Source organism: Alcanivorax sp. P2S70 (genome assembly GCF_000475295.1).
GTDB lineage: Bacteria > Pseudomonadota > Gammaproteobacteria > Pseudomonadales > Alcanivoracaceae > Alcanivorax > Alcanivorax profundi.
The window spans coordinates 173,014-225,862 of the sequence record NZ_AXBZ01000007.1 but is presented as its reverse complement, the minus strand read 5'-3'; the positions used below and the strand labels follow the sequence as shown (position 1 = coordinate 225,862).

The following is a 52,849-nucleotide window of genomic DNA, read 5'->3' as shown; positions in this document are numbered from 1 at the left end:
GCAAGGAGTTATTCAGAGGTTCCCTAACTTAAAGTGTTGCCGTGAGACGCCACAAGGGCTGCCCACTGGCCTGGTACTTTTCCTCAAAATCCGTCAGCGGGGATGTCTGCTCAGGCAGCGCCTGCAGTTCGCTGCTGACGCCGGTCATTGCCAGCGCACTACCGACTTCTTCCAGATACACCCGCCAGTTGCTGCGGTATTCGAGCACTCCTCCCATGGCCAGCAGACAGGGCCACACCGGGTGGCCATGCCAACGGCGTTTGAGATGGGCGCTCTTCGGCCAGGGATTGGGGTAGAGAATTTGATGACGCGCCACGGCGATGTCCTGCTCCGCCAGCAACCGCCACAGTCCGGCACAGTCCGCCCGCAATAACAGCAGATTGGCAGGCAGCGGAGAAAACCGCGTCAGCGCCCGGCCAAGCCGTGCCTCCGATTGATCCACACCGACAACCAATGCTTGTGGCTGAGAAAGCGCCAACGCCACAGAGGAACGCCCCGTCCCGCAGCCGGAGTCCAGCATCAGAGGGTGACCAGGCCCATTCTCATCGCGCCAGGTCTGTAGCTGATGGAAGGCCTGCCGGTCATGAGAGCTCACCGGTGCCTGCCACGGGTGATCAAGATGCTTCCTGACCGTGAGGGCGAGATCCTGGTGCTGCCCGGTTTGATTGCTGGTCACGGTACGGCTGTTGGCGAACATGGCGCTCCTGCGGCTGAGATCGCGATAACGGGCAGTGCATTATGCCTGCCACCGAGCCCGCCGATAACCCGAGCGGCCGCAATGGACGTAATCAGGCAGCCCATGTGACAGCCATTTGCCCGACGGGGGCCTAGTCTTTCCCTTTTTCGGCATCTTTCGCCGGCTTCTTCGAGCCCGCTTTTGCCATCAGACGACACGGAATGCGAATGGAATCCCGCCGCCAGTCAAGCCGACACGCTGTCCACAACCGTGGGCTACGCCTGCTGATCTGTGTGCTCATCTGCACGCTTCTGGCAAGCAGCCTGTTGTCGGTGGTGTTGCTGAGTCAGTGGAGCAGTCAGGCCAAAGCAGAACAAACCCACACCTTGCCGCGATGGCCCAACGCTGACAATCCCGCTTACTGGCCTGCCCTGCAGAAGATGATCCAGTACCTGCCAGTAGGAAAACAGGGGGCGCTGCTCTATGACACCCGCACCCTGGTCGCACTGGAACATGCGACCCAGGCCATGCACCGGCCGCTCACCCCGGACGAACAGGCCCGCACCTACGCTATCCTGGTGCGCACTTTCTCCGCTGAGACAGCGACGGCCATCGAGCGCCTGTGGCAGCAGTATCAAAACTATCAGGTCGCCATTGCCCAACAACCCGGAATCGCCCTGCCAGCCCGGCAACAACTGCAAACGGACCATTTCGGGGAGCACGCATCCTCCCTGTTCAGACAACACAACCTGATGCAGGCAGCCCTGCAGCAGGATATGCCCTGATGGCATTGCGACCAGTCAAACCCACCCCCCTTGGCCTGTCACTGCTGGCCGGGGCACTACTGGGCCTCGGTTTCACCTTTGGTTCCCTGTATTTACTGGTCTGGGTGGCTTTTGTACCACTGCTGATGGCACTGCATTCCCCTTCCCCCAGGCCTGTCAGGCAAGCGTGGCGGTGCGGTCTGGTGGCAGGGATCGTCTTTCAGGTGATTGCCGCAAACTGGGTACTGCATTTTATTGAGGCGCTGTGGGATGCCGGGACCGTCATCACCGCTCTGATCGCTGCGCTGTTCTGGGGTTATGGCGCATTGCAGCTGGCGCTGCTGTCTGTGGTGTACCTCGGGTTGCAACAACGCACTGGCTGGCCTTGCCTGCTGATCTTCCCGGTGATCGTTACACTGGCCTTTGCCGGTTTTCCCACCCTCTTCAATGCCCAGTTAGGGGAGACCCAGAGCCGTTTCATCGTCGCCATTCAAGGCGTCAGTCTTACCGGGGTGCATGGCCTGGATGCGATCATCGCACTGGCTAACGCCCTGCTCTATCAGTCCCTGCGTCCCCGCTCGGCGACACCACGGCGCGACAGGATCCACCAGGTGGTGAGCGGCCTGTTGATCGTCCTCTGGCTGGGCTATGGCGCAGTGGTGTTGCTGAGTGCCAGCCCGCCGGGCACCCGCCTCAGGGTTGGGTGGGTGCAGGAAAATGGGCCGGCAGGTGAGACCCGCGCATCGACACCGGGATACACCGATAGCGACCCGCGATCACTGGCCCTGTCCCGGCAACTGGCCGTGGAGGGCGCCGAGGTGATCATCTGGCCGGAGACCGGTTTCAGTGCCTATTTTCAGCAGCCCCGGGTTCGACAGGCCATCCACCGCGCCGCAAAAGCGATGCGCACCCCGCTCTTACTGCAAGGCATTGAGGTAGCGGATGGCAGGCAGCTCAACGCCGTGGCCTGGGTGTCGGCCAGTGGCCTCGAGGCCGGCCGATACCGGAAACAGAAACGGGTTGCCTTTGGTGAATACCTGCCCCTTCTGGAGTACCTGCCTGACAGGTCCCGCTGGGCCAGACAATGGTTAAGCGGATTTTTCAGTGATATTGCCGCTGGCCACCAGCCTGCCGGGTTCCCGATCGCCGGTACCGACACTCAGCTCATACCGCTGATCTGCTACGAGGTCATGTTCCCCTCACTGGTCGCCGATGCCAGCCGGGTGGGAGCCGACCGGCAACTGTTGGTCATCGTGTCGAACAACGCCTGGTTCGGTAACACGGCTCAACCCTGGCAACACTGGCGTGCCACAGCCCTGCGTGCCGTGGAGACCGGCCGCCCCGCTCTGCATGTGATCAACAACGGGCCTTCCGGTGTCTTTCTCGCTGATGGTCGCCCCTGGGTTTATAGCCCCTACGGCACAGAAGCGGCCTACCTCGCCGAGGTCCCCATCCCTTCCCATGGCCCGACCCTGCACAGTCGCTACCCCAACGTCTTTTTAGCGCTCTGTCTCGCGCTTGCTGGTCTGATACTGGTGGTGGCCTTAAGGCGCGAAAAAGTTACTCATCGCTCTCGCGGTCGGCCGGCTCCCCGGTGAGCCATTGCCACTGCTCTGCTTTTTCGGTGTCGTCCAACCGGGTATTCATCTGGGTCCGCATGTTGTGCAAGGTGACGCGAGCCATGCGCTCCTCGTCCGCGAACAAGGCATTGGCCAACGCCTCCCCCAGATAATCGCGCCGCAGACGTGCCAGCTGCTGCTGCCCGCTGGCCAGGGCTTCTACCCCACTGCGTTGCTGGAAACTGCCGGACAGATCCCGGTACATATTGCTGAAGTGAAAGTAACGCTCCATCACGTCAGCAGCCTGACGACCGGCGGTGTCAGGCATGACCGCGATGACCTGCTGTTGCAGCCAGGCAAGCTCAGCCAAGGTGAGTGACGCATCGCCACCAAGGAAAACGGTATCCAGTACAGCACGTAACTCGCGCCCTGGCTGAAGGTTGCCCTGCTCATCCACCGGCAACCCCGCCAGGGTCGCTTCCACCTGTTGCTCGCTCCAACGCCGCTGCGATGGGCTATCCAGCCGCCCGGATGGCTGCTGTGGATGCAAGGCGACGGTCGAACCCGCACGGCGACTGTCGGCAAGTTCAGCGCGGGGTTGAACGACCGGAGCGCCAGGGTCATGGGTCGCCAGCCTGCGGCCATCCCCCTTCCCTTCACTCACCGCGAAGAACAACAACACTGACACCGCTGCCGACAGCGTCACCAGTAGCAGCGCCTGAATAACCCGCCAGGTCATGTCAGGTTGCCCCGACTACCTATCCCCTCCTGATTACGCATCTCACTGACGGTCATTCCCGCCCAGCCTTTAACGGCCCGACGCAGGCTGGAGCCACAGGAAAACCCGGCCAGTGCCGCCACCTCATCCACGTCGAGACTCGAATGACGCAGCTGATGGCTGGCAATTTCCATCCGCACTTCATAGAGAATCTTGCGGAAGGAAGCGGACTCGCAGGCTAGCCGGCGGGTGAGGCTACGGGGCGTCAGCCGCATCTGGCGTGCCACCGCATTCAAATCCAGATCCGGGCGAAAATAGGCCCGCACGTGCCAGAACACCCGCTCGGTAAACGTCACCGCCTCCACCCTGTGGGTCAGCTCCCGTTCGCATTCCCGGATCAGTTTTTCAAAAGCCCGTTTGCGAAACGGACGAAAGCGCTGAAACACATAGTCCATATGCGCAGAAATAGCGTATTCCTGACACCCAAAGGTAAGGCTGTCACAGGGGAGAATTTCATAAGGGCGGCGATCCGCGGGTTCAGGGAAACCAAGACGGACATGCAGAGAAGGATCTGCCACCGACTTGTTGCCACACTGATCCCAGATTCGCAACGTGATGGCGAGGCGCCATTCACGGATAAAGTCACGCATCAACGGGTCATCATCACTGCCCGTCATGTAATCAATGGGTTCGACAATGCGCCCATCCGCGTCCAGATAGGCATTCGGTTGTGCCGCATGTTCGGCGAATAACGGCTGGGCCGTAACCAGATAACGGCGAAACGCCTCGCCGGCGTGTTTCAAACTGGGGCTGCAGTGGACGACATACCCCACCGGCCCCCAGTAACTCCAGTCAAAGTGCATGCCCACCGCGAGTCCAAGACCCGGCCTCTGGCACAGATGAATGCCGTTATACAGAAGTCGCTGGAACTGCCGGTAGCTGATCATCACCTCCTGCATCTCAAACATAGGGGCGGATAAACCGGTCCCTTCCAGGAGACGCTCCAGCGGTGCTCCCAGATGACAGAATGCCTCGATAAAACCCAGAGGATGACGATGAAGGGGAACCAGCCCGCTGTTGGGGTCCAGATCCATCGGAGACTCCCGGAGATTGTTCTTGTTGTGATGCTCATGACTGCCCGGCAGCACACCACAACACGGCGGCCGAGGCCTCCACGAGGCGGCTAAGGGATCAAGGCTAGCACCACAATGCGAACAAATCAGCATGGCAATTCCGGGGGCAGTGTCGTCACAGGCAACCACCAGGATTGCCTGTGACCGTTGGGCTTTACAGCCCCTTGCGTTCTACGTCCCAATCAGAGAGCCCACAGGCAGAGCAAGCGCCAGTGAAAAGGCTGGCCGCGTCACTGTCGCCGCTGAGCTGATACAGCCACCAGGCAGTGGTCATGGCTTTGTAGTCCCCGAAGTCTCCCACCGGCTCAAAGTGACTGGCGCCGTTGAGCGTCGCCCAGAACACGGGCACGTCTACACGGCTGAATACCGGCGCCTGATTCAACGTCGGTCCTGCCAGCGTGTCCAGCGAGCCGGACAACAGCAACATAGGCGCATGTTGCTGATACTGGGATGAAGTCTGGTGGCCAAGACCGAGGATGTACGGTTGCACCGGGGCGGTTGCTGTAATACGCGCATCGCGACCTGCCATGATCGTGCCGCCGCCGCCCTGGGAATGCCCGGACGCACCGATCTTGCTGAAATCAATGTTTCCTGCGTAACTGCTGTTCTGCAGGTAATCAATACAATCGAGCATTTCATCGCCGGAGCCGGCATTGCTGGTGTTGGCCGCCGCCACCACAAAGCCCCATGACGCCCAATGCTCAAGACCAGAACCGTAGGTCGTGGGGGTACCACCGGTGCCGTTGCCCCAGACAATCAATGGGTGGTTGCTACCCAGGTTGCGAGGGCGATAAATGGTACAGCCAAGGCCGCCTGAATGACGGGTCGTGGTATAGGGCCCGTCTTCCTCATACGGGGCCAGGGGGTCACTGCCATTGCCGGCCAATACGGCAGCGCTGAGCAACAGCCCCGCCAGGGCTGAACCCGCGCGAAGCAGAGTGGAGATATTCCTCGTTGTAACGCGATCATGGATTTTCATTATTGGTCCCTTTCGATCGATAAATGTGCGGGGCAGCCCTGCCCGATCGCTCTCCCAAGCCATCAGCCGTTATCTTTACACTGCCAATGCGGGCTCAGGCTGCCCCGACCCGCCCCGGAAAACACACAAGGTTCCCGACAGGCAGCACCGATTCTGTCGCGGCAGCAGATAGGCCGATATAACGGCACCGACGCCATTTGCCGTTCAACAGTGGCTCAGGTTCACCCCGCAGAGGCAGTCCTCATCCCGGCCGTGAATGGCGTCACAGATGGATTTTCACTTTCACAATGCATTGGCGTCCTGCACCCTGATATCAGGCCCCCTTTGGAGCAACGCCATGCCCAATCTGCTGACTATTGCGATCCTGATCATGACGCTAAGCCTGACCGCCACACTGCGGGCCCAGCCCATGGAGATGCATGTCATTTCTCGTCCTGATGCTGCCGCCCTGGTGCCTGTCATTGAGCCGTTACTGCCTGCTGGCGGTTCAGTTCAGGCCTATCGCGGCAAGCTGATCATCCGCACCACAGCGGAAAACCTGCACAGCCTGCAAGGCGTGTTGGGTAATCTGGACGCCGAACCGGCGACCGTTGTTGTCCATCTGCGGCGCAGCGGTTCTTCCACTGGCAATGAGCAGACCCTTGAGGGCACGGTGAGCCGCAATCGTGAGGGAGATCTCGACGCACAGGTACAGATTGGAGCACAGCAGTCCCGACAGCAGCAGCACGATCACTACCAGATACGCACCCTGTCCGGTTATCCCGCACGCATCAGTCGAGGCACATTACTGGCACTGTCGAACGGCGCCTACGGAACCCAGCTGGCCGCTCTTGATCAGGGCATACAAGTCACCCCGCAAAGCCTCCCGGACGGCCAGGTGGTACTCAGTATTCAGCAGCAACACGACACTGTTTCCGGCAACATCACAGCCAATACCCAGCACAGCGCTACCACCCTGCAGGTCACACCAGGCCAATGGCACCCCATGGGGAGCATCCAGATTGATCAATCCCGGCAGCAGCGAGGCATAGGCGGTAGCAGCCACCAGCGGAGTACATTGGTGCTGCCCATTGAGGTGATGGTTCAGATCAGTGAATAGTTAACAGTGAACAGTGAATAGCTGCGCGAGCAGCGCTGGTCAGGCTCTACAACGCAAGAGGCCGCGCCCAATGTCTGGGCGCGGCCTCCAGGCTTTCAAGAACCACGGCGCAGGATCGCGCCGCTGTTAACTGTTAACTGTTCTTGAGTTCACGGCGACGACGGTGCAGAACCGGCTCGGTGTAACCGCTCGGCTGGGAGCAGCCTTCGAATACCAGTTCTACTGCTGCCTGGAAGGCAACGGAGCCGTCGAAGTCCTTGGCCATGGGCGTGTAGAGCGGATCGTTGGCGTTCTGACGATCAACCACTTCAGCCATGCGCTTCAGGGTTTCCATCACCTGGTCTTTGTTGGTGATGCCGTGGTGCAGCCAGTTGGTCACGTGCTGGCTGGAGATACGCAGGGTAGCGCGGTCTTCCATCAGGCCCACATCATTGATGTCCGGCACCTTGGAACAACCGACACCCTGGTCAATCCAGCGTACCATGTAACCGAGGATGCCCTGGGCGTTGTTGTCCAGCTCCTGCTGGATTTCCTCAGCAGACAATTCACGGTCCAGCAGCGGCAGCGTGAGGATGTCGTCCAGGGAGGCACGCTCACGGCTGGCCAGCTTGGCCTGAACCTCGGCCACATTCACTTCATGATAGTGAGTCACGTGCAGGGTGGCCGCCGTCGGGGACGGTACCCAGGCACAGTTTGCGCCCGCGTTGGGGTGACCGGCCTTGTTGGCCATCATCTGTGCCATTTCGTCCGGCATGGCCCACATCCCTTTACCAATCTGGGCGTGACCCGGCAGGCCGCATTCCAGACCGATATCCACGTTCCACGCCTCGTAGGCATTGATCCACGGCATGCCTTTCATGTCGCCCTTGCGAGCAAACGGACCGGCTTCCATGGAGGTGTGCATTTCATCGCCGGTACGGTCGAGGAAACCGGTATTGATGAAGATCACCCGGTCGCTGGCCTGACGGATACACTCTTTCAGGTTCACGGTGGTGCGGCGCTCTTCATCCATGATGCCGATTTTCAGGGTCTTGTCGGCCAGGCCCAGCGCCTTCTCAACACGACCAAACAGCTCAACGGCAAACGCCACTTCTTCCGGGCCGTGCATCTTCGGCTTCACGATGTACACGGAACCGGTACGGCTGTTGCTCAGCTTGTTGATCTTTTTCAGGTCGTGCATGGCAGCCAGAACGGTCACCATGCCGTCCATGATACCTTCCGGGGTTTCCTCACCGTTCATGAGGATGGCCGGGTTGGTCATCAGGTGGCCCACGTTACGCACCAGCAGCAGAGAGCGGCCATGCAGGGTCAGGGTGGAGCCGTCCAGCGCGGTGTACTCACGGTCGCCGTTCATGGAGCGGGTCAGGGTTTTGCCGCCTTTTTCGAAGCTTTCCTGAAGGTCGCCTTTCATCAGGCCGGCCCAGTTACGGTACACCTCGACCTTGTCTTCGGCGTCAACCGCCGCAACCGAGTCTTCGCAGTCCTGAATAGTGGTGATAGCCGATTCCAGCAGCACGTCTTTCATGTTGGCAGCGTCATCTGCGCCAATCGGGTGGCTGGCGTCAAATTGCAGCTCAGCATGCAGGTTGTTGTGCTTGACCAGTACGCCGGTGGGCGCCGCGGCGTCGCCCAGGAAGCCCTTCAGCTGGGATTCGTCTTTCAGGCCGGTCTTTTCGCCGCCAAGGGACACAACCAGCTTGCCATCGACGATCGCGTAGCCAGTGCTGTCCTTGTGGGAACCGTTGGCCAGCGGGAAGTAGTTATCCAGGAAGTCGCGCGCCCAGGCGATCACCTTGGCACCACGCTTCGGGTTGTAGGCACCGCCTTTCTCGGCGCCGCCTTCATCGGAAATCACGTCGGTGCCGTACAGGGCATCGTACAGGCTGCCCCAGCGAGCGTTAGCCGCATTCAGGGCAAAACGGGCGTTCTTCACCGGTACTACAAGCTGCGGGCCAGCAATAGTGGCGATTTCCTCGTCCACGTTCTCGGTGGTCACCTTGAACGCATCGCCTTCCGGCAGGAGGTAGCCGATCTCGGACAGGAACTGCTTGTATTCAGCCATGTTGATGGCCTGGCCCTTGCGCGCCTTGTACCACTCATCCATCTGTGCCTGGATCGCTTCACGCTTTTCCAGCAGCGCCTTGTTCTTCGGCGCCAGGTCTTTGAGGATGGCTTCCAGCTCGCCCCAGAAGTGATCCGGGTCGACGCCGGTACCCGGCGCGATCTCGTTGACTACCAGATCATGGAGTTCAGCAGCGATTTCAAGGCTACCCTTCTGAATACGATCGGTCATGGTGCTCCTACCCTTCTGGTCCAGAGAATCTTCAATAAAACGGCGCTTTCATGGTGCTGACTCAATGTATTGTCAGGCCTGTCCAGTGAGCGGATCAGGCAACCATATCAAGCCCGGGGGGTGCTACTGCGAGAATACAGCCAGACACGGCTGCTCGCGAAAAAATCGGTGGGCATTCTAGCCGAAACGCGGCCACGAATCATGTTTAGTGACATAATTTAGCGTGACTGGCGAGTCTGCGATCAACCGAAAAGGTTGACCACGTCAAGGCGATGTGCCTGCTCGCCACCCCGCTGCTGGCCCTGCTCAAGATGTTCAAAATCAAACAGGCGAGTATCAGCCAGCTGGGACGGGGCAATGTTCTGTACCGCAGCAAAGATATTCTCGATCCGCCCCGGCTGTTCCCGATCCCATTTTTGCAGCATCTCCTTGATCACCTGACGCTGCAGGTTTTCCTGGGAACCACACAGGTTGCAGGGAATGATCGGGAAATCCTTCAGGCCGGAGAATTCCACAATGTCCTTCTCGCGACAGTATGCCAGCGGACGGATAACAATATTGCGGTTGTCATCACTGCGCAGCTTCGGTGGCATGGCCTTCATCTTGCCGCCGTAGAACATATTCAGGAACAGGGTTTCGACGATATCGTCACGGTGATGACCCAGGGCAATCTTGTTGGCGCCAATCTCTTCGGCAAAGCCATACAAGCTGCCGCGACGCAAGCGCGAGCACAGACCGCAGGTGGTCTTGCCCTCCGGCACCTTCTCCTTGACGATGGAATAGGTGTCCTTTTCCAGGATGTGGTACGCCACCCCCTCTTTCTCCAGATACTCTGGCAGGATGTGCTCGGGGAAACCCGGTTGTTTCTGATCCAGGTTCACCGCCACCAGCTCGAAGTTTACCGGCGCGGAATGCTGCAGATTGCGGAGGATTTCCAGCATGGTGTAGGAATCCTTGCCGCCAGACAGGCACACCATCACCTTGTCGCCTTCACTGATCATGTTGAAGTCGGCAATGGCACGGCCCACTTCCCGCCGCAGCTTTTTCTGCAGCTTGTTGAAGCGCGTCTTTTTCTTGGCGTCGAGGCTATCTGACATCAGGTGACCTTCATCTTCCGGATCAGTCGTCGATACAGGGGCGGAGACCAGCGTTTCAGGTACACACCGGCCTTTTCGCGGCCGGCGATGATAACCTGATCACGGCCTTGCTGCACGGCCTTGAGCAACCGTTCAGCGCATTCTTCGGCCGGCATGGCACTCAACTGGGCATCATCCATGCTGCCCTGGGCTGAGCCATCCGCGGTGAGCGCATTGACAGAGACCTGGGTTCGCACGAAACCGGGCATCACCAGGGTGACCCGCAAGCCGTTGTCGTATTCCTCTGCTCGCAGGGATTCAAAGAAACCGTGCAGGGCATGTTTACTGGCACTGTAAGCACTGCGCAGCGGTGTGGGCAACTCGCCGACCAGGGAGGTGATGACCACAAAGCGCCCTTCTCCCTGCTCACGGAACCAGGGCAATACCTCCTTGGTCAGCGCAACCGTGCCAAAGAAGTTCACTTCCATGATGCGACGGTCTACCGCCAGATCGGTGTCTGCCACGCGTGAACGCTGGGAAATGCCGCCATTGTGCACCAGGATATCCAGCCCACCGAAGCGCTCGCGCACGGCCTGCACCGCGGCTGGCATGGCGCCGCTGTCTGCCAGATCCAATGGCAATATCAGATGTTGCTGCGCATTGACCAGGGTTTCACGAACCCGCTCAAGCTCCGCCTCACGACGGGCTGACAACACCAGCCGCGCCCCGCGACGGGCAAAGGACTTGGCCACTGCTTCACCAATGCCCGAAGAGGCACCGGTAATCCAGACAATCTTGCCTGCCAGGCTGTTGGACATACTGCCGTCTCCCAGAATATGAGTACCGCAGAGGGTAATGGGATCGGAGGGAAAACCAAAGGTTCTTCGCGGATTTCAGGGACGCTTATGTGGTTTGCTCTGGTCGGGCGTCAGACGTCGGCAATCTGACGCGCCAACCCGACTCGCAAGGGTACAGCTTCAGGGCCTGCTTGCTCGGGACGACGGGTTGTCTGTCTCTCGCGTCAGACGTCCGACTTCAGACGTCTGACGAACCGGTTTTCTCACCCGGCAAGCGGAGCCCGTTCGAAGCCAGCTATTTCAGCTCCTTGGACGACAACCCCAGAAGATGCCGCGCCACGATAAGTTGCTGGATTTGCTGGGTGCCTTCGAAGATGTCGATGATCTTGGAGTCACGGGCCAGCTTTTCCAGCAGGGTGCGCTCGGAATACCCAAGCTCACCACACAGCGCAACGCATTTGAGTGTCACCTCATTGCCCATGCGCCCCGCCTTGGCCTTGCACATGGAGGCTTCCTTCGAATTGGGCTGACCGTTGTCGGCCATCCAGGCCGCTTTCAGGGTCATCAGTCGTGCCGCCTCAAGATCCGCCTCCAGCCGATACAGTTCCAGTTCACGGGCCGTGGAGTTATAAGGCAGTTTCGAGAAATCAGCGCTAACCTGCTCTTTTTCATAGATTTCACGAGTTATTTCCAGTGCGGCACGGGCAACCCCCAATGCCATGGCGGCCACCTGGGGACGGGTGTTATCGAAGGTCTGCATGACCCCACCAAAGGCTTTTTTGCGCGCCTCTTCGGTGTCGGCGATCTCCGCTGAGCCCAGCACATGGTCCACCGGGATCCGGCAATCGTTGAGCGACAATGCCGCCGTATCCGAGACCCGCAGGCCCATCTTGTCTTCCACCCGCACCAAACTCATGCCCGGGTTATCACGGGGCACAATGAATGACTTGATCGCCGCCTTGCCCAACGCCTTGTCCAGGGTTGCCCATACCACCACGGCATCGCAACGCTGCCCGCCCGTGCAATAGATCTTTTCGCCATTCAGGATCCACTCATCGCCGTCACGCACCGCCGTGGTGCTGATGGCCGCGGAATCGGACCCGGCCCCCGGCTCGGTGATCGCCATGGCACAGTAGAGTTTGCCGTACTGCTGCTTCTGTTCCGGAGTGCCTACCGCCGAGATCGCCGCGTTACCCAGACCACTCCCGGGGATAGACAGCATCAAGCCCACGTCGCCCCAGCACATGGCCTCAACGCCCATGATCCCCATCATGTTGGCCCCGTTTTTAATGCCATCGGAGCCTTTGCCACTGCCTTTTTTGCCGCCGCCACTCATGGCGGCCATCATCTGCGCCACCGGCTTGAGCTCTTCCGGGGTATCGCAATGCTCAATGGCGTCGTACTTGCGGGAGATCGGTCGGAAGACACCACTGGCCAGCTGCTGGGCCATTTGCTGCACCTGGGTCAATTTTTGCGGAAGTTCGAGATTGATCATGTCGGTCTCCTTATACGACGAGGCTGCCGTGCAGCACGGCAATGCTGCGCAGGTTGCGGTACCACATTTCCAGCGGGTAATCACGGACGAAGCCGGCTCCGCCGAACAGCTGAATACCGTTGGTGCCGATCTGCATGGCTTTCTCCATGCATTGCAGATGGGCCAGGTAGGCCTCGCGATAGAACGACAACCCCTGCTCCGCCCGGCTGGCCGCCCGCAACATCAACAAGCGCATGCCTTCCAGTTCGATACCGATGTCCGCCACCATGAACGCCACCGACTGACGCCAGGCGATGGGCTCGCCAAATGCCTTGCGTTCTTTCACATAGGGAATGCTGTAATCCAGCACCGCCTGGCAGCACCCCACCGCCAAGGCACACTGCCCGATCCATGACAACGCCTGCAGGCGCGGCAAATCAAAGCCCGGGAGCCTGTCTGCCTCGCTGACCGCCACATCCTGCAGCTCCAGAGTGGCCAGTGCGGCACTGCGAAGTCCCATGGCCGGCTCGGCCTTGATGCTGACCCCGGGAAGATCACTGGACACCAGAAAACCGGCCGGGCCCGACTCTGTGGCAGCCACAACCACAAACAATCCGCACGCCTCCCCCATGGGGATCAGGCTCTTGGTGCCATTTAGGCGATACTCACTACCTTCACTCACTGCCTGGGTGGCCAACTCCGTAGGCTCGAAGGTTGCCCGGGGCTCGGTCAGTGCAACGGCGGCCTGGCCCGCTTCACCGCTGGCCAGCCCGGGCAACAGGCGCTCCTGCTGTTCCTCGCTACCCCCTTCGACCAGCACATTCACCACCCCCATGGTCTGCAGGGCAGCAAGGGTATGGGACATGTCGCCCTGCCCAAGGTCCTCACACGCCAACGCATTGGAAAGCGGGGAACGCGGCATACCGACCCCGCCCAGCGCTTCGGGAATGGGCATCAACGCCAGACCGAATTCCTGAATGCCTGCCACCAGGGCAGCGTCAGGACTGGCGGCATCATCGGCAGCCCTGGCCGCGGGTGACAGCGTGTCACGCGCAAAGCGGAGCATGTTCTCGCGGGTAATACGTTGCTCTTCAGTGAGTGTTAGATCGAACGGAGCTGAATCCATACCGAACCTCATAGTGATTATCGTCAGCAATCAAACGTTTGTTTGATATCCACAGTCTGCCAGCGATTGTCTACAGTGAACAATGACAAGGACTGTGACCTCGGACGATAAAAACGGTAAAGTTGTCGAAAAATAAAACAACACTCTTCACAAGGATTTTGTGGCTTCGTGTTTATCCTGATCCCCAGTAATCCGCCGGAGCGGGCCATCCGGCTGCGCCGCCAGTTTATGGCGCTCTACTCCTACCTGCTACTTTGGGTGGGCACTTTTCTTGGTGTTCAGCTGAGTGCTTTTGAGCCAGGCACCCCGCATGCGTTGATCTTTGGCTGGCTCTACGGGATCAACGTTCTTTTCTACCTCATGATCCGCAGCGGCTGCAGTGAACGGCTGAAGGACCCCAGCCTGACCTTTCTGCAGATGGCCACCGGCATCCTGGCCACCACCGCCATCCTGTATTTCTCGCGTGAACTGCGTGGCGCCATGCTCAGTATCTATTTCATGGTCATGACCTTCGGCGTCTTCGCGCTGGATCGCCGCGGCCTGATGCTGATGGCCCTTTTCACCCTCACCTGCTTCACCGGGCTCCAAGTCTTCGAATTATCCACTTCTCCGCATTCTGTGGTGTTTTCCTACCTGATCGGTCACTGGATAATTCTGGCACTGGGTTTGTGCTGGTTTATCTATGTTGGAGGTTATATTCATAACCTCCAGACCCGGGTTCGGGACCAACGAGAAAGCCTTCGAGAAGCCCACGAGCGGCTTTCAGCAATCGCCATACGTGACGAACTCACCGGTCTGTACAACCGACGACATTTCCTTGAAAGGCTAGACGAAGAGATGTCCCTTGCCGAACGCAATGGCAGCGCCTTGCACCTTGCCATTATCGACCTGGATCACTTCAAGCAGGTTAACGATCAATACGGCCATGCAGCCGGGGACGAAGTGCTGTGCCGCTTCAGCAATTTGGCCAGCCAGGGACTGCGACGCTCGGACTTGTTGGCCCGCTACGGGGGAGAGGAATTTGTTGTGCTGTTCCCTCATGCGTCCAAGCAAGCCTGCATGGCTGCGATGGAGCGCCTTCGTGACGCCTTTGCCTCCCAGGATTTCGGTTTTTCTGGTGCCATGCAAACCTCCTTTTCTGCAGGACTTGCGGCCTACCAAAAAGGGGAATCCGCCGAGTCATTCACCCATCGTGCCGATACAGCGCTTTATGAAGCCAAAGCCGCTGGTCGTAACCGAATTCATCTGACCGGGGAATAAGCTGCCGATTTGCGGTTTCCTGCTCGCGCCAGTACCGCTATCCTTGCTGACCTTGGAGGGCCCATGTCAGACATAACCAATCCCAGCCTCAAAAACACCGTTCGCAAACATTTCCAGAGTCTTGGCGAAGACGCCCCTACCTGGACAGAACTGCATGGCCTGCTGTGCGCTCTTGCCGTTGGGCCTGCCATCGACGACATCAATTACAGTGAGCTGCTGGAATTGGACGTCCCAGAGAATGTCAAAGCCGCGCTTAACGATTTGTGCCAGCGACTCGAATCACAGCTTACCAGTGGCGAACCAATCAACCTTCCATGCCTGCTCGATCCTTACCAGGAAGAAGATGGTCAGGACCTGGCTAGCTGGTGCGCTGGCTTCATGACAGGCGTTTTCGCCGACGAAGACACCTGGTATCAGGACGACGAATCCACCATGGCTGAAATGCTGCTGCCCTTTGTCTTGATTTCTGGTCTGGATGAAGATGAAGCGCTCGATGACATCTGGAATAACACACAATTGGTCCGGCAAATGGCTCTGAGCATCCCTGACCTGCTGGAAGAATTGTTCCTGGTCTTCCATGGCCCCGATAGTGACGATTCCGATTAACGGCGCCTTTTTCCTCTCCAAAGCCTTACCTGCGTGACCTGGTTCCACGCCCTGTTATCACCAAGCCTCTACCCTTACACAAACATGAACTGATATGCACTGGTGCCCCCAAGGGCGCCAGTGTCAACCAGGGGAAATGCGGTGGGTTATCTGAGGGCACCTTATCTGACAGCACTGGCCATAGGCCTGTTACCAACACCCGGGATGGCCGAAGCACCAGCCGAGAGCGATATCCTATGCCCAACCCTGACCGTGGCAGCTTTCACGTCAGCAGTCCAAAACCGCGTGCCCCTCAGCGAACTCACTGAGGCTCCTGTTAACCTCAGCGAACTGTTTTTTTATACCGCTGTAACCAACGGGGAAGGAACTGAGTTGCATCATCGCTGGAGCTATAACAACACGAGGGTGGCTGATGTAAGTCTGGAGGTAGGTTCTGATTTCTGGCGCACCTGGTCTTCCAAAAGTTTTGCCAACCTTGCTCTGGAACCCGGGGGACAATGGCAAGTTGATGTCACCACGGCATCAGGCTGTACGCTTGGTCAATGGACTCTGACATTGGTTGAGGCAGACATCTCCTCTGGCTTCATCGAAGCCCAGCCGGCAATGCAGCCGGAAGAAACCAATACCCCGGTCCCCTCCACACCAGCCCCCCCGCACAACTCACCGGTAGACCTTCAGGAAAACTATGCCGCCATCAAGGAGTTACTGGAGCTGGGAGATAGCAGTGGCGCCCGTCGAGCGATCAAACTGGCACGCGAGCGCACCCTGAATCCGGACCAGCTAGAGCAACTGGACGCACTGGAAACCGATAGTAATGCCTTTGCCCGGCTGAGCCAGTTGATCCGCCAGCGAGATATCGCTGGCGCCCGACAACTCCTCGCGCAGTTGATGATCAGTGTGCCGCAAAGCAGCCCGGTCTATTCCGCACTACAAAGTCGCCGCGAGTTGCTGGAACAGCTCGGAGCCACATCCGATAGCCACGAAGGGTTTCAATCAGTCGCAAACAATCCTTGAACGAGGGCCATGCGGCATACCCACTCAGCGACAGGGGCTCGCGGACTAGTCGTCTTTCAGGGAAAGATGGCTGATATCCGGATTAACTTCTGTTTTCTGCTCTTTTTTCTGGCCAAGGTCTTCACCAGCAGCCGCCATACTCAAGTGACTCACATCCGGTGCATCCGGTGGCGGCTGATGCTCACTGTTGTCCATGTCAGCTCCCACATCTGCCACCGTAAAAGATCCAGAGAACCCTGTCCCGCCAGTGCGGATTGTGCCTACGGTTTCCAGGTCGCCACTCTCTTGGTCGGCATCAGAAGCGGTACCACCGGATACCTTTGCCTCCGCCGGGCCGGTCCCTGCCTGCTTGACCGGTGTCGGTGATGTCGGCGCCGCCGGAGGGGCTGAAGGCTTAAGTTCGCACTCCGCCCCGGCCTGCTTCAGCACCGCCCGAAATTTCATGGCGGTGGCCTGATCCGCCTCTTTCTTCAACACCACGGACTGGCCTGAAAACAGCTTTTCAACCCGGGCGGCATCCATCTTGAATACCCGGCCAAGATTGGCTTTCACTGTGGCCGGGTCCGCACCACGAACCAGTTGGCCGGAAAACACCACGTTGAAACGGGCATCGCTCATAACCAAATCCTTCTTCTAAATTAGGGAGCCTCTGAATAACTCCAGGTCACGCCGGTCTTTCAGGCTGGTCCGCACTCGTTATTACGCTTCCTTCGAAGGTGAATAGCCGACGGATGGACATACACCTTCAAAACCGCGCCCCTCTTTACCTTGAACCCGCCTGAAAGACTGAGTTCGCGAGGAGTGATTCTGAGGCTCCCTAGTGCATCTCACTGGCAGCGTATTCCGCCAGTGCCGCAATGGTTCGAGACGGGTTCAACCCCAGAGCCCGCGGTACCATGGCGCCGTCGATCACAAACAGATTGGGATAATTGAACACCTCCCCGCGATGATTCACCACCCCGGCATCAACACTATCGGCCATATTGCAGCCGCCCAGCGGGTGCGGAGTGATCAGATCCTTGAACAGGGTCCAATTGGGGGGGGTTGACGGATCCCCACCTGTGGCAGCAGTCAGCGCGAGATGACGCTCGGACAAACCATTGACGGCCTTTTCTGCCTTGCGGTAATCCCAGTTGAGTTTCAAATGGTTTCGTTTCCAGGGCCAGTACCAGCGACGGCCAAGATAAAAGCGGCCGCCCGGATCATCCATAGCTTGCCCGAACCAGGGCATCATTTCCGAAAACGGGTCACTGCTTTGCCCGTATTTCAGCATGGCCTTACCAAGCCGGGTTCCACGGAAACGCGGGTCCTTGCCCAGTCGGTCCAGCATGCTGCCCATCACATCAGGGATGCCGCCGTCTTCGACAAAATACCGGGCCCCACCGTCACTGCCATCGAGATAATCAATGGCTGAAGAGATTGTCGGTCCCCGGGTCGGAGAAATCGACCGGCCCTTGTAGGTTGCTGCGGTGGCGAAGTCACCATTGCAAGACCATTGATGCCCCAATGCCCGGCTGAGTTTTGGCAGGGTCTTGTACTGATCCCGGTTGCGCAACAGCAATTCCGTCGATCCCACAGACCCGGCTGCCACGATGACTTTTTCTGCCCGGAACACACGCCAGCACTGCCCATCCAGATCTCGCGCGCGGACTTCATAACTGCCGCCAGTCAACGGGCGAATCGTCCGCACATGATGAAGCGGGCGAATCTCGGCTCCGGCACTCTCAGCCGCTGCCAGATAATTCAGATCCAGGGTGTTCTTGGCCTGCACCGGGCAGCCCAGATCGCAGTTACCGCAATGGGTGCAGGTCCCCTGCTGTTTGCCCTGATCATTGGTCCACTGCTTGCTGTGCCGCGCATCATAGGCATCATCAAGATCACTGGACCAGTCTGGATTAAAGGTGATCGCCTGGGGCACAACCATAAACCGTTCACCGGCCCCGGTTGCCTCAGCGGCCTCTTTCATCAAATGCGTGCGCGGCGTCCACTGGTTTTCAGGCAGGGTCTGTACGTTGAGCATCACCCCGGTAGTGTCGTAGTGCGGCTTCAGGGTCGCGTAGTCAATGGCTTCCGGCCAGCCGTGATCGAATGCTTGCGGCTTTGCCTCGATACTGACGTTGGCATAGATCAGTGAGCCACCTCCCACACCGGCGCCCATGGCTACACTCATGTCACCAAAATAACGGAAGTCGATCCAGCCATTCTGTTTTTCCGGTTCGTCTTCGTCCCAGAACCAATCGCGCTGAGTAACCGACGGATATTCCGACGCCAGCCAGCGACGGCCTCTTTCCAGTACCAGAACCTTGCTTCCCTTCTCTGCCATACGGCAAGCCATTACTGCGCCACCGAAACCACTGCCGATGACCAGCACGTCAACTTTTTCCATGTTCTCCCCAACCCAAATGGTGAAATTGGCGCCGTCCCTGCTTATTCAGTCGCTGAGTGCCAACTCCGTTTTTTTAATCATGATTTTGCACTATAAAATCTGCTGTCAATCCTGTCTATTTCAGGGGCTTTCCAGTACCCTTCGCGCTGTTTTTACCGGTGCCGGCACAGCCCATGGAACAGATTGATTTCGTCAGTATTGAAGAACAGCAACGCCCGCGTAAACGCCGTGCTGCCACTCCCTCTAGCGCTTCCGCCCAAAACCGTAAGCCCTCAGCCCGTTCCCGACAGGGTGCAGTACGCGAAGGTTACCGTCGCCTTACTGCTGATATCCCTGCCGACTTGCACAAGCGCCTCAAGATGCAGGCCCTGATGGAAGATCGCTCAGTGACCGAACTGATCGTGCAGGCTGCAGAAAGCTTTCTTCGCAACCGCGACTAAGGGGTCCCTCGATAGCCCCTTGTCCCTTGTGTCTGGGGTTTCATCCAAACGTCACCTCATTGTCACGGCCCTGCACCGCCAGGCCCTCACGCTGTGCAGAAATCGTGATGGAGACTGACGATGACAGCTGCAGACGGATTCCTGCTCGGTGTTGCCCTGTTTCTTGCCCTGGCTTTTCGTTTCCTGTTTCGGCACTTGCCGGAGGAGCGCTGGCAATTTGTGGCCTCTCTTCCCCTCAAGAAACGCCATGACGGTGCCTGGCAGGGGTTAAACCTGACCTTCTATGGACTCTTCACCGGACTGGCGGGAGGGTGTGGCGTCGCCTGTTTTATCCTGCTCACCTCCGCCGCTGGGGTGTCGCTACTGACCGCGCTGGCCCTGACTGCCGGTGTATTGGTGATCTGTCTGCCCGCGGCCAAGATCATTGCCACCATCGTTGAAAAGAACCGCCACGGCTTCACCGTGGGCGGAGCCAGCTTTGTAGGTATATTGATTGCTCCGTTGTTCCTGTGGCTGGCTGACACCCTTAGCCAACGCTGGTGGGAAACCCCATTACCTGCCCTGCCCATGCTGGCAGCCATGTCCATTGCCTATGTGGTCGGGGAAGGTATCGGCCGTCTTGCCTGTATCAGCTTTGGCTGCTGCTATGGTCAGGCACTCGGCAAAGCTCCCCGCTGGGCACAACGGATGTTTGCCACCCTCAACCATGTGTTTATCGGCAAGACCAAGAAAATTGCCTTCGCAGGTGAGATGGAAGCGGTGCCCGTTATCCCGATTCAGGCGGTCACCTGCGTGGTCTACACCAGCCTCGCCCTGATTTGCATGTCACTGTTCTTCCATGGGCTGTTTGCACTGGCGTTTGCCCTGTCGCTGGTCGGCAGCCAATTGTGGCGGGTGTACTCCGAGACCTTGCGGGCCGATTATCGCGGTGGCAGCAAACTGTTTTCGGCCTACCAATGTATGGCCATGCTGGCCGCACTCTATGGCGTGATCATCAGCATAGTGCTGCCAGCCCATGCGGATCTTGCCCCCAGTCTGGCAGCCGGGTTTGCCGGGCTGTGGACGCCGGGAGTCATACTGAGCCTGCAACTGATCACGGTGATCATGTTCTTCTTTTCCGGCACCAGCACCATTACCACTGGCGAGTTGCGCTTTGGGCTGGCCGAGGACTGGCGGCATCAGGCGGGGTGCCAGCACCCTCATGCTGCTGAGTGATCCACTAGCGTCACCGCTTACGCCAGTGCCACTGCCTTGATTTGGGCATACAGGCGCTGGCCGGGCTGGATCGCCAGCTCCCGTAATGAACGCGATGAAATTCTCGCCAGTACAATGTGTTCATCCAGTTGCAAACGCACCACATGCTGACCCGGCCCGCAGGGGGTCACCGCGACAACGGTGACCGGCAAGATATTCAGAATACTGGAACCCTCCGGCACAGAGCGGGTCAGGCTCACGTCCCGTGCTGCGATGCGCAGGCGAACCGGTTCTCCCGTTGCACGAGACTGGGCGGCAGGCAACCAGAACACATGCTGGCCGGTTTTCACCGCCTGCAAATGATCCTCCTCATCAAATCCACCCATCACCCCATTGAGCAGTGCACAGGCGTCACTTCGTGTGGCCAGAGGGCCATCCAGGCTCGCCAGTGCCTTGTGCACGGGCCCCTGATCTTGCAGCAGACCGTTGTCCATCAGCCAGACCTGGTCCGCCAGATATAACAGCTCATCGAGGCTGTGGGTGACATAGAGAACGGGGATGCGGCGGGCAATCATCGCGATTCGTTGCAGCAGGGACTCCCGATGGGGCAAATCCACCGCTGACAGGGGTTCGTCCAGCAACAGCAAGTCGGGATCCCCAACCAGCGCACGGGCCAATGCAACCCGCTGGGCCTCACCGCCAGAAAGCCCCTGAACGCGGCGATGGAGCAAACCCTCAATGCGCACTTCCCGGACAATCGCCGGTACATCGACCCCGCCGCCACGCCGCTTGCGCACATACTCCAGATTGCCTGCCACGGTCAGATGCGAAAACAGCGCGGGCTGCTGTTGCAGCATCCCCAGCGGGCGCTGCCAGACGGGCAAGGCCGCATGACGGCTCTGCCAGGAATGGCCATCAAAACGTACATGCCCCTCGCAGGGCAGCAGTCCAGCCAACATCTGCAACAACGAACTTTTGCCCGTACCAGAAGGACCAAACAGGACGGTGACCCCCCTGTCGGGCAACACGCCGCTGGCACGTAACCGAAAGTCGCCAACCCGGCCGTGAATGTCGAATTCCAGTGTCACAGCCAGTCCCCTCTGCCTCGGGCCTGGGCGCCGGCCCGGCGTTGCCAGCGAAACAACGCCCACAGCAACACCACCGAGATCACCATCAATACCGCCGCCAACCGATGGGCGCTGGCATAATCCCCCGCCTCAACGTGCTCATAAAGCGCGACGGACGCCACCCGGGTTTGCCCCGCGAGACTGCCGCCAATCATCAGCACCACCCCGAATTCCCCCAGGGTATGCGCAAAGCCCAGCATGGCAGCACTGGCATAACCGGGTCTGGCTTGAGGCAATACCAGACTGACGAAACGATCCAGTGGCCGCGCCCCGGCGACCGCCGCCATGTCCAGCTGCCGCTGATCCAGTGCCACAAAGGCGTTCTTCAGGGGTTGCAACACAAAGGGAAGCGAATACACCACAGAACCGATCACCAGACCGGGGAAACTGAACGCAAGCGAGCGCATGCCGGCCAGCTGTGCCAGCCATCCCCCTGGCCCTTGCGGCCCAAGCGCAATCAGCAAGTAAAAGCCTAATACCGACGGCGGCAACACCAGAGGCAAGGCAAAAATGGCCTCCAGTAATGCCGCACCGGGCACACGCCGGCGAGCCAGCCACCAGGCCAGCGGCGTACACAGCAACAGGAGGATCGCGGTGGTTACCAGGGCCAGCTTGATACCGACCCAGAGTGCCAACCAGTCACCATCACTGAGCATGGATCACCCGGTAGCCAGAGGCCTCAATCTGCTGCTGCGCAGCCGCAGAAAACAGAAAGTCATAGAACTGCGACGCGCCAGGCGTATCGTTCAACAGCCCGCCCTGTTGCAGAATCGGGGGATACAGTGACGTCGGAACCCGCCATTGGCTGCCGCCCTGCCCCAGAACCTGACTGAGTGCCACAAATGCCGCAGCCGCCGCTCCGCTATGGGCGAAGTGATAGCTTTGCCCGACATTCTCAGCGCGTACCAACGTCACCGATTTCGGCACCTGCAAGGCTGACAACACCGCTTGCGCCGCCTGACCGTAGGGCGCCGTTCTGGCATTGGCCAGTGCAACCGGGTGCAGGCTTCCCTGGCGCAGGGATTGCGGTGTAATCGGTACGCCGGGGCGCGGTGTCCACACTACCAGCACACCCTGGGCATAGGTGCGTACCGTTTCAGGCTTCAACCAGCCTTCGCGGGCAAGCTCCAGGGGGCGACGATCGTCGGCGGCAAGAAAGATATCGTAGGGCGCCCCCTGACGAATCTGGGCAGCAAGTTTACCGGTGGACGCCACCGTCAACTGGATATCTGCCTGGGGATAGCTGCGCTGGTACAGCGCGACCAATGTGCGCAAGGGAGACGCGAAATTGGCCGCGACCGCCACGCGAACGCTATCCGCGTTCGCCATCAGCGGGAGTAAAAACAGGGAGAGCAGCAAAAGGTAACGCATAAAACGGAACCGAAAGTTCACAACGGAAACAGTCTAGCCTGAATATTTCCCCCAGTACCATGTCGCTGACGGGCGATCAGTCGTGTCCCTCGCTGCGGTTCCCGGAGCCACCGGGAGTGTCCGCGTCTCGCGGGTTCATGCCCCGGTGCTGTTGGCCGCGACGGTGGGCAAGTTCGATCTGTTTCTGGCGTTCAGCAAAGCGGCGCTTTTGCTCCGCGGTGGATTCGTCAAAACACTTCGGGCATGACACACCCAACTGAAACTGATCGGACAGCTTGTCCGCATCACTGATGGGCCGGCGGCAGGCGTGACACTGGTCGAAATCTCCCGGGTTCAGATCATGGTCCACCGTTACCCGCTCATCAAACACGAAACAGTCACCCTCCCAGAGAGAGTCTTCCCGGGGCATCTCCTCCAAATACTTCAGGATGCCGCCCTTCAGATGATAGACCTCTTCAAAGCCCTGCTCTTTCAGGTAAGCAGTGGATTTTTCACAGCGAATCCCCCCGGTGCAGAACATGGCCACTTTCTTGTGCTTTTGCGGGTCCAGGGTGTTTTTCACGTAATCCGGAAATTCCCGGAACGTTTTGGTTTCCGGGTTGATTGCCCCTTTGAAGGTGCCGACCTCAACCTCGTAATCATTGCGCGTGTCGATCAGGAGGGTGTCCGGATCGCTGATGACCTCATTCCACTCTTCAGGGCTCAGGTAGGTCCCGACCACCCGGTTAGGGTCAATCCCTTCCACGCCCATGGTGACAATTTCTTTCTTGAGTTTCACCTTGGTGCGCAGGAAAGGATGCTCGTCATGAAACGATTCCTTATGCTCCAGATCCTCCAGGCGGGGATCCTTGCGCAGCCAGTCCAGCACCGTATTGATTCCGGTACGCGGACCGGCAATGGTGCCGTTGATACCTTCATGGGCCAGCAACAGCGTGCCACGCACATCTTGCTCCAGCATCAATGCCAGCAGTGGCTCACGCAGCTGCGGGTGATCGTCCAGACGAACAAACTTGTAGAGCGCCGCCACGACAATGCTGTCTGCTCTTTCTTCTTTATGCTGACTCACGCCTTGAACTCCGGATCATGCTTGCTGCCACCCAGGCAATCAGGGGACTGGGTCACCTCTCCCCCCCTTGCCGTCCATTCCTCAACCGTGAAGGTGTGCAGGGCCAGAGCGTGGACCGGCCCAGCCAGCTCGTCTGCAAGCACCTTGTACAGCAACTGGTGACGACGCACCGGCATCATGCCGGTAAAAGACTCGCTGACCAGAACCAGTTTGAAGTGGGTTTCCGAGTTAGGCGGCACGCTGTGTTTGTGGCTTTCATTCTCGAGCTCGAAATGTGCCACAGGCACGGCATCGAAGACCTTGCGCTCGATCAATGTTGCTACACTCATGGACATCTCCCGCTCTCAGACCAGTACTCAACGTCGCAAAATAACAGCGCCCCGCCCGGATCACCGGCGCGGGGCGCGTATTCTACGCCTTTTCCTGGAAGCGGAAAAACGTCAGTGGTCAGCCGGTGACGGAATAATATCCGCCCACAAAGCCTCTGCCTCTGCATCCAAGAGACGGGCTCGCGACTCACCGGGGCCAAACTGGATAGCAGTGCGCTCCCCCTGCCAGGCCGACCAACCCGGTGCATCGCCACGAGCAAACCGGCCCCAGGCCGCCTGGACCTGGTCCGACAGGGCGCGGGCTTCGTCACCACCGCCGGTAAAATAAAGACCCGCCGGGGTATCCGTGACCCCGAAGACAAACGGGATATCCATGACATGGCAGGCCCCCATCGGCATGCCAAAGGGCTCGCTGGGCCAGGTGAACTGGAACGCCCAGCATTGGGCATTATGGCGGGACTGAGCGTCCAGAAGCCGAACCGTGGGTACACGGAACAAGCGATCGGACTCCATCGCTGCCAGCCAGTCGAGATTGCTGCGGCGCGGGTCGGGAGTCACCGCATTCTGGTAATACTCGAAGGCTCGCTGCCCATTACCGGGCAAGCCACGCTCGAAACGCCGCAGGATTTCACTGTTATCGATCTCGCGCAGGGCATCCAGGGTGGTTGTCCCCGCTAACAGGCCCGCGTACTGGAAGAACAAATACTCCTCAAGGCACACTCCTGCCATTAGCCGCTTGTCTCGGGCCGCTCCCGCCGCGATAGCGTCGATGGGCAGGCTTGGCAGCAGGTCATCGTCCAGCACCGGCAGAAAATTCATGGCGAACTGCGGGGTTGTCGTGCGTAAGCCCCGATCCACCAGAATCTTGATGGAGGCATTCTGGGCTTTCAGCCACTGCTCCGGCTGCGCTGCGCTGAGTTTGTCTGCGGCAGAACCGCCCCCGGGCAAGGCAGCCAGAAACGCATCCGTGACCTTGCGGGCTTCGTCGCGAGACAACACGAAATCCGCAGCACCCGACTGAACGATAGCCCCGTGAAACAAGGAAGCCGCTGCCGGGCACGCCAGTAGCGTACAAACACTGAAGCCCCCGGCAGATTCGCCGAACACCGTGACCTGTTCCGGGTCTCCGCCAAAGGCCGCAATATTTTCCTGCACCCATTCCAGTGCAGCGACCTGATCACGCAATCCCAGATTGGAATCGGCCCCCAGCTCCGGCGCTACCGCCGCAAAATCGCCAAAGCCCATGGCGCCGAGCCGGTAGGCCGCATTCACCACCACCACGCCCTGACTTTTGGCCAGCGCCGCACCGTTGTAGAGCGGCTGGGAAATGGAGCCTGACAGATAGCCCCCACCATGGAACCACACCATGACCGGGAACGGCCCCTCGCCGTCAGGCTGCCAGATGTTCACATACAAGCAATCCTCGCCGGATCCCTTGACACCCATCATGGGATTATCGACTTGCAGGGACGCAGTGGGATAACGGTTGGCCACCACCGTGTTGTCACCTGCAGGTAGCGGCTGAGGAGCCTTGAAACGGCGCTCCCCGACGGGCGCCTGGGCAAAGGGAATCCCACGGTATTCAATCACCCCGGATGAAGCGAGGCCTTCATAGCGGCCCTGTCGGGTAATAGCTGGCATCTCATGGCTCCTTCTCACAGCACGGTTGGGCCGTGGTTCGGCCCAGTTGATCAGGCAAGGGAGCAGACTAGCAAAAAACCTACTCCTGAGTAGGTCATTTCTGCCTGATATCAGATGTTTTATTGTTAGACAACATTAATCCGGCAGACATAAACCTGTCTTACACTTCGCTCGCCCTTGAACAGGGGGCACCCAATCTGGAGTCAAGTACCTTTATCTAAGGAGAGATCCCCCCATGAGCAATACCGTTATTAACCAGATCAACGAGCGTTATGCACAAGTTAGTGCCGAGGCCAAAGATGCCTTCGAGAAAATCAATGTTGCCATGCGCGGTGCCATCAGCCGTGCCGAAGCCAGCAGCTCCGAGCTGTTCGACTCCCTGGTGAAAACCGGTGAAAAACGTCAGAAAGCCCAGGCTAAAACCGGCACCAAGAAAAGCGCCAAAGCGGAACCGACCCAGCTGGATCAGGTACGTACCCGTGTCGCCCAGGCACTCGGCCTGCCTACCCGTGACGAAGTGGAAGCCCTGAACAAGAAGATGGCGACCCTCACCCGCAAGGTGAACAAGCTGGCAAAGGAAGCGAAGTAAGACGCCAGCACCGTCATCAGGCAGTACGGGAGCGGCTTGCCGCTCCCGCCCTCCAGGCTTGCCGACTTGCCCTAAGCGTTCTACTGGCCCACCGGTTGATGCCCTTTCCATAACAAAGTTTTCCCGCGCCACTGCGCCAATATCACCGATTCTGCACAATATCCCGCCGTTTAATCGGCTCTGCAGTTGACTTGCACGGCAACCTCTCGTTATCTACAGGGCTCGAAAACAACCATTCGCGAGCCTATGTCGTCCGCCAGCGCTGCTTCCCTGCTTCAACATCGCACCGTCGCCCCTTTCTGGCTGGAATTTCTGCTGGACGCCGCCCTGCGTGCCGGCACCGACCTCAGTGGCGCGCTGGTCGATCTGGGTATCAGTAACGACGATCTGGAAAATCCCCATTCACGCATCAGCATGACAGTGGAAGATCAGCTGTTGCGGCTGGCCCTTGCAGGCAGCGAAGATCCGCTTTTCGGGCTTCACATGGGGGAAGGCATTCGCCCCCGGTTCATGGGTGAGCTGGGCTATGCCAGTATGTCCAGTGCCACCCTGGGCGACGCCATCGAGCTGATGATTCCCTTCATGCAGGTCACCACGGAATATGCCCAATTGCGTTTTGAATGGCGCGGCAAGGACCTCTGGCTGATTTGGGACAGTGACATGGCCACACTCCCGACTTTTCCCGCCCGTATTGATGCCAACTTCGCAGCAGCCATCACTTTTGGTCGCTGGATCCTCGGGCAGAGCTACAATCCCGAGCAGGTCCATTTTCACCACGCCGCGCAAGGACCAGAAAAAGAGTACGAGCGCATTTTCCAGTGTGAGGTAGCATTTGAGCAGCCGGAAAATGCCATCGTGTTAAGCCCCGAACTGCTCGACCTGCCACTTCGGGACGCCGACCCGGATGTCCACAAGGTCGCGCGCTCACGCATGCAGCGGGCCGTCACCCAATACCACGCCAGGGAAAATCTGCTCGATCAGGTCCGACTGGAAATCCAGAACCGGTTGCAACAAGGGGTACCCCAGCTGGAACCCATCGCGGACCAGTTGGGCGTCAAGCCCTGGACACTGCGTCGCCAGCTTCGGGCAGAGAACACCGACTTTTCCTCCCTGTTGGAAGACGAGCGTCGGCGTCTCGCTTGTGACTGGCTGCTACACAGCGAACGCTCCGTGAACCAGATCGCTCTGGACCTTGGTTACTCGGAGCAGAGTGCTTTCAATCGTGCCTTCAAGCGCTGGTTTGGGGTAACGCCTGTCCATTATCGGGACCAGGGTTAGGAAGGCTCCTTACAGGTCGGCTCCACGCCACCGGCGTTTGCATTGGCCCAGGGTGAGCCCCTTCGAAAAGCCCTCCACCAGAGTCTCACCAATCCAGTGCTGCAAAAGCGGTATGGAGACCGGTGAGAGCCGGTAAAACAACCGTGACAGGCTTTCCACCTTCTTCAACTCATCACGCCAGTCCTCCATCAATTGCGGATACCGGCCCGGCTGCTCTGACAACAGCGCCTCTGCAGCCATTTGACCGCTGAACACAGCCCCGTAGATGCCCTCTCCCATCAGCGGCTCGGTACAGCCCGCCGCATCGCCAGCAAACAATACCCGTCCCTGCATCAGGCGCACCCGGGGTAACCAGGTCCCCAGCGGGTAACCGGAGACCTTGTAAGGCGCGGTTCCCAGCCGTTGCAGGCAATAGTTATCCAGCGCCGCACGATCCGGTGCGGCGATCCCGTGCTGCCAGACATACAGCCCCACATTGACGTGATCACCTTTCGGGAACAGCCAGCCGTATCCCCCACGAATGGCATCGAAATCCAGAGTCATACCCGGGTATTCATCCAGATCGTCACGGCGGACATGCCCTTCAATGGCCATGGCACCGAGAAAGTGTCGCTCACCCAACAGCCGACGCACCACACTGTTGGCACCATCCGCGGCCACCAGCCAGCGGGCCTGATAGCAGTCTCCCTCACGGGTGGACACCGTCAGACCGTCGTGATCCTGCCTGATTGAGGCCAGCCCGCGGGTCTCGATGAAGTTGGCGCCCTGCGCTTTCGCCTGATCCAGACAATAGCGGTCCAACTCTGCACGCTCCGTCATCACGCAAAACCGGCCCGGGGCCTGCAAGGGCTTGTCGGCCGCCGGATAGCGGCTCACGTATAGTGTATCGATGGTTTCACGCACCACCGGGGTAATGGAAAAGCGCAACCGCCGCAGTGTCTTTTCTGTCAGCCCCCCGGCACAGGGCTTTCCGGCGCCAGCCTCACGGGACAGCACCAGCACCCGCCAGCCCGCAGCGGCCAGATCCCAGGCTGCGGCACAGCCCGCCTGACCGGCCCCGACCACAATCACATCCCAGTTCGTCATATTCCTCCCGGTGAGGTCGTGCGATTAGTCGCCGCCTCCTTTATAATGCGCGCCGTCCGGGACCCCTGACCCATGTCATGCACACGACATTGCTCAGAGGTTCCTACGGTTTCAGCCACTAAGTTCTCCCGAATTAAAGCTAGGAGATTGTTCATGAAAGCACCTGTTCGCGTAGCCGTCACCGGCGCCGCTGGCCAAATCAGCTACTCTCTGCTGTTCCGCATCGCCTCTGGCGACATGCTCGGCAAAGATCAGCCAGTCATTCTGCAACTGCTCGAAATCACCCCTGCTCTGGAAGCCCTGAAGGGCGTCATCATGGAGCTGGAAGACTGCGCCTTCCCGCTGGTTGCCGGTATCGAAGGCACCGACGACGCCAACGTGGCGTTCAAGGACGCTGACTACGCGCTGCTGGTTGGTGCTCGTCCGCGCGGTCCGGGCATGGAGCGTAAAGACCTGCTGGAAGCTAACGCAGCAATCTTCTCTGCTCAAGGTAAAGCCATCAACGATAACGCCAGCAAGGACATCAAGGTCCTGGTTGTCGGCAACCCGGCTAACACCAACGCCCTGATCGCCCAGCGCAACGCGCCGGACATCAACCCGCGTCAGTTTACTGCCATGACCCGTCTGGACCACAACCGTGGCATGGCGCAACTGGCCACCAAACTGGGCAAAACCGTCAACGACATCAAGAAGATGACCATCTGGGGCAACCACTCCTCTACCCAGTACCCCGACCTGCACCACTGCGAAGTGGACGGCAAGGTAGCGGTAGACCAGGTAGAACAGGACTGGTACGAAGGCACCTACATTCCGGAAGTACAGCAGCGTGGCGCCGCCATCATCAAGGCGCGTGGCGCGTCCTCTGCCGCTTCCGCCGCCAACGCCGCTGTGGACCACATGCGTTCCTGGGCGCTGGGCACTGCAGAAGGTGACTGGGTTTCCATGGGTATCTACAGCGATGGTTCCTACGGTATCCAGGAAGGCCTGATCTACTCCTACCCCTGCACCTGCAAGGATGGCGACTGGACTATCGTTCAGGGCCTGGAAGTCAACGACTTCTCCCGCAGCCGCATGCAGGCGACCGAGCAGGAACTGGCTGAAGAACGCGACGCCGTTTCTCACCTGTTGCCGTAAGGCACAGGCGCTCAACAAAAAAGGGGCTCTTCGGAGCCCCTTTTTTGTTACTGATTACTTATACCTGGCCAGCCAGCGGCTTTTCAGAAGCCTAGTAATCCGGATACTCAAACTGCGCTGACTGGGCTTGCTGCAAGTAGTCATTGTAAGCGGCAAAAGACATTGGCATGACCACCGCAAAATAGCCAATCAACAGTACCAGCAGCACGGCAAACAAGGCCTTCACTGCACCACTGTTATCCACTGGCGCAGCACCATAGTTATTGCCACCATCGCTGCCTTTTTTGAAAAGCAGAATCAACGCCAGCACAAAATTCACCAGCGGAAGCAACATCAGCAGGCTCAACCATCCGGAGGCGTTGATGTCGTTCAGGCGACGCACCATAAAGCCCCAGGCAAATACCATGACCGCGATCATGCCCACAAAGGCAACCAGACCAAGAATCATCGCCCCCGCGCCTGCCGCAGCCTCACCGCCTGACGCAAATCCAGGAATCATGATGGCTGCGGCAATCCCGAGCACACCATAAAACAAAAACGTCAAACCCGTTCCGTAAACAAAATATCGCATCCGGCCAATACGTCCGGACAAAGACAAAAATTTGGGCTGGTACGTCTCGTTACCAGTAACGGCAACATCAGCGCCAGGCGCCGCATAAGGTTGGTTCATCGTGCTCCCCCTTGGGTCAATAAAAAGATCTTCATCACGAAGATCCATGGTCAAAATCAATGTGCGTTGCGGGCAAAATCATCCATGGCGCGCAACAGGTCATGCCGGCTGATCTGGCCAACCAGCTTGCCATCTTCTACCACCGGCAAACGACGACGATGGTCTGCCAGAAAAATTTCAGCGGCATCAAGAATAGAGGTCTTTCCGGTCACGGTTTGCAGGTCGACGGTCATGTAGTCACTGACCAGGCCAATCTCCGTGCCGTGATAGGTCGCCTCCAAGGCCCCCTTAAGGCAATCGGATTCCGAAAACATGCCCACCAGGGCACCTTTGTCGTCAACGACCGGAGCGCCCGAAATACGGTTTTCGAGCAGAATGGCGATGGCTTCGTGAACGGTTTGTTTCGGAGAAACCGTGATCACTCGACGGCTCATGTAATCCGCCACTTGAATCGACTTCAGCATAGGCATTCCTTGTCAATGTCGGGCCGTGACCGACTTTTTCCCTCAGGCTTTTATAGCAGATTGAGGACATAAAAACAGGACACAAATACCTGATCGTGATCCGGGACAGGCCGAAACCCTCACGGCCAGCTCAGTCGGTGACAGCAGAGCGCCTCCCATCCTTTAATCTTAGAGAAATACGAGAGCGAGTAGCCTTTGGGATAGTTTGGATAGGCGGCGTAGAGACGCATTTTGGTCTGGTGCTAATTTGGATGAAAACCCAAGAATAAGGAGAACGTCATGGACTGTCGAAAAGACGATGCGACCAGTAAAACCTGGTTTCGCAGCGACCGCTTCTTCAATCAGGGACCAAACTGGTACTTCACAACTCGCGAAAACACGGTGGAAGGTCCATTTGACACCCGGGATCACGCCGAGGCAGGCCTAATGCTGTACCTGCGTGACATGCAATCACTGGAGAACTTTGGGCTTCGCCCTGCCAGGATACCGGGGTGAAAACACCGCCGGACGAAGCACACATCTCCCCCCGGCGGGGGCGGATTACAATAGCGCTTTTGGTGCCGTGATAATCCCGTTATTGTCAGCGTAAACGTATTCTCCGGGGCGGAAGGTGACACCGCCAAAGTGGATGTCGATATTCAGCTGACCTTCATCACGGCGAACCGATTTGATTGGCACACAACCGAGGGTTACCACCCCGAGATCCAGCGTTCCCAGCGCATCCACATCACGGCAGGCGCCATAGATAATCACACCTTCCCAGCCATTCTTGACCGCGTTCTCGGCAATCATGTCGCCAATCAGCGCATTGCGAAGGCTGCCACCGCCATCGACGACCAGCACTTTACCTTTGCCATCCGTACCAAGATGCGCTTTGACCTGACTGTTATCCTCAAAACATTTCACGGTGACAATCTCACCGCCAAATGCACTACGCCCGCCAAAACTGAACCAGTTAAAACCGGTTACCACTGACACGATGTCGGCGTTGTCATCACACAGATCACAGGTCACAAAACTCATGCTGACTCCTTAAAACAGATTTGATCGCGCGCCAATTACTGGCTCGCCTCCCGTTGCTGGCGGAACTTTCCGGCATAGACCAGAAAATCCCGATAGCGCAATGTGTAGAGCCCCGTGTCGGGCCCGTCGATAGCCATGCCGACCATCGCGTCGGCGACCTTGCTGCCATCCACCGGCAGCCAGTGGGCATCGGTCCAGCGGGTCAGGGGCTCAACAACCCGGTTTAGCAGGTTACCCCAGTCTTCTGCCGGGCGTTTATCCTTCCGCTCGCCACGCAGCAGCGAGGGCTGGAAGATCGCCAGCAAGGGCAGTCCCAGCTCTTTCAGGCCACGCTCCACCTGCCCTTTTACCCGTGAGTAGAAAAACGGGGACCGCGCATTGGCGTTAATCGCCGACACCACCAGAAAACGCTGTACCCCTGCCCGCAAGGCCAGCTTGCCGGCAAGCAGTACCAAGTCATGGTCCACATGGCGGAAAGCTTGCCGGGAGCCGGCCTTCTTCATGGTTGTGCCCAGACAGCAGAAAACGTCGTCGACCTGGAACTGCTCGGCGCAGGCTTCCATGTCATCGAGATCGACAACGCGGCAGTCAAGCTTGGGATGTTCAAGATCGAGCTCGCGCCGTGATAACACTCTCACCAGATCATATTCATTACTGGCCAACAGGCTTTCCAGGCAGGCATTGCCCACCAGTCCTGTTGCTCCCAGTAGAAGGGCCTTTCTTGTCATTCTTCGTCCCCATCCCGCAGTGGCTCTTCAGGGAGCCAGCGTCGCAATACCGTTTCCAGCGCATCCAGGTGCACGGGTTTGGCCAAAAAGTCATCCATGCCTGCCGCAAGGCAGCGGGCCTGTACCCCTTCTGCCGTGTTGGCAGTGATCGCCACTACCGGCGTGCGATCACGGGCTTCGCGCTCTTCAAGCTCGCGCAACAGCCGCGTCACTTCAAAACCATCCATCTCCGGCATCATGCAATCCATGAGCACCAGATCAAAAGGTTCCTGTTCCATTAACGCCAGTCCGGTTTCCCCGTTGCTGACGGTTTTCACCTGGTAACCGAGTTTGCTCAGCATGCCCCGGGTCACCAACTGATTCACTTCGTTATCTTCTACCAGCAGCAAACGGAAACGCTTGCGACGCTGACGCTCTTCCGGTGTTTCGGTTCGGGCATCCTGCACGGGCTGATGACGCTGCAGCCCCACCAGCCGGGACAGAGCCAGGCGCAGGCTGCTGCGATGCAACGGACGCACCAGCACGACCAGATCATGCTTGTCGACAAGCTTCTGTATGGCCGGCAACCCACGCTCTTCGATGGTGGCAAGCAACACCAGTTTTACCGGCCGCAGGCTGGGGTCTTCCAGCACGTTGCGACACAGATTCAAGGCCAATTCCGGCCGTGAGCAGGTGTCGACAAACAACAAGTCAAAATCACTCTGCTCCCGGTGGCCTGCTCGCAACGCCTGCAGCGCATGATCGTACCCCATGGCAGAAGAGCACTGACAATCCAGGGCCTCAAGCTCTTCCTGCATACACGCAACCGTGCCCGTGGCGGCACCCACAATCACGCCCTGGGCGCCATTGAGCGCCCGAATCAGGCTTTGCGACTCACGCATATCCGGCTGTACCTGCACGGGAACGGTAAACCAGAAGGTGGAGCCTTCCTCAAGCACACTTTCGGCACCAATAGCGCCCCCCATGGCATCAATCAGCCCCTTGCAGACCAGCAGGCCGAATCCGGTATGGCTTGAGCTATACAGGTCCTGACCATCTTCGATGAAGTGGTCCTGAAAAAGGTGGCGAAGCGTGTCCTGGCTCATGCCGGTGCCCTGATCGCTCACTCGCACCCGCAACACACCGGCACTTTCCCCTTCCACAGTGAAATCCACATCCAGGCGAATCTCACCCTTGTCACTGAATTTGATGGCATTACTGAAGAGGTTGTTAAGCACCTGCATCAATCGCTCGCGATCACCACGGATGCGTTTGGGCAACATACGATCAATCACACAGGTCAGCTCCAGTCCGGTGGACTGTGCCATGGGGCCAAACGCTTCGAGGGCCTGCTCGATAGCCGCGCGGAAATCGAAGAATTCCGGGTTGAGGGTGACCCTGCGGGTCAGGATTCGCGAGTAATCCAGGACGTCATCAATCAGCGAAAGCAGCAGCTTGCCACTGCGCCCTGCCACTTGAAGATAGTCTTTTTGTTCATCGTTAAGGCGGGTATCTTCCAGCAACGACATCATCCCCATCAGGGAATTCATCGGCGTGCGCAGCTCGTGGGCAAGTCGATAGACGAGACTGAGCTGAATGTCGGTGTTCGAGCGCTGTGGTAACTGCCCCTCCGCTGAGGGGCGCCCCCCGCGACGCTCACGGGTCATGGCATGCCAGAAGGTCTCATACTGGCCACGGTACAAACGGAAGAGATAGAACGCATAGCTGCCGATCAGCACCGCCAGCACCCAGTCGTGCAGGCTACCCGAGACGAACAGGGTGAGCAGCGTCGGCACGAACATGAGCACGATATAGGCTTGCCGGACACGCAGGCCCGCCATCCACGAGCTGCCCAGTGCCGTGGTTACCCCTACGTTGTACAACAGCACCGCAAAGAAATTGAAGCCGGTACCAATCCGCCACGCCAACCAGGCAGGAATGATCCCCCATAGCAGCGCGTGCAACGCCAGGCCAATGCCAAACAGCTTGCGCCAGCGGGCAGGACCTGCCCCGTAGAGGGCATCAAACCGGGCCAGCAGCCAGAGTCGATAGGCCGTGACCACCAGTACCGCACCGCCCGCGATCAGCGCTTCCAGCTCAAAACTCTGGTATACCTGCCCCCAGGCAAAGACCAGGGCAAAAACCAGAAGGGCCGCCAGCACTCCCATCAGGGAATTTCTGGCGGCCCCGTAATCGACCCGTTTGAGTACTTTTCTGTCTTTCTTGTACGTCACCGTGAGTGTTCCGTAGACGCCGTCATAAGCCGTGTGGCGCTACGTTAGCACTGCTGCTGCGGGCTGGCTAGCCCGCAGCCTTGCGGCGCTTGTCGAAAGCGACCAGCAAAGGTACAAAAAAGAAAAAGTCCACAATCAATGCCATGGCGATCGTGATCGCCGACAGCAGCCCCATGCTGGCATTGGGATAGAAGTGGCTGGTACCGATCACTGCAAAGTTCGCCACCAGCACCACGGAGGTCGCGACCAGTGCCACCCCGACCGTGCGGAAGGCATATTCCACTGCCTTGCCAGTGTCGAGACCCAGTTCGCGCTTGGCTCTGACGTACTTGCTGAGGAAATGGACCGTATCGTCCACCACGATCCCCAGCGTCATGCAGGCCACCACAGACACCGCCAGACCAATCTCACCATTGATCAGGCCCCACAAACCAAACGCCATCCCCGCTGGCAACAGATTGGGAATCAACGACAGAAGACCATAGCGGAATGAACGCAAGGCGATGATCAGCAACACCGAGACACTGATCAGCGCGATAAGGGCACCGGACAACATGCTCTGAATATTCCGCATGGTGACATGCCCGAACAGCACATCCATGCCCGTCCCCTTGGTCTGCATGTAATCCGGCCAGTTCGCCGCCATCCAGTCTTCCACTTTCTGGTTGAATTCCAGTACCGGATGGGAGCCGATGTTTTCCAGCATGACCACAAGGCGGGCCTGGGATTTGCCGATATCCAGCTGATCTTCGAGGCCCAGCCCCTGCGGTAACGACAGCTCGTACAGCAGAGTGTACTGCGAGATCAGCTCACGGGAGTCCGGAATCCGGTAATAGGCGGGGTCTCCTCCGTGCATATCCCGGTTAAGGCGTTTGATCACATTGGTATAGGACGTGGCATAGACCACATGCTCCTGCTCTTCCAGCCAGTTGACCAGCGCGTCCAGCTGCTGAAGAAATTCAGGCTCCATGGCCCCACCGGCGTCGGCCGCCGGAATCGCGTAGTCGATACGGTGCATGCCGGTCAGTTCACGCATGGCAAAGTCGTTGACCCGCCTTACCTCGAACGTTTCATCGAAGTATTCATTGAAGACGTCATTGATCCGGTTCAGACCGATACAGCCCATCAGCACAACCACCACCACAGACATCCCCAATAGCCAGGGCCGGTAGCGACGGCTCAAATGCTGCGCCAGGCTCCCCATCAGCGGCGCAAAATCCCGTTGCTTGCCCGGCTCGATTTTGTGGGGAAGCAACATCACCAGCGCAGGCAGCAAGACCACCGAGAACAGGAAGGCCAGCAACACCCCGATCAGGACCACATTGCCCAGCGCACGGAATGGCTGTGACTCGGAAAAGTTCAGAATGGCAAAGCCGATGGCCGTGGTCAGGCTGGTCAGCCAGACCGGCTGCATATTGATGCGCAGGCTCTCGACAATACTGGGGGCCTTGGCTTTGCCCTCCAGTCGTTCATGACGGTAACTCGCCAGAATGTGCACGGAATCCGCCACCGCCAACGTCAGAATCATGGCCGGTGCCATGCCCACAATGGGGGAAAATTCGATACCCAACCACATGGCCACACCCATGGCCGACAGGATCGAAAAGCTGATGACGAACACCGTCACCACCACAAACATGACACTGCGAAGAATCAACCACAGGCACACCAGCATGATCACAAACGCCAGCGGCAAGGTGGATCCCATGGACTGCTCGGTGGCCTCGGCAGACGCCTGATTGAAAATCACCGTGCCGGTGACCATGAACTCGATATCCGGATACCGCTGGCTGTATTCCTGGGCCATCTCACGAGCGGCCTGGGTAATTTCCGGCGCTTCGGTCTTGCCCTCACCCATGGTCACCGTGGCAGCAATCCCGGCGACATGGCCTTTATCAGAGACCAACCGACCTAGTAAGGACGGTTCATTGAGAGCGATATCACGAATGCGTTCCAGCTCCTCGGCGGAAAGCGTATCGGCATACTCCACCAACGGGGCCACGAAAAGATCATCGCCCTCCACTTCCGTATGCTGAAAGTTGGCCAGGGAATCGACACGGGTGGCATGGGGAAGCAGCCAGGCGTCCTCGGTCAACGCCTCAACGGCTGACAGCGCCTCCGGGGTGAACAGGTTGTCGTCTTTGGGGTGGACCACAAACAGCACCACCTCATTGGCGGTGAAGCTGTCTTCCAGTGACACAAACCGTTTGAAATCCGGGTTGTCTTCGGTGAAGAAGATCCGCGGATCATTATTGTTGGTGAATTCCTTGAGCCCGGTAGCCATCCCCATGGTCAACACCAGACATCCCAGCAACACCCACACCGGGTGTGCAACCACCCAGCGACTCCAAGCGTCTTTCATTACCTTCCCCTTTTTCTGACGGGTGAAGTCTATTCGGCGGTATACACGCTGTCACGGTCAAAGAGGCCAAAAACCAGCTTTACGTTAACGTAAACTTCCCCTACTCTCGCCCCATGGACAAAAAGAAGACCTACAGCATTGGTGAGTTGGCGCGGGAGTTCGACGTCACCACCCGCACCATCCGCTTTTACGAGGACCAGGGGCTGGTCAGCCCGTCTCGTCGGGGACAGACACGAATCTACTCCCCCGCCGACCGGGTCACCCTGAAACTGATCCTGCGGGGCAAGCGACTGGGGTTCTCCCTGGCGGAATCGAAGGAGCTGATCGGCATGTACCAGCCCCAGGGCGACAACCGCCACCAGCTGCTTGCCCTGCAGGAAAAGATTCACCAGCGCCGGGCACAACTGGAACAACAATTACACGATATCCAGGCCATGCAGCAGGAGCTCGACGACGTGGAGCAACGCTGCATTGACGCCATGAATGATTTGGAGAGTTAGGCCATGTTCAACAGCAGCTTCAATTTTGATCTGGACGAAACCCTGGTGGCCCTGCGCGACAGCGTTCGCCAGTTCGCCCAGAAGGAAATCGCGCCCATTGCAGCCGAGGTGGATCAGAGCAACCAGTTCCCGCTGGCCATGTGGAAGAAGCTGGGTGACCTGGGTGTGCTCGGGGTTACCGTCAGCGAGGAATACGGCGGCGCCAACATGGGGTATCTGGCCCACACCCTGGTGATGGAGGAAATCTCCCGGGCATCGGCCTCCATTGGCCTGTCCTACGGCGCGCATTCCAACCTGTGCGTTAACCAGATCTACCTGAACGGCACCGACGCCCAGAAAGCCAGGTACCTCCCCGGCCTGGTCAGTGGCGATCAGATCGGCGCCCTGGCCATGAGCGAGCCCGGTGCGGGCTCTGACGTGGTGAGCATGGGCCTGCGTGCGGACAAGAAAGGCGACCATTACCTCCTCAACGGCAACAAGATGTGGATCACCAATGGCCCCGATGCCCACACCTATGTGATCTACGCCAAGACCGACACCAGCGCAGGCCCCAAAGGCATCACTGCATTCATCGTCGAGCGGGATTACCCCGGATTCTCCCGTGCCCAGAAACTCGACAAGCTGGGCATGCGCGGCTCCAACACCTGCGAACTGGTCTTCGAAGATTGTCAGGTACCCGCCGAAAACATCCTCGGCAAGGAAAATGAAGGCGTGAAAGTGCTGATGAGCGGCCTGGATTACGAGCGCACCGTACTGTCCGGTGGCTGTACCGGCATCATGCAAGCGTGCATGGATGTGGTAGTGCCCTACGTACACGAACGCAAACAGTTCGGTCAGGCCATCGGTGAATTCCAGCTGATGCAAGGCAAGCTTGCCGACATGTACGTGACGCTCAACGCCAGCCGCAGCTACCTCTATAACGTGGCCAAGGCCTGCGACCGGGGCGAAACCAACCGCAAGGATGCCGCCGGCGTCATCCTTTACTGCGCCGAGAACGCCACCCAGATGGCCCTGGAAGCCATCCAGACCCTGGGCGGCAACGGCTACATCAATGAGTACCCCACCGGCCGCCTGCTGCGTGACGCCAAGCTCTACGAGATCGGCGCCGGCACCAGCGAAATCCGCCGCATGCTCATTGGCCGCGAGCTATTTAACGAAACACGCTAACACGCCGCACGCACCACGCTTGCACGCCGCCTCCCGCGTGGAGCGTGCCAGCGTGAAGCCTGCAAGCGAGGAATTCATGCCCAAGATTAACAGTCAGATCAACCCGACCAGTCCGGAATTCCAGGCGAACCGGGAGCACAACCTGGGCTTGCGTCAGCAGCTTCAGGACAAGCTGGCCCACATTGCCCACGGGGGCGGTGAAGCGGCGGAGCAACGCTTGCGCGAACGGGGCAAGTTACCGGTGCGCGAGCGCATCGACCGCTTGCTGGACCCGGGCTCCCCGTTTCTGGAAATTGGCGCTCTGGCCGCCGATGGCGTCTATGGCGAAGACGTCCCTGCGGCGGGCTGTGTGGGCGGCATTGGCCGGATCCAGGGCGTGGAATGCATGATCGTGGCCAACGACCCCACGGTTAAAGGCGGCAGCTACTACCCGCTCACGGTGAAGAAACACCTGCGTGCCCAGAGCATCGCAGCGGAAAACCGCCTGCCCTGTGTCTATCTGGTGGATTCCGGTGGCGCCAACCTGCCCCGCCAGGATGAAGTGTTCCCGGACCGGGAGCACTTCGGCCGCATCTTCTTCAATATGGCCAACATGTCGGCCCGTGGCATTCCGCAAATCAGTGTTGTGCTCGGCTCCTGTACGGCTGGCGGCGCCTACGTACCCGCCATGGCCGACGAAGTGATCATGGTCAAAGAGCAAGCCACGATCTTCCTGGCCGGCCCCCCCTTGGTGAAGGCCGCTACCGGCGAAGTGGTCAGCGCAGAAGCCCTGGGTGGCGCCAACCTGCACTGTGAGCAATCCGGGGTGGCAGACCATCTGGCCGAAGACGAGCCCCATGCCCTGGCGCTGGCGCGTAATTGCATCGCCCACCTCAACTGGCACAAGCCGGACCAGGTCAAGCGTCGCGCCGTATTACCCCCCGCTTATGCCAGCGACGAGCTGTATGGCGTCATCCCCACCACCACCCGTCAGCCCATGCCGGCACGGGAACTGATCGCCCGCATCGTCGATGGCTCTGAGCTGGATGAATTCAAGGCCCGCTATGGCACCACGCTGGTGTGCGGCTTCTCCCATATCCATGGTTATCCGGTGGGCATTCTCGCCAATGACGGGGTGCTCTATTCCGAATCGGCCCAGAAAGGCGCGCACTTTATTGAACTGTGCAACCAGCGAAAGATCCCTCTGCTGTTCCTGCAGAACATCACCGGCTTCATGGTCGGCAAGAAATACGAGTCAGAGGGGATCGCCAAACACGGGGCCAAAATGGTCAATGCCGTGGCCTGTGCCACCGTGCCCAAATTCACCGTGATCACCGGTGGCAGTTTTGGGGCCGGCAACTACGGCATGTGCGGGCGCGCCTATGACCCTCGCTTTATGTTCATGTGGCCCAACGCCCGTATCTCCGTCATGGGTGGCGAACAGGCCGCCAGCGTGCTCACCCAGGTGAAGCAGGCTTCCATGAAAAAGAAAGGCCAGCAATGGAGCGAGGACGAAGCCCGTCAGTTCCAGTCCGACATGACCGAGCAGTACGAACAGATGGCCCAGCCCTGGTATGCCAGTGCCCGGCTCTGGGATGACGGCGTCATCGACCCGGCAGATACCCGCGACGTCCTGGGCATGGCCATCTCTGCCAGCCTCAATGCCCCCATCGAGGACACGCGTTACGGCGTGTTCAGGATGTGATTTTGCGTCGGACGTCAGACGCTTAACCCCTGGAGCAAAACATGAGCGTTAGCACACAAATCGAAGGCAGGGTTGCTCGCATTACGCTGGACAATCCTGACAAAAGAAACGCGTTCGATGACACCATCATTGCGTCACTGACCCAGGCGTTTGAGAACGTTGGCGGTGACACCGGGATTCGGGTGGTGGTATTGCAGGCAGCGGGCAAGCATTTTTCCGCCGGGGCCGATCTCAACTGGATGCGGGCCATGGGGCAGCTCGATGAGCAGCAGAACCGTGACGATGCCCTGAAACTTGCCAGGCTGATGCAGGCGATAGATCAGTGCCCGAAACCGGTGATCGCCCGGGTTCAGGGCGCCGCCTTTGGCGGTGCCCTGGGATTGATCTGTGCCGCCGACATGGCCGTGGCGGCAGACAACGCCCGTTTCTGCCTGAGCGAAGTCAAACTCGGCATTATCCCTGCGGTGATCAGCCCCTATGTGGTGCGTGCCATCGGTGCGCGTCAGGCCAATCGTTATTTCATGACCGCCGAAGTCATCCCGGCGGACCGGGCACAGGCACTGGGCATTGCCCATGAGGTGGTTGCGGAAGCCGAACTCGACAGCGCCGTTGGGCGCCTGGTCGAAGCGCTGCTCAGCGGCGGTCCGGCGGCCCAGATCGCCTGCCGGGATCTGATCGCGCGGGTCAGTGACGGCGCCATCGATGAGGCCATGCTGGAAGACACCGCCGCCCGTATCGCCCGCCTGCGTACCAGCGCTGAAGGGCAGGAAGGTCTGAGCGCTTTTCTGGAAAAACGCTCACCAAACTGGATGTAACCCACTTTTCCGTAGGAGCGCCGCTGGCGGCGCGATCAACCCACGCCGGGAATCACGCCGCCAGCAACGCGCCTGCAACCGCAAATAGGCATAACCATGGCAACGATAAAAAAACTGCTGATCGCCAACCGCGGGGAAATTGCCCGTCGCATCATCCGCACCTGCCGGCAACAAGGCATTGCCACCGTGGCAGTGTACTCCGATGTGGATGCCACCCTGCCCCATGTCCGTGAGGCGGATCAGGCCGTATGCCTTGGCCCGGCAGCGGCGCGAGAAAGCTATCTGGTGATCCACAAGATTATCACCGCAGCGAAGGAGACTGGCGCGGACGCCATTCATCCCGGCTACGGCTTTCTGTCTGAGAATACCGAGCTGGCGGCCGCCTGTGAGCAGGCGGGCATCATTTTTGTCGGCCCTAACGCCCGCGCCATTGAAGTAATGGGTGACAAGGCTGCTGCACGTCAGCTCATGGCCGACAGCGGTGTCCCGGTACTGCCCGGTTTCGATGAAGACGGCGCCAGTGACGAGACGCTACTGGCCGCCAGTGACAGTGTCGGCTTTCCGCTGCTGATCAAGGCCGTGGCCGGCGGCGGCGGCAAGGGCATGCGGGTGGTGAACAGCGCCAACGCGTTTGCCGAATCCCTGGCCGCGGCTCGTCGTGAAGCCCGCAGTGCTTTCGGCGATGATCGCGTGCTGCTGGAGCGTTACCTGCCCACCGCCCGCCATGTGGAAGTGCAGGTTTTCGCAGACAATTACGGCAATGCGGTACACCTGTTCGAGCGCGATTGCTCGGTGCAGCGTCGCCACCAGAAGGTCATTGAGGAAGCCCCGGCACCGGGTCTGGATGAACAGACCCGCCAGGCGTTCGGTAACGCTGCCGTTCAGGCCGCCCTGGCCATTGATTACCGTGGCGCCGGCACGGTGGAGTTTTTATACGCTCCTGATGGCCAGTTTTATTTCATGGAAATGAACACCCGCCTGCAGGTGGAACACCCTGTCACCGAAATGATCACCGGAGAAGACCTGGTGGCCTGGCAACTGGCGGTCGCCGCAGGGGAGCCGCTGCCCAAGGCACAACAGCAGATTCAGCGTCATGGCCATGCCATGGAAGTTCGCCTGTACGCAGAAAACCCGGAACAGGGTTTTCTGCCCTCTTCCGGCCTGCTCAGTCACCTGCGTTGGCCCCACGAACTGGCCCGCGTCGATGCCGGGTACGAACAGGGGGACCGGGTCGAAGAATTCTACGACCCGATGATCGCCAAGCTGATCTGCTATGGAGAGGATCGCCAGGCCGCCCGGCAAAAGCTGATCAACGCCCTGAATCGGCTCGAACTGCAAGGGATTCATCACAACGCACCCTTCCTGCGACGGGTGCTGGCGGATGAGGCCTTTGCCCTTGCCGAGCTGGACACCCGCCTGCTGGAGCATCGCCCGCACTTACTCGAAACTGATGCCTGCGAGCCTGCATTGCTGGCCGTGGCCGCCAGCCGACTGGCGGCACTGCCTGCCACTGCCAGTGATCACCCCTGGGAATCACTGCAGGGCTGGCGCCCACAGGGGCAGCGCGTGCGCGTCACCGCCTGCCAGGTGGACCAGCATCCGGTGATGGTGCGTGAAAATAACGGTGACGCCAGTGCCGAGGCACACACCGGCCAGGTGCAGCTCACCGTGAACGACAGCGCCTTTCGCCTGCGCTGGGGCCAGCAATCGCTGTGTGGCTATTTCCATTTACAGACCTCAACGCGCACCGTACGACTGTTTGTGGGGGGACAGGCTTACACGGTTACCCTCAACCCGTCCCTCGACAACGCTGCACAGGATGCCGCTGGCGGCTTTGTCGCCCCCATGAGCGGTACCATCGTGGCCCTGCATGTTGAGGCTGGCGCTACGGTGGCACCCGGCGATGCCGTGATTACGCTGGAAGCCATGAAAATGGAACACACACTACGAGCCACCGAAGCCGGCACCGTGCAGCATTTCCCGGTGAGCGCAGGCGACAGCGTCAGCGAAGGCACCCTACTGGTCGAATTCGAGGCGGATTCCGCCCGCTGAAACCCAACGGAGACCCCCCATGTCCGCACCGCTCTGGCAACCAGGACGCGCCGAACAACACAGCCAGCTGAGCCATTTCTGGCAGCAGGCCAGAGAGATCAGTGGCGAGCCCCTCCCCGATTACCGGGCCTTGCATGGCTGGTCGGTGCAACACCCGGAAACCTTCTGGCGACAGGTCTGGGATCACTGCGGCATCATCGGCGAACCGGGCAGCACCGTGCTCGAACCAGCAGCGCGTTTTCAGGACTGTCGCTGGTTCCCGCAAGCCACCCTGAACTACGCCGAAAACCTGCTACAGCGTAACGACGCTCACCCGGCCCTGGTCAGCGAGCTCGAAGACGGTACCCGTCAGGTGATCAGTTATGCCCAGCTACGGGTTGCCGCAGGCCAGGTGGCCGCGCAACTGCAGGCGGCGGGCATTCAGCCCGGTGACCGGGTGGCGGGCTTCATGCCAAACCGTATCGAAACCGTGGTGGCAGCCCTCGGTGCCGCCTGGATCGGCGCGGTCTGGTCATCGTGCTCCCCGGATTTCGGCGTATCCGGGGTGCTGGACCGGTTTGGCCAGATCGAACCCCGGGTTCTGATTGCCTGTGACGGTTACCACTACAATGGTAAATGGATTGATCTGGAAACCCGCATCCACGAACTGCATAGCGCACTCAGCCCGGAACTGCTGGTGGTGGTGCCCGGCAAAGGCAGCAGCAGCCGGGTGCAGAAGGCGCTGATCTGGCAAGCGTGGCTCGACGCGGCAGCACCCGCCCCGGAATTTCAGCGCTTACCGTTCAACCACCCCCTGTTCATTCTCTACTCGTCCGGCACCACCGGACAGCCCAAGTGCATTGTTCACGGTGCCGGCGGCACCTTGCTGCAGCAAACCAAGGAACTGCAACTGCACGGCGATGTGGGCCGTGATGACACCCTGTTCTATTTCACCACCTGTGGCTGGATGATGTGGAACTGGCTGATCTGCGGCCTGCACACCGGCGCAACGCTGGTGCTATACGATGGCAACCCCGCCTACCCCTCCACCGCACGCCTGTTTGACCTGATCGACAACGAGCGCATTACCCATTTCGGCACCAGCGCAAAATTCATTCAGGCGGTGGAAAAATCCGGGCTGGTCCCCAGAAAATCCCATCAACTCAATGAGCTTCGTACCCTGTTCTCCACCGGCTCGCCGCTGCTGCACGAGAGTTATGATTTCCTCTATCAGCAGGTCAAACCGGATCTGTTGGTCAGTTCGATCTCCGGTGGTACTGACATCATTTCCTGCTTCGCGCTCGGCAACCCGTTGGTTCCCGTCTATCGCGGTGAACTGCAATGCCTGGGGCTGGGGATGGATGTGTGCGTGCTTGATGACAGCGGGCAAGCCCTGAGCGACCGCAAAGGTGAACTGGTGTGCCGCCAGCCCTTCCCTTCCTGCCCGGTGCAGTTCTGGAATGACCCGGATGGAACACGCTTCCACAACGCCTACTTTGCCCGCTTCGACAATCTCTGGGCCCACGGAGACTATGCCCAACGGGTACCACACGATGGCAACGACGGTCTGATTATCCATGGCCGTTCGGATGCGGTGCTTAACCCCGGCGGAGTGCGTATCGGCACCGCAGAAATTTACCGGCAGGTGGAAACCCTCGGTGCCATTCGCGAAGCCATCGTAGTGGGCCAGGAATGGCAAGGCGATGTGCGCGTGGTGTTGTTTGTGGTCCTGGCAGAGAGAGAGTCGCTTACCGACACCCTTCAGCAACAGATTCGTCAAGCCATTCGTGAAGGCGCCAGCCCGCGTCATGTCCCTGCGGTGATCCTCACGGTGCCGGAAATTCCGCGCACCGTCAGCGGCAAGATCGTGGAGCTGGCCGTGCGGGAGGTCATCCACGGCCGCCCTGTAACCAACCGCAATGCACTAGCCAACCCACAGGCACTGGAACACTTCTCCGGCAGGCCAGAGTTGGCCTGACCGCATACACCCCACCGACGCACCGTTCGTTGCCAGGGTCATTGACGGCCATCACGAAACGCGCATGATGGGAGGCATTGTGGTTTTACTGTGACACGGCAATGAATAACAACAATAGATTGTTCACACTTTTCTTGCTGCTTCTGGCCTTTCCCCTCGCCCTGCAGGCTCAGGTGGTGACCCTCACCGGCAAGGACTTTCCCCAGCTGCTTGGCAAGCAGAACGGCCTGTACTCGTTCTTTGCCATGAAAGAAGGACGCCTCGCCCCCGTTCCTCACCAGTGGGTGGAATGGTCAGAACAGGGGTATCCGTTCTTTGAGGAAGACGGCAGCACTGACCGAATTGGTGACCCCAGGCGCATCGACGCCGAAGACCGTCTACTGCTACGTTTTGAAGATGGTGGCCCCTCCCTGTCTGGGCAGACCACCGAAAGCGTCGTTGCCCAACTTGCCGTCACCCATGGCGACCAGACCCGTCTTTTCTATCTGGTCAAAAATGCCTATCTGCAGAACACCGATCGATACATCCAGTTTGATCCGTCCACCATGACGATCAAGAGCACGGATTTCGCTCTGACCATGGCAGACAACAACCTGTTCAAATGGAACAACTTCTATTTTCGCGGCTTCGAGGGGGAAAACGGCCAGCGACAAAGTATTCTCGACACGCTGAAACTGCGTTTAAGTGCCGGCGTCTTTGGCGAGAACAACCGCGTCACCCTGAACAACAATAATCTGGATCCCAAGGTCAAACAGATCATCAATGGCCCACTGGCGTCAATGGTGTATGCGTCCACCTCGGTGAAGGTCGCACGGGTACCCGTGCTGAAGATACACAACTATTTTTTGATCATGCCACAGCAAGTGGAAATCCATAGCCGCTTTACTCTGCCCGGCATTGCTGACACGGTACTGGAGCGCCCTGCCCTGGATATTTCCCTGGATGGCAACGGGCTCTACGACAGCAAGCTGGTCACCAGTTGGACCGGTAACCATGTAGCGATCACCGATGGGACACTGTCGGAATCCGAAAAAACCATGCTGACCATGCCACTGGCCGGCGACAACTGGATCTGGTTTGGTACCGGTCGTGGCTTCGATCTGCTGGCACAGCTGGCGTTTGTGAAAGGCTTCAACACTCCTGTCAGGCTGCTTTATCAGGACGACGCAAATCTTGTCAACGAGCCCGAGCGCTTCCCCGGGCAGCTTCCCAACGTAGGCTTTTCACTGACCGATATTCCCTTCGGGCAAGAATTCTATTTCGTCACCCGCTTGTTCTACAGCAAGGACAGCAACGGCCTTCCACCCGGTAAATACGCCCAACAGACCATCACGGCTACCAGCGCCTCCCTGCAAATGCAGTAGAGCCTTCCTTCTCTGCCCTACCAGGCACTGGGTGCCTGGCTGGGCTGAACGTCTGATGACCATTTCGGACAACAGAATTCATGAGGTAACACCAACAGCTGTTCTTCACAGGCCGCAGTGGAAATACCCAGTTTAGAGTTGCGGTTAACTTCCCTGAGTAAGGCGCTGATAGATCAGGTCTTTAAGATGCAGACGATTCTGTTTGAGGCGCTCCATTTCCTGATCGGAAAGCGGGCTTTCACGCATTTCCAGGCCCCGGATCTGCTTGTCGAGTTTGTCATGCTCATGTACCCGCGAAAGAAAGTCCGGGTCGGTTTTCGATAGGGCATCAATACGGTCGTGAAAGTCGGGAAATTCGTGGTGGATGCTATGATTTTCGCCCAACATGAACCTTTCTCCTTTGTGACATTCCGTCATTGCGAATACCGACACTACGCCACTATCCGCATACTTTTCAGGCAGCCCTGCCAAATCACCACAATGACTGATTAGATTCAATCCTGCCTGCCCTTACCATCAAATGTTCGAGGGTACTACGTTGTCACCTAAGGTGGGTGGTAGTCCAGTGACCGCAGAGGGAGGCGTGCATCATGGCTTTACCGTATCTGTTGACTCGTGAACATCTTCAGACCGGCCTTGAGCAGGCGGCAGATACTTGCTCACAACCTGATGCCGGGTTATTCGGTCCAGGCTCAGTTATCTGGCAACTACTGCGCGAGAACCTCACGACCCTGGCACAAGGGCGGACCTTGATACTGGCCCTGGCCCACAGCAGGCTCTCGCAACTCCTGCCCACCCACCATGATGTCATTCAACGTATTCAACACACTCAGGTGTTTTTGCTGAAGGTGGTTTTCGGCAATCTGGATCAGGCGCTGGTGACATTGAACAGCCAGCGGGCTCGAAACAAGACACTGTTTCAAGTGGATGACAGCGATACTCTGGTTTATATGCTGAGCGCCTGGATTGACTCCTGTATGACGGTTCACCAGAGCGTCATTGAACCGATCAACAGTGCCCTGCAGGAGCGACTCTTTGAAGAAGCAATGCTGCTTGCCCAGGTCATGGGGGTACCCGAGCAGGCCCTTCCCGCAGACTGGCATCGCTGGCGCCGCTGGTGGCAGCACAGACTGGCCAGGCCCGTCTCTCTCTCGCCTCGGCGACAACAGGTTATGGATGCACTACTACGGGAGCAGGGCTATCCGGGCAGAACCCCCTATGGCGCGTATTACCCCCACGCGGCGTATCAATTGCCCGGGCACTGGCAGCAGGCCTGCCAACTGCCACAACGCAATCTGGACCGACACCGGCAGCACCAACGCCAGCTTCAGCGGCTGATGGACATTACCCGCAATCTGCCGGAACGGTTGCGCTACCAGCCCGCTTTCCAGGAAGCACAACAACGGCTGCGTGGCCGGGCCCGGGCGGATCTGGCAACGCGTTTGCTGAATCGGTGGTGGACCGGCGAAAGTGAGCTGGTCAGCAGTGGCTGGTCCATCCCGAAAGTGGACCGACTCACCAGCGCCAGCTATTGAGGCTCAAGGGAAAGCATCAGGGGTGAAGATCAATGGGCAGAGCCCTCACGGGCACTCCCGGCGGGATCGCGTTATTTGAAACCCCGGTTTTCCTTGATCATCTCGTAGGCCTTACTGATCTCGGCGGTTTTTTCCGTGGCCATGCGGATCATTTCTTCCGGTACACCTCGGGCGGCCATCTTGTCCGGATGGTGCTGGCTCATCAATTTACGGTAGGCCTTTTTGATCTCGGGATTAGACGCCGATTCATCGACCCCCAGCACCTGATAGGCCTGAGCGAGCGATGGCCGCGACGGCCCCTGGCCATATTGTTGCCCGCCTTGAGCACCCGGCCGGGCACCGGAGAATTGTGCCTGTGCCAACAGCATGTTCAGGATCTGACGGAACTGCTGAGGCGGCACGCCCAACCCCTCTGCCACCCGTAGCAAGACCGCCTCCTCTTCCTCGTGCAAGGTGCCGTCAGCAAGGGCAATTTGCAGCAGCACTTCCAGCAAGACCAAAATCAGTTGCTTGCGAAACCGGACCGCATGGGCAAATTGTGCAACCGTGTCCTGCAAGGGGAAATCGGCTTCCTTGCCACGGTTAAACAACGCAATGGCTTGCTTGCGCTGTTCCTCGTCAAGCTGCATGCGGTCCATCACGGCACGAGCCTGGGTAATTTCATCCTCGCTCACTCTGCCGTCGGCCTTGGCAAGATGCCCCATGATCGAAAACACGGTATCGAACAGGGCTTTTTGCACCGCTTGCTGCTCACCCGGTCCATACGGGCGGAAAGGGTTAAAGGTCCGGACCTGTTCGGCCCCCTTATCGAGCATATGCCCAATCAGCAGACCAATCCCCAGACCGATGGGGCCACCCACCAGCATGCCCAGCAGACCGAGAATAATCTTGCCGCCCCAATTGAATTGCATGGTTAATCCGTTACTTCAGTGAATGAAACCAGCCAAGACTGCTGCTGGTATCCGTTTGTGGCCGGTATTCGGCACTGACCCACCCCTGGTAATCCAGGCTGTCGATATGCGCAAACACCTGTTCGAAATGGATTTCTCCCGTACCGGGTTCATGACGCCCCGGATTATCCGCAAACTGGATATGTCCTATATGGGGACAAAGTCGGGAAAGGGAACGGCAAAGATCACCTTCCATGATCTGCATATGATAGATGTCATACTGCAAACGAATGTTGTCTCGCCCGGCCGCTTCGATCGCCGCCACCGCGGTGGCAGACCGGTCCAGCAAAAATCCGGGCATGTCCACCCGACTATTGATGGCTTCGACCATCAGGGTTCGCCCGTCTGCGGCCAGCAGGTCCGCCGCAAAACGCAGATTATCAACCAGGGTATCGAAGGCGATCTCCAGCGCAAGCGAGTCCGGACGCAGCCCCGCCAGACAATTGATCTGTTGGCAGTCTAATCCGCGGGCATACTCCAGCGCCTGAAAAACCCCTTCACGAAACTCCTCCACCCGATCGGGCAGGCAGGCGATGCCTCGCTCACCTTGCTCCCAGTCCCCCGGTGGCAGGTTAAACAACACCTGGCTCAGACCATGATCGGCCAACCTTGCCTGCAGTTCAGCAATGTCCCAAGGGTACGGAAACAGGTATTCCACACCGCCGAAACCCGCCTCGGCCGCAGCCTGAAAGCGATCCAGAAACGGCAGCTCGGTATACAGCATGCTCAGGTTGGCAGCGAAACGGGGCATCAGGAATCCTTGTCGGCGGCGGGTTCAACCAGTCGGACGCCATTGAGACGCTCCAGTTCCAGCAACAGGCCACTGTGGTCCACTTCACCGTGCCCACTGGCCAACAGCGCGCGGTATTCCTCGAATACACGCTGACTCAGAGGCAAGCTCAATCCTTCGGCACGGGCTTCATCCAGGATCATGCGAAGATCCTTGAGCTGGATACGGGCGGGAGCCCCAGGCTCAAAGTTACGCTGCAGCATCCGCTCGCCGTGTTGCTCGAGAATCTTGCTGCCCGCAAATCCGCCCATCAATGCCTCTCGCACCTTGTCGGGTCTGGCACCGCCTTTTGCAGCCAACAGCAGGGCTTCGGACACCGCCCCAATGGTAATCCCGACAATGGCCTGATTGGCCAGTTTGGCGAGCTGGCCACTGCCCACCGGACCAATGTGGGTCACCTTTCCCATGGGGTGAAAGATGTCAGCGGCCTGTACGAACGCCTCATCCGCGCCCCCCACCATGATGGAAAGGGTACCCGCTTCTGCACCGCGGGTGCCCCCGGACACCGGTGCATCCAGATACTGGCCACCCTGCTCTTCCACCCGTGCCGCATGCCGTCGAGCCGTACCCGGCTCCACCGAACTCATATCGACCACCAGCGCTCCCTGACGCAGGCCGGCAATGGCGCCACTGTGATACAGCACCTGATCGACTACTGAACCATTCTCCAGCATGGTGATAATCACATCAGCGTCAGCCACGGCGTCGGCGGGGCTGTCTGCCACCCGCGCGCGTTCCTGAAACGGTTGCGCTTTATCACGGCTGCGGTTCCAGATCGTCATGGGGAAACCGGCAGCCAGAAGCCGGGAGACCATGGGCGTCCCCATCAGGCCGATTCCGAGAAAACTGATATGCGGTAGTGTCATAGGGTAAAGGCGTCTGAATGTCGCACACGACGTTGTAAGACAGGGTGGGACTCACCCGCAAGAGACAGGATTATTGCTGATCAAGGCCACGGTGAAAACTCGGACATCTGTGCGCACCTCTGTGCGACAGCCATAAAAAGGGCTCCTTATGGAGCCCTTATACGCCGTCAGCCTGTCGCGCGGCTTCTCCACCACAGCACAAGCGCCAGCAGGATGGCGACGGCCTGGGCCGCCACCCCTTGCACCGTCGGATAAATGCCCAACCATTCTATGGTGGGCACACCCAGATAGAAGGCGCTGATCAAGCCCGCTTCCTGAAGGGCTGCAATCCCGTTGCCCAGCAGAATCACCGACAGCACCAGCAGCACAATACTGGTCACCCGGAAGAACAGGCTCAGCGGCAACTTCATGCCGATGCGGAAGAACAGCAGGCAGACCACGGCCAACGCCACGACGGCAGCCGCAATACCGTAGAAAAGGTAGGGCTGCGTGACAGACGTCACCTGGCTCCAAAGCGCCTGGTAAAACAGGATCGTCTCGAAAATTTCCCGGTACACAGAAATAAACGAGACAAACGCCAGTACCCAGACCGTGCCGCTACCCAGCGCCGAGTCCACCTTGTTGCGGATATAGCCCAGCCATTTCTGGCTATGACTGTTGCTGTGCATCCAGAAACCGACATAGAACAGGATAAAGGCGGCCACGACACCCGCCAGCCCTTCCGTCAGTTCACGCGAGGCACCGCTGAAAGTAATCAACGTATTGGCCACGTACCAGGTCACACCCCCGGCCACCAGGGCCAGTATCCAACCCAGATGAATATAACGGGTCGCCCGTACGGCATTGGCCTTACGGGTAAAGGTGAGCAGGGCTGCCACCACCAGCAAGGCTTCCAGCCCTTCCCGGAACAGGATAAAGAAACTGGCCGACAGGGTCGCCGCCGGACTCAACCCATCGCCGGACAAGGCCTCAGCCGCTTGCGCCAGTCCTTGCTGGGCAGCGGACACTTTTTCACTAACCTCACTGGCATCACGCTCGCGGTCAATGGCTTCACGTACGGCCATAAACTGGCCTTCTGCACGTCGCATCAGAGCAGCATCGACCGCCGCCAGCTGCTGCTCAATCATTTCAAAGCCATCCAGATAAGCGGACAGGGCTGCGGCTTTGGCAGCAGCCTGATCCCCCGCCGTATAAGCCTTGTCTGCCGCGGCAAGCTTGTCATGGCTCAGGGCGATAAAGCGGTTCTTGTTGAACAACGCAGACGGCTCGCTGCGCAAATAACCCAGCGCGGCATAGGCTTTCTCGCCCTGCGCCTTGAGCACATCCTCCGGCGCCTGCGCCACCAGGGTGTCCAGATTCAGCGACGCCTTCATCCCCGGCACGTTGTTGAACGCCGCACGCCCCTCAGAAGCCACCGACTCAGTCACCGCCTTGCTGCCCACGTAAAACGCCAGCGCCCAACGATCGTCGTCGCCAAGCGCGTCGCCGTAGGCC

The 52,849-nt window shown here is 58.9% G+C and carries 49 protein-coding genes (1 of these 49 cut by a window edge); 20 read left to right on the top strand and 29 right to left on the bottom strand.

Annotated features, from left to right (window positions below; translation table 11 throughout):
• Nucleotides 1-28: 28 nt before the first annotated feature.
• Nucleotides 29-697: a tRNA (guanine(46)-N(7))-methyltransferase TrmB gene (trmB, locus tag Q672_RS20870; protein WP_022984366.1), complete on the bottom strand. Its 669-nt coding sequence runs from the start codon at nt 695-697 to the stop codon at nt 29-31.
• A 206-nt stretch (nt 698-903) separates the two neighbouring features.
• Here trmB and Q672_RS20865 point away from each other — a divergent pair, with 206 nt between their 5' ends.
• Both Q672_RS20865 and lnt read left to right on the top strand, forming a co-directional pair.
• Nucleotides 904-1,461, top strand: coding sequence for a hypothetical protein (locus Q672_RS20865; RefSeq protein ID WP_022984365.1), 558 nt, complete (start codon nt 904-906; stop codon nt 1,459-1,461).
• On the top strand, nt 1,461-3,038 hold the full coding sequence (gene lnt, locus Q672_RS20860) for an apolipoprotein N-acyltransferase (RefSeq protein WP_022984364.1): 1,578 nt from the start codon (nt 1,461-1,463) through the stop codon (nt 3,036-3,038). The genes Q672_RS20865 and lnt overlap by 1 nt, the downstream gene beginning before the upstream one ends.
• On the opposite strand, the gene Q672_RS20855 is transcribed toward lnt, so the two are convergent.
• From Q672_RS20855 to Q672_RS20845, 3 genes are all read right to left on the bottom strand, one after another.
• Complete coding sequence (locus Q672_RS20855; RefSeq protein ID WP_022984363.1) at nt 3,001-3,738, bottom strand: lipase secretion chaperone; 738 nt, start codon at nt 3,736-3,738, stop codon at nt 3,001-3,003. The two genes, lnt and Q672_RS20855, sit on opposite strands and share 38 nt — an antisense overlap.
• Complete coding sequence (locus tag Q672_RS20850; RefSeq protein ID WP_022984362.1) at nt 3,735-4,811, bottom strand: AraC family transcriptional regulator; 1,077 nt, start codon at nt 4,809-4,811, stop codon at nt 3,735-3,737. Before Q672_RS20850 ends, Q672_RS20855 begins: the two co-directional genes overlap by 4 nt.
• Nucleotides 4,812-5,004: 193 nt before the next feature.
• A complete protein-coding gene (locus Q672_RS20845) occupies nt 5,005-5,829 on the bottom strand; it encodes a poly(ethylene terephthalate) hydrolase family protein (protein WP_022984361.1) in 825 nt (274 codons plus the stop codon).
• A gap of 337 nt (nt 5,830-6,166) precedes the next feature.
• On the opposite strand from Q672_RS20845, the gene Q672_RS20840 reads away from it, so the two are divergent.
• A complete protein-coding gene (locus Q672_RS20840) occupies nt 6,167-6,928 on the top strand; it encodes a hypothetical protein (RefSeq protein WP_031226011.1) in 762 nt (253 codons plus the stop codon).
• A gap of 133 nt (nt 6,929-7,061) precedes the next feature.
• Here Q672_RS20840 and Q672_RS20835 read toward each other — a convergent pair whose 3' ends face one another.
• From Q672_RS20835 to Q672_RS20815, 5 genes are all read right to left on the bottom strand, one after another.
• Nucleotides 7,062-9,221 carry a malate synthase G gene (locus tag Q672_RS20835; RefSeq protein ID WP_022984359.1) on the bottom strand — a complete coding sequence of 720 codons (2,160 nt, stop codon included), beginning with the start codon at nt 9,219-9,221 and terminating at the stop codon, nt 7,062-7,064.
• Nucleotides 9,222-9,463: 242 nt separating this feature from the next.
• Nucleotides 9,464-10,318 (bottom strand): tRNA 2-thiocytidine(32) synthetase TtcA, encoded by an 855-nt coding sequence (gene ttcA, locus Q672_RS20830; protein WP_022984358.1) that lies wholly within the window; start codon nt 10,316-10,318, stop codon nt 9,464-9,466.
• On the bottom strand, nt 10,318-11,115 hold the full coding sequence (locus tag Q672_RS20825) for an SDR family oxidoreductase (protein ID WP_022984357.1): 798 nt from the start codon (nt 11,113-11,115) through the stop codon (nt 10,318-10,320). Before Q672_RS20825 ends, ttcA begins: the two co-directional genes overlap by 1 nt.
• 274 nt (nt 11,116-11,389) lie before the next feature.
• On the bottom strand, nt 11,390-12,589 hold the full coding sequence (locus Q672_RS20820; protein WP_022984356.1) for an acyl-CoA dehydrogenase family protein: 1,200 nt from the start codon (nt 12,587-12,589) through the stop codon (nt 11,390-11,392).
• 10 nt (nt 12,590-12,599) lie between these two features.
• Nucleotides 12,600-13,694 (bottom strand): acyl-CoA dehydrogenase family protein, encoded by a 1,095-nt coding sequence (locus Q672_RS20815; RefSeq protein ID WP_022984355.1) that lies wholly within the window; start codon nt 13,692-13,694, stop codon nt 12,600-12,602.
• A 168-nt stretch (nt 13,695-13,862) separates the two neighbouring features.
• Between Q672_RS20815 and Q672_RS20810 the strand changes: the two genes are divergently transcribed.
• The 3 genes from Q672_RS20810 to Q672_RS20800 all read left to right on the top strand — a co-directional run bounded on the left by Q672_RS20810 (nt 13,863) and on the right by Q672_RS20800 (nt 16,574).
• Nucleotides 13,863-14,954, top strand: coding sequence for a GGDEF domain-containing protein (locus Q672_RS20810; protein ID WP_022984354.1), 1,092 nt, complete (start codon nt 13,863-13,865; stop codon nt 14,952-14,954).
• Between the two features lie 63 nt (nt 14,955-15,017).
• Nucleotides 15,018-15,560 (top strand): YecA/YgfB family protein, encoded by a 543-nt coding sequence (locus Q672_RS20805; RefSeq protein ID WP_022984353.1) that lies wholly within the window; start codon nt 15,018-15,020, stop codon nt 15,558-15,560.
• Nucleotides 15,561-15,932: 372 nt separating this feature from the next.
• Nucleotides 15,933-16,574: a DUF2914 domain-containing protein gene (locus Q672_RS20800; protein WP_160169800.1), complete on the top strand. Its 642-nt coding sequence runs from the start codon at nt 15,933-15,935 to the stop codon at nt 16,572-16,574.
• A 45-nt stretch (nt 16,575-16,619) separates the two neighbouring features.
• On the opposite strand, the gene Q672_RS20795 is transcribed toward Q672_RS20800, so the two are convergent.
• Nucleotides 16,620-17,192, bottom strand: coding sequence for a hypothetical protein (locus tag Q672_RS20795; protein WP_022984351.1), 573 nt, complete (start codon nt 17,190-17,192; stop codon nt 16,620-16,622).
• Nucleotides 17,193-17,391: 199 nt separating this feature from the next.
• The gene (locus tag Q672_RS20790; RefSeq protein ID WP_022984350.1) at nt 17,392-18,960 is read right to left on the bottom strand and encodes a GMC oxidoreductase; all 1,569 of its coding nucleotides are present in this window, start codon (nt 18,958-18,960) and stop codon (nt 17,392-17,394) included.
• Between the two features lie 173 nt (nt 18,961-19,133).
• Here Q672_RS20790 and Q672_RS20785 point away from each other — a divergent pair, with 173 nt between their 5' ends.
• Complete coding sequence (locus Q672_RS20785; protein WP_022984349.1) at nt 19,134-19,400, top strand: hypothetical protein; 267 nt, start codon at nt 19,134-19,136, stop codon at nt 19,398-19,400.
• A 120-nt stretch (nt 19,401-19,520) separates the two neighbouring features.
• Complete coding sequence (locus tag Q672_RS20780) at nt 19,521-20,615, top strand: prolipoprotein diacylglyceryl transferase family protein (RefSeq protein WP_022984348.1); 1,095 nt, start codon at nt 19,521-19,523, stop codon at nt 20,613-20,615.
• Between the two features lie 17 nt (nt 20,616-20,632).
• Here the strand turns inward: Q672_RS20780 and modC are convergent, their stop codons facing one another.
• The 6 genes from modC to Q672_RS20750 form a co-directional block, all read right to left on the bottom strand.
• Entirely contained in the window at nt 20,633-21,682 is a 1,050-nt protein-coding gene (gene modC / locus Q672_RS20775; protein ID WP_022984347.1) for a molybdenum ABC transporter ATP-binding protein, read from the bottom strand.
• The gene (gene modB / locus Q672_RS20770) at nt 21,679-22,377 is read right to left on the bottom strand and encodes a molybdate ABC transporter permease subunit (protein ID WP_022984346.1); all 699 of its coding nucleotides are present in this window, start codon (nt 22,375-22,377) and stop codon (nt 21,679-21,681) included. The genes modC and modB overlap by 4 nt, the downstream gene beginning before the upstream one ends.
• On the bottom strand, nt 22,367-23,092 hold the full coding sequence (gene modA / locus Q672_RS20765; protein WP_031226005.1) for a molybdate ABC transporter substrate-binding protein: 726 nt from the start codon (nt 23,090-23,092) through the stop codon (nt 22,367-22,369). Before modA ends, modB begins: the two co-directional genes overlap by 11 nt.
• A gap of 76 nt (nt 23,093-23,168) precedes the next feature.
• Complete coding sequence (trhO, locus tag Q672_RS20760; protein ID WP_022984344.1) at nt 23,169-24,158, bottom strand: oxygen-dependent tRNA uridine(34) hydroxylase TrhO; 990 nt, start codon at nt 24,156-24,158, stop codon at nt 23,169-23,171.
• The gene (locus Q672_RS20755) at nt 24,155-24,487 is read right to left on the bottom strand and encodes a BolA family protein (RefSeq protein ID WP_022984343.1); all 333 of its coding nucleotides are present in this window, start codon (nt 24,485-24,487) and stop codon (nt 24,155-24,157) included. Before Q672_RS20755 ends, trhO begins: the two co-directional genes overlap by 4 nt.
• 111 nt (nt 24,488-24,598) lie before the next feature.
• A complete protein-coding gene (locus Q672_RS20750) occupies nt 24,599-26,128 on the bottom strand; it encodes a carboxylesterase/lipase family protein (protein ID WP_022984342.1) in 1,530 nt (509 codons plus the stop codon).
• A gap of 235 nt (nt 26,129-26,363) precedes the next feature.
• On the opposite strand from Q672_RS20750, the gene Q672_RS20745 reads away from it, so the two are divergent.
• Complete coding sequence (locus Q672_RS20745; protein WP_022984341.1) at nt 26,364-26,717, top strand: hypothetical protein; 354 nt, start codon at nt 26,364-26,366, stop codon at nt 26,715-26,717.
• Nucleotides 26,718-26,963: 246 nt separating this feature from the next.
• The gene (locus tag Q672_RS20740) at nt 26,964-27,995 is read left to right on the top strand and encodes an AraC family transcriptional regulator (RefSeq protein ID WP_022984340.1); all 1,032 of its coding nucleotides are present in this window, start codon (nt 26,964-26,966) and stop codon (nt 27,993-27,995) included.
• A gap of 9 nt (nt 27,996-28,004) precedes the next feature.
• Here the strand turns inward: Q672_RS20740 and Q672_RS20735 are convergent, their stop codons facing one another.
• Complete coding sequence (locus tag Q672_RS20735) at nt 28,005-29,081, bottom strand: NAD(P)/FAD-dependent oxidoreductase (protein WP_022984339.1); 1,077 nt, start codon at nt 29,079-29,081, stop codon at nt 28,005-28,007.
• A gap of 153 nt (nt 29,082-29,234) precedes the next feature.
• Between Q672_RS20735 and Q672_RS20730 the strand changes: the two genes are divergently transcribed.
• Nucleotides 29,235-30,215 carry a malate dehydrogenase gene (locus Q672_RS20730; RefSeq protein WP_022984338.1) on the top strand — a complete coding sequence of 327 codons (981 nt, stop codon included), beginning with the start codon at nt 29,235-29,237 and terminating at the stop codon, nt 30,213-30,215.
• 91 nt (nt 30,216-30,306) lie between these two features.
• On the opposite strand, the gene Q672_RS20725 is transcribed toward Q672_RS20730, so the two are convergent.
• Both Q672_RS20725 and Q672_RS20720 read right to left on the bottom strand, forming a co-directional pair.
• On the bottom strand, nt 30,307-30,945 hold the full coding sequence (locus Q672_RS20725; protein ID WP_233552395.1) for a DUF805 domain-containing protein: 639 nt from the start codon (nt 30,943-30,945) through the stop codon (nt 30,307-30,309).
• Nucleotides 30,942-31,349: a CBS domain-containing protein gene (locus tag Q672_RS20720; protein ID WP_022984336.1), complete on the bottom strand. Its 408-nt coding sequence runs from the start codon at nt 31,347-31,349 to the stop codon at nt 30,942-30,944. Before Q672_RS20720 ends, Q672_RS20725 begins: the two co-directional genes overlap by 4 nt.
• Before the next feature lie 279 nt (nt 31,350-31,628).
• Here Q672_RS20720 and Q672_RS20715 point away from each other — a divergent pair, with 279 nt between their 5' ends.
• On the top strand, nt 31,629-31,844 hold the full coding sequence (locus Q672_RS20715; RefSeq protein WP_022984335.1) for a DUF6316 family protein: 216 nt from the start codon (nt 31,629-31,631) through the stop codon (nt 31,842-31,844).
• A 45-nt stretch (nt 31,845-31,889) separates the two neighbouring features.
• Here Q672_RS20715 and rraA read toward each other — a convergent pair whose 3' ends face one another.
• The 4 genes from rraA to Q672_RS20695 form a co-directional block, all read right to left on the bottom strand.
• Complete coding sequence (gene rraA / locus Q672_RS20710) at nt 31,890-32,372, bottom strand: ribonuclease E activity regulator RraA (protein WP_022984334.1); 483 nt, start codon at nt 32,370-32,372, stop codon at nt 31,890-31,892.
• Between the two features lie 35 nt (nt 32,373-32,407).
• A complete protein-coding gene (locus Q672_RS20705) occupies nt 32,408-33,100 on the bottom strand; it encodes an NAD(P)H-binding protein (RefSeq protein WP_035481704.1) in 693 nt (230 codons plus the stop codon).
• The gene (locus tag Q672_RS20700) at nt 33,097-35,313 is read right to left on the bottom strand and encodes a response regulator (RefSeq protein ID WP_022984332.1); all 2,217 of its coding nucleotides are present in this window, start codon (nt 35,311-35,313) and stop codon (nt 33,097-33,099) included. The genes Q672_RS20705 and Q672_RS20700 overlap by 4 nt, the downstream gene beginning before the upstream one ends.
• A 67-nt stretch (nt 35,314-35,380) precedes the next feature.
• Nucleotides 35,381-37,675 carry an efflux RND transporter permease subunit gene (locus Q672_RS20695; protein WP_022984331.1) on the bottom strand — a complete coding sequence of 765 codons (2,295 nt, stop codon included), beginning with the start codon at nt 37,673-37,675 and terminating at the stop codon, nt 35,381-35,383.
• A gap of 113 nt (nt 37,676-37,788) precedes the next feature.
• Between Q672_RS20695 and Q672_RS20690 the strand changes: the two genes are divergently transcribed.
• The 7 genes from Q672_RS20690 to Q672_RS20660 all read left to right on the top strand — a co-directional run bounded on the left by Q672_RS20690 (nt 37,789) and on the right by Q672_RS20660 (nt 47,214).
• Nucleotides 37,789-38,175, top strand: a complete 387-nt coding sequence (locus tag Q672_RS20690) for a MerR family transcriptional regulator (protein ID WP_022984330.1) — start codon at nt 37,789-37,791, stop codon at nt 38,173-38,175.
• Nucleotides 38,176-38,178: 3 nt separating this feature from the next.
• On the top strand, nt 38,179-39,342 hold the full coding sequence (locus Q672_RS20685) for an isovaleryl-CoA dehydrogenase (protein WP_022984329.1): 1,164 nt from the start codon (nt 38,179-38,181) through the stop codon (nt 39,340-39,342).
• A gap of 76 nt (nt 39,343-39,418) precedes the next feature.
• Nucleotides 39,419-41,026 (top strand): carboxyl transferase domain-containing protein, encoded by a 1,608-nt coding sequence (locus tag Q672_RS20680; protein WP_031225999.1) that lies wholly within the window; start codon nt 39,419-39,421, stop codon nt 41,024-41,026.
• Between the two features lie 41 nt (nt 41,027-41,067).
• A complete protein-coding gene (locus Q672_RS20675; protein WP_022984327.1) occupies nt 41,068-41,841 on the top strand; it encodes an enoyl-CoA hydratase/isomerase family protein in 774 nt (257 codons plus the stop codon).
• Nucleotides 41,842-41,937: 96 nt separating this feature from the next.
• The gene (locus Q672_RS20670; RefSeq protein WP_022984326.1) at nt 41,938-43,893 is read left to right on the top strand and encodes an acetyl/propionyl/methylcrotonyl-CoA carboxylase subunit alpha; all 1,956 of its coding nucleotides are present in this window, start codon (nt 41,938-41,940) and stop codon (nt 43,891-43,893) included.
• 19 nt (nt 43,894-43,912) lie between these two features.
• On the top strand, nt 43,913-45,850 hold the full coding sequence (locus Q672_RS20665) for an acetoacetate--CoA ligase (RefSeq protein ID WP_022984325.1): 1,938 nt from the start codon (nt 43,913-43,915) through the stop codon (nt 45,848-45,850).
• A gap of 101 nt (nt 45,851-45,951) precedes the next feature.
• Nucleotides 45,952-47,214, top strand: coding sequence for a hypothetical protein (locus tag Q672_RS20660; RefSeq protein ID WP_022984324.1), 1,263 nt, complete (start codon nt 45,952-45,954; stop codon nt 47,212-47,214).
• 144 nt (nt 47,215-47,358) lie between these two features.
• Here Q672_RS20660 and Q672_RS20655 read toward each other — a convergent pair whose 3' ends face one another.
• A complete protein-coding gene (locus tag Q672_RS20655; protein WP_022984323.1) occupies nt 47,359-47,601 on the bottom strand; it encodes a YdcH family protein in 243 nt (80 codons plus the stop codon).
• A 203-nt stretch (nt 47,602-47,804) separates the two neighbouring features.
• Here Q672_RS20655 and Q672_RS20650 point away from each other — a divergent pair, with 203 nt between their 5' ends.
• A complete protein-coding gene (locus Q672_RS20650; protein WP_022984322.1) occupies nt 47,805-48,749 on the top strand; it encodes an oxygenase MpaB family protein in 945 nt (314 codons plus the stop codon).
• Nucleotides 48,750-48,820: 71 nt separating this feature from the next.
• On the opposite strand, the gene djlA is transcribed toward Q672_RS20650, so the two are convergent.
• The 4 genes from djlA to Q672_RS20630 all read right to left on the bottom strand — a co-directional run.
• Nucleotides 48,821-49,660: a co-chaperone DjlA gene (djlA, locus tag Q672_RS20645; RefSeq protein WP_022984321.1), complete on the bottom strand. Its 840-nt coding sequence runs from the start codon at nt 49,658-49,660 to the stop codon at nt 48,821-48,823.
• Nucleotides 49,661-49,670: 10 nt separating this feature from the next.
• The gene (hyi, locus tag Q672_RS20640; RefSeq protein ID WP_022984320.1) at nt 49,671-50,450 is read right to left on the bottom strand and encodes a hydroxypyruvate isomerase; all 780 of its coding nucleotides are present in this window, start codon (nt 50,448-50,450) and stop codon (nt 49,671-49,673) included.
• A complete protein-coding gene (locus Q672_RS20635; RefSeq protein ID WP_035481701.1) occupies nt 50,450-51,355 on the bottom strand; it encodes an NAD(P)-dependent oxidoreductase in 906 nt (301 codons plus the stop codon). Before Q672_RS20635 ends, hyi begins: the two co-directional genes overlap by 1 nt.
• A 167-nt stretch (nt 51,356-51,522) precedes the next feature.
• A protein-coding gene (locus Q672_RS20630) for a cytochrome c/FTR1 family iron permease (RefSeq protein ID WP_022984318.1) crosses the window boundary here: on the bottom strand, nt 51,523-52,849 show its 3' portion. The gene runs 584 nt beyond the window's last position; only the last 1,327 of its 1,911 coding nucleotides appear in the window; its start codon lies beyond the right edge, outside the window — the gene reads right to left on this strand; the stop codon is at nt 51,523-51,525.

Bases quoted from the DNA above. Each gene is read 5' to 3' on its own strand.
- trmB (WP_022984366.1), bottom strand. From the start codon at position 697: ATGTTCGCCAACAGCCGTACCGTGACCAGCAATCAAACCGGGCAGCAC.
- Q672_RS20865 (WP_022984365.1), top strand. From the start codon at position 904: ATGGAATCCCGCCGCCAGTCAAGCCGACACGCTGTCCACAACCGTGGG.
- lnt (WP_022984364.1), top strand. From the start codon at position 1,461: ATGGCATTGCGACCAGTCAAACCCACCCCCCTTGGCCTGTCACTGCTG.
- Q672_RS20855 (WP_022984363.1), bottom strand. From the start codon at position 3,738: ATGACCTGGCGGGTTATTCAGGCGCTGCTACTGGTGACGCTGTCGGCA.
- Q672_RS20850 (WP_022984362.1), bottom strand. From the start codon at position 4,811: ATGGATCTGGACCCCAACAGCGGGCTGGTTCCCCTTCATCGTCATCCT.
- Q672_RS20845 (WP_022984361.1), bottom strand. From the start codon at position 5,829: ATGAAAATCCATGATCGCGTTACAACGAGGAATATCTCCACTCTGCTT.
- Q672_RS20840 (WP_031226011.1), top strand. From the start codon at position 6,167: ATGCCCAATCTGCTGACTATTGCGATCCTGATCATGACGCTAAGCCTG.
- Q672_RS20835 (WP_022984359.1), bottom strand. From the start codon at position 9,221: ATGACCGATCGTATTCAGAAGGGTAGCCTTGAAATCGCTGCTGAACTC.
- ttcA (WP_022984358.1), bottom strand. From the start codon at position 10,318: ATGTCAGATAGCCTCGACGCCAAGAAAAAGACGCGCTTCAACAAGCTG.
- Q672_RS20825 (WP_022984357.1), bottom strand. From the start codon at position 11,115: ATGTCCAACAGCCTGGCAGGCAAGATTGTCTGGATTACCGGTGCCTCT.
- Q672_RS20820 (WP_022984356.1), bottom strand. From the start codon at position 12,589: ATGATCAATCTCGAACTTCCGCAAAAATTGACCCAGGTGCAGCAAATG.
- Q672_RS20815 (WP_022984355.1), bottom strand. From the start codon at position 13,694: ATGGATTCAGCTCCGTTCGATCTAACACTCACTGAAGAGCAACGTATT.
- Q672_RS20805 (WP_022984353.1), top strand. From the start codon at position 15,018: ATGTCAGACATAACCAATCCCAGCCTCAAAAACACCGTTCGCAAACAT.
- Q672_RS20795 (WP_022984351.1), bottom strand. From the start codon at position 17,192: ATGAGCGATGCCCGTTTCAACGTGGTGTTTTCCGGCCAACTGGTTCGT.
- Q672_RS20790 (WP_022984350.1), bottom strand. From the start codon at position 18,960: ATGGAAAAAGTTGACGTGCTGGTCATCGGCAGTGGTTTCGGTGGCGCA.
- Q672_RS20785 (WP_022984349.1), top strand. From the start codon at position 19,134: ATGGAACAGATTGATTTCGTCAGTATTGAAGAACAGCAACGCCCGCGT.
- Q672_RS20780 (WP_022984348.1), top strand. From the start codon at position 19,521: ATGACAGCTGCAGACGGATTCCTGCTCGGTGTTGCCCTGTTTCTTGCC.
- modB (WP_022984346.1), bottom strand. From the start codon at position 22,377: ATGCTCAGTGATGGTGACTGGTTGGCACTCTGGGTCGGTATCAAGCTG.
- modA (WP_031226005.1), bottom strand. From the start codon at position 23,092: ATGCGTTACCTTTTGCTGCTCTCCCTGTTTTTACTCCCGCTGATGGCG.
- Q672_RS20755 (WP_022984343.1), bottom strand. From the start codon at position 24,487: ATGAGTGTAGCAACATTGATCGAGCGCAAGGTCTTCGATGCCGTGCCT.
- Q672_RS20750 (WP_022984342.1), bottom strand. From the start codon at position 26,128: ATGCCAGCTATTACCCGACAGGGCCGCTATGAAGGCCTCGCTTCATCC.
- Q672_RS20745 (WP_022984341.1), top strand. From the start codon at position 26,364: ATGAGCAATACCGTTATTAACCAGATCAACGAGCGTTATGCACAAGTT.
- Q672_RS20740 (WP_022984340.1), top strand. From the start codon at position 26,964: ATGTCGTCCGCCAGCGCTGCTTCCCTGCTTCAACATCGCACCGTCGCC.
- Q672_RS20735 (WP_022984339.1), bottom strand. From the start codon at position 29,081: ATGACGAACTGGGATGTGATTGTGGTCGGGGCCGGTCAGGCGGGCTGT.
- Q672_RS20730 (WP_022984338.1), top strand. From the start codon at position 29,235: ATGAAAGCACCTGTTCGCGTAGCCGTCACCGGCGCCGCTGGCCAAATC.
- Q672_RS20720 (WP_022984336.1), bottom strand. From the start codon at position 31,349: ATGCTGAAGTCGATTCAAGTGGCGGATTACATGAGCCGTCGAGTGATC.
- Q672_RS20715 (WP_022984335.1), top strand. From the start codon at position 31,629: ATGGACTGTCGAAAAGACGATGCGACCAGTAAAACCTGGTTTCGCAGC.
- rraA (WP_022984334.1), bottom strand. From the start codon at position 32,372: ATGAGTTTTGTGACCTGTGATCTGTGTGATGACAACGCCGACATCGTG.
- Q672_RS20705 (WP_035481704.1), bottom strand. From the start codon at position 33,100: ATGACAAGAAAGGCCCTTCTACTGGGAGCAACAGGACTGGTGGGCAAT.
- Q672_RS20695 (WP_022984331.1), bottom strand. From the start codon at position 37,675: ATGAAAGACGCTTGGAGTCGCTGGGTGGTTGCACACCCGGTGTGGGTG.
- Q672_RS20690 (WP_022984330.1), top strand. From the start codon at position 37,789: ATGGACAAAAAGAAGACCTACAGCATTGGTGAGTTGGCGCGGGAGTTC.
- Q672_RS20685 (WP_022984329.1), top strand. From the start codon at position 38,179: ATGTTCAACAGCAGCTTCAATTTTGATCTGGACGAAACCCTGGTGGCC.
- Q672_RS20680 (WP_031225999.1), top strand. From the start codon at position 39,419: ATGCCCAAGATTAACAGTCAGATCAACCCGACCAGTCCGGAATTCCAG.
- Q672_RS20675 (WP_022984327.1), top strand. From the start codon at position 41,068: ATGAGCGTTAGCACACAAATCGAAGGCAGGGTTGCTCGCATTACGCTG.
- Q672_RS20670 (WP_022984326.1), top strand. From the start codon at position 41,938: ATGGCAACGATAAAAAAACTGCTGATCGCCAACCGCGGGGAAATTGCC.
- Q672_RS20665 (WP_022984325.1), top strand. From the start codon at position 43,913: ATGTCCGCACCGCTCTGGCAACCAGGACGCGCCGAACAACACAGCCAG.
- Q672_RS20660 (WP_022984324.1), top strand. From the start codon at position 45,952: ATGAATAACAACAATAGATTGTTCACACTTTTCTTGCTGCTTCTGGCC.
- Q672_RS20655 (WP_022984323.1), bottom strand. From the start codon at position 47,601: ATGTTGGGCGAAAATCATAGCATCCACCACGAATTTCCCGACTTTCAC.
- Q672_RS20650 (WP_022984322.1), top strand. From the start codon at position 47,805: ATGGCTTTACCGTATCTGTTGACTCGTGAACATCTTCAGACCGGCCTT.
- djlA (WP_022984321.1), bottom strand. From the start codon at position 49,660: ATGCAATTCAATTGGGGCGGCAAGATTATTCTCGGTCTGCTGGGCATG.
- hyi (WP_022984320.1), bottom strand. From the start codon at position 50,450: ATGCCCCGTTTCGCTGCCAACCTGAGCATGCTGTATACCGAGCTGCCG.
- Q672_RS20635 (WP_035481701.1), bottom strand. From the start codon at position 51,355: ATGACACTACCGCATATCAGTTTTCTCGGAATCGGCCTGATGGGGACG.